Below are 55,873 nucleotides of genomic sequence, written 5' to 3'. Positions count from 1 at the left end.
AAAGAGCAAGCGCGGCTTGCTCCACAGCGCAAAACAGATCGTCCGACCTCGCGTGCGCACCCGCACGCGGCCCGCTTTTCTCACTCCTCACTCCTCTCAACTATTTACTCCCCCATGCGCCTAGTTTTCGCCGGTACCCCCGACTTCGCCGTTCCCGCCCTGCGCGCCGCCACGCTCAAGGGCGAGGTGGTCGCCGCCTACACCCAGCCCGACCGTCCGGCCGGGCGCGGGCGCGAGATGTCGATCTCGCCGGTCAAGCGCGAGGCGCTGCTGCGCGGCATCCCGGTGCTGCAGCCGGAGAACTTCAAGGCCGCGGTCTCGCGCGAAGCGCTGCGCGCGCTGCAGCCGGACTTGCTGATCGTGGTCGCCTACGGCCTGATCCTGCCGCAGTCGGTGCTGGATATTCCGACCTACGGCTGCTGGAACCTGCACGCCTCGCTGCTGCCGCGCTGGCGCGGCGCCGCGCCGATCCAGCGCGCGATCGAAGCCGGCGATCGCGAAACCGGCGTGTGCCTGATGCAGATGGAGAAAGGCCTGGACACCGGCCCGGTGCTGCTGGCCCACACCACCGAAATCGGCGAGAACGAAACCGGCGGCCAGTTGCACGACCGCCTGGCCGAGATCGGCGCGCAGGTGCTCAGCGACGGCCTGGGCCTGCTGCGCGCGGACCTGCGTTTGAACCCGTGGATCCAGCCCGAGGAAGGCGTGACCTACGCGCACAAGCTCGACAAGGCCGAGGCGCGGCTGGACTGGAATCAGCCCGCGACCGCCTTGGCCAACAAGGTGCGCGCATTCAACCCCTGGCCGATGGCCGATGCGCTGATCGCCGGCGAACGCGTGCGCGTGCACGGCGCCATCGCCTTGCCGCTGGAGCACGGCGCCGAACCGGGCACGGTGCTGCAGGCCGGCCGCGAAGGCATCGACATCGCCTGCGGCCGCGGCGCGCTGCGCATCCGCGTGCTGCAGCGCGAAGGCGGCAAGGCGATCACCGCCGCCGATTACTTGAACGGCCGCCGCGATCTCGCGGCGGCGCGCTGACATGAGCGCCGGACGGCAACCGCCGAAAGGTCCGCCGCGCGACGGCGAGGCGCGGCCCGTGCGCGGCCGCGTGCGCGATCCGGGTTCGCTGGATGCGCCGCGTCCGGCCGCGGCGAAAGCCTCCGGCGAGCGCGCGGCGAAAACGACCGGACCGGAGCGGCGCGCCGCGCAGCGACCGGCTGCTGCGCGATCCGAATCCGCGCGTAGCGATTCCAGCAAGCCGACCGAGGCCAAGCGCCGGGTGCCCGGCCAGCGCGGTTCGGCGCGCGGCGCATCCGACGGCGCCGATCGCGGTAAGCGTTCGACTGGCGCCAAGCCCGCGTCGGCAAGACTGGCCTTCGCCAAACTCGACTTCGAAAAGCGCCGCGCCGACCGCCGCGCCGCGCAGAAACGCGGCGCTGGCGAAACGGCCGAAGCGGGCAGCGGCGAAAGCGACGTCTCTACCGAGCATTCCTCTCAACCGCAGAGTGCAAGCCCGCGCTCGGCGCCGCGATCCCGCCCTGCATCTTCCGCCGCCGGCGCTCGCGATCCCTACGCGCGCAGCCGCGGCGCCGCGACGCGCCCGCCGCCGCTGTCCGACAGCGCCCAGCCCGGCGCGCAGTCGCGCGCCATCGCCGCGCGCGTGCTCAACGCGGTGCTGCATCGCGGGCGTTCGCTCAAGGCCGAGCTCGCCGTCGCCCTGCCGGCGCTGGCCGATCCGCGCGACCGCGCCCTGGTCGAGGCGATCTGCTTCGCCGTGCTGCGCCAGCCGCTGCGCTACGAGGCCGCGCTGACGGCGTGGATGCCGCGGCCGCTGAGTTCGCGCGACGGAGAACTGCGCGCGCTGCTCTACACCGGGCTGGCCCAGCTCGATCCGCTGCAACTGGCCGCGCACGCCGCGCTGGATGCGACGGTCGAGGCCGCGCGCCTGCTCGGCCATCCGCATCAGGCCGCCCTGGTCAACGCGCTGCTGCGCCGCGCCCAGCGCGAGGGCCTGCCGGTCACCGACCCGCGCCATTCGCATTGGCCCAGTTGGCTGCGCGGCATGCTGCGCAAGGACTGGCCGGAACACTACGACGCGATCCTCGCCAACAGCGGCACGCCGCCGCCGATGTGGCTGCGGGTCAACCGCGCGCGCGTCGCCCGCGAGGACTATCTGGCCGGCTTGACCCTGGCGGGGATCGAAGCCAGCGCGCCCGCCGCTCCGGCCGACGCGCTGCGCCTGGACGCGCCGTTGCCGGTGGCGGCCCTGCCGGGTTTCGCCGACGGCGAGGTGTCGGTGCAGGACGTATCCGCGCAGCGGGTCGCCGACGCGCTGGCGCCCGCGCCGGGCGCGCGCGTGCTCGACGCCTGCGCCGCGCCCGGCGGCAAGAGCGCGCACCTGCTCGAACGCGACCCCGGTCTGCGCCTGACTGCGCTGGACATCGACGTCGCCCGCCTGCACAAGGTGCGCGCGACCTTGCAACGCGCCGGCTTCGACGCCGCCGCCGGCGAGCGCATCGAACTGCGCGCCGCCGACGCCGCCGACCTGGGCGCCTGGTGGGACGGCACGCCGTTCGACGCGGTGTTGCTCGACGCGCCATGCTCGGCCACCGGCATCGTGCGCCGGCAGCCGGACGTGGTGTTGCACCGACGCGAGTCCGACATCGCCGCCCTTAGCCTGCTGCAGGCGCGGCTGCTGGATGCGCTGTGGCGCACCGTCGCGCCCGGCGGCGTGCTGCTGTACGCGACGTGTTCGATCCTGCGTCAGGAAAACGACGCCCAGGTGCGCGCCTTCGTGCAACGCACCGCCGATGCGCGGGTGGAGCCGCTGGACGCGAGCTACGGCCACGACTGCGAAGTCGGCCGCCAGCGCCTGCCCGGCGAGGACGGCGGCGACGGTTTCTTCTACGCGCGCCTGCGCCGGACCGGTTAGCTCGCGCCGCTGCGCGTTCGCCCGGCGGGGTTTCGCCGGTGTTTTCCTCGTGCCGGCGGGCCTGCAGTGGCGGCCGGCATTAGATGAGCCAAAGGTGAGCGGGCGCCCAGATGCCGGCTTTCCCCTCTCCACCCGGCCCAGGCCGCTGCGTATTATTTCGCGCATGTTCAAGAACGCCCTATCCCGCCACGCATGGCTGTTTTGGATCGTTGCCTGGCTGGTCCTCGGGGCCGGCCTGGGGCTGCGCGATCCGTGGCCGGCCGATGAGCCGCGTTTCGCCCTGGTCGCCAAGCAGATGGTCGAGACCGGGCAATGGCTGTTCCCGCACCGCGGGGTCGAGCTGTACTCGGACAAGCCGCCGTTGTTCATGTGGACCGAGGCGGTGGCGTATCTGTTCACCCGCAACTGGCGCGTGGCCTTCCTGCTGCCGTCGCTGTTCGCCGCGCTGGGCACGCTGTGGTGCGTGGTCGATCTGGGCCGGCGCCTGTGGACGCCGCGGGTCGGCTACTACGCCGGCTGGGCGCTGCTGCTGACCCTGCACTTCGCCTATCAGTCGAAGAAGGCGCAGATCGATCCGTCGGTGGTGTTCTGGATCACCTTCGCCAATTACGGGCTGCTGCGGCATCTGCTGACCGGGCCGGCGTGGCGCTGGTGGGCGCTGGGCTGGTTCGCCGCCGGCATCGGCGTGATCACCAAGGGCGTGGGCGCGATCGCGCTGCTGATGCTGGTGCCGGTGGCGCTGGCGGCGCTGCTGCGGCCGCTGCAGGCGCGCATGGCCGCCGACGGCCTGGGGGCGCGCGCGCTGGCCTGGGTGCGCATGCCGGTGCGCGCCGGGATCGGCAATCCGCGTTTCTGGCTGGGGCCGGTGGCGTTCCTGGTGGCGATTTCGCTGTGGCTGGCGCCGATGGTGCTGGTGGCCACGCACAGCGCCGACCCGAGCTATCAGGCGTATCTCAACGACATCCTGTTCCGCCAGACCGCCGGGCGCTACGCCAAATCCTGGGATCATCCGCAGCCGGTCTGGTACCACATCGGGGTGATGTTCTCGATGTGGCTGCCGCTGATGCTGGCGTTGCCGTGGGCGCTGTGCGCCTGGGGCCGGCGCCTGGGCCGGCTGGACGCGCGCTACCTGCTGCCGCTGAGCTGGTGGGTGCTGGTGATCGTGTTCTTCTCGATCCCGCACGGTAAGCGCGACGTCTACATCCTGCCGGCGCTGCCGATGGCCTGCCTGATGTTCGCGCCGCTGTTGCCGGGCATCCTGCGCCGGGCCTGGCCGCGCCGCATCGCGCTGGGCTTCGCGCTGATGCTGACGGTGGTCATGCTCGGCGCCGGCCTGTCGATGTGGTTTGGCGATCCCAAGTTCGAAGGCCGCCTGCTCGATGGGCGCGGCTTCACCGATGGCGGCCGCGCGCTGGAAGCGGCGCTGATCGCGATCGGCGCCTGGGGCGCGGCCAGCCTGCTGTGGTTCGGCCGCCGCCGGCCGATCCACGTGCTGGCTTCCACGCTGTGCGGGGTGTGGGTGTTGTACGGCCTGCTGATCACGCCGGTGCTCAACGATTCCTCGTCCGCGCGCGGAGTGATGACGCTGACCGCGCAGCGCATCGGGCCCGACGCCGAGCTCGGCCTGGTCGCCTGGAAAGAGCAGAACCTGCTCATGAGCCAGTCCAAGACCACCAACTTCGGTTTCCGCATGGGTTGGGCCAGGCAGCTCGAACTCGGCCTGGCCTGGCAGAAGCAGGCGCCGCAGCGGCGCTGGCTGTTCGTGCAGGAGCCGGCTCTGCCGGCGTGCGTGGACCGCCTGCGCGCGGAGATGATCGGCGTGTCCAATCGCCGGATCTGGTGGCTGGTGCCGTACGAAGCACGACAGACCTGTCCGGCCGCGCCGGCGCTCGTGCCGAACGACGATGATCATCAGTACGATGACGCGGACTGATCGGTGACCGAATCCCAAGCAGCGATGTCCGCGTCCGGCCGCGCCCAGGGCGCCGCGGTCGCGTTCGGCGAACCCTCGCGGCGCCAGCGCTGGTCGCGGCGCACGCTGGAGATCGGCCTGTTCTGCCTGCCGGCGCTGCTGATCTCCACGCCGTGGGGGCTGGGGCCGTTCGCGGCCCTGGCGATCGTGGCGTTCGCGCTGTCGCCGGGGTTGATCGTGCAGGGCTGGCGCGAAGTCGGGCGCGAGTTGCGCTGGCTGATCGCGATGGCCGCGGTCGCCGCGGCGGTGGTGCTGTATTCGAAACTGCATTTCGACGTGCGCTGGCGCGAGGCCGACAACCGTTTGCGCCTGCTCACGCTGCCGTTCTTCGCGCTGATGATCTATGCCTACCGGCCCTCGCGGCGCTGGCTATGGGCCGGCGCGCTGGTCGGACTGGCCGGCGCGTTCGGTGTGGCCCTGTTCCAGGTCGGCACGGGTCTGGATCGCGCGCTGGGCTGGACCGCCAATGCGATCGTGTTCGCCGATGCCTTGATCGCGTTGATCGTGGTGGCGGTGTTCACCCGTCCGTCCGGCGAGCTGCTGTGGACCACGCTGGCCTGCGCGCTCGGCGTCGCCGCGGTGGCGCTCAGCGGCAGCCGCGGGGTGTGGCCGGGGCTGGCGATCGTATTGGTGGTGGGCCTGATCGTCAGCGGCGGGCGCGCGCGCAAGCTGTCGTGGACGGTGCTGGCGGTGCTGGCGCTGGGACTGACGATCAGCTGGTGGGTCGGCGGGCCGGTGGCGCAGCAGATGCGCATGCAGGAACTGGTTTCCGACGTGGACCGGGTCAAGCGCGGCAACGACCACGAATCCTCGCTCGGCGCGCGCATGACCTTGCTGGAACTGGCGCGCGATACCTTCGTCGAGCATCCGCTGACCGGCGTGGGCATCGGCAGTTTCGAGAAAGTGGTGCTGGCCACGCCGCAATGCGCGCCGCCGGCGCCGCGGATCGGTTTCTGCAAACTCGGCCACGCCCACAGCGACGCCTTCGAATGGGCCGCGACCATGGGCCTGCCGGGCTTGATCGCGATCTTCGGCATCTATCTGATCCCGCTGTCGCTGTTCGTCCGGCGCCTGCGCGCGCAGGCGGTCGGGCGTTCGCGCAGCACCGCGCTGGCGGGGTTGGTGCTGGTGCTGGTCTACATCGCCTGCGGCCTGACCCAGTCGATGTTCGCCCATCAACTGATCGCATCGTTCTACGCGGTGATGGTGGGCGTGATGTACGGATTCGCCTTGCGCGAATCGCGCGAGAACGCGGCCTGGCGAACCTGAGCGCCGCGTTTATTCCGGCGTCGTATCGTTCTCGCGCCTGGGCGTGGTCACCGGCTGCCCGTGCTGCAGCATCCACAGCATGATGGTCTTCTGCCGCACGTAGTTGGCGCGCACATAGGCATAGATCAGGCCGTGCCAGCCGTCGAGAAAGCCGCCGCGCAGCACGTAGCCGCGCCAGAACCGCCACGCCGGCGCCAGCACCAGTTTCGCCAGCGTGGCGCGCTTGCCGCGCGCGTGATCGTGCTCGGCCATCATCCGCGCGTAGCGCTCGGTCTTGGCCAGTTGTTGTTCAAGGGAGCGATACGGGTAGTGGATCAGATCGCCGCCCAGGGTGACGACCGCGCCGTCGACGCTGGCGGCCTCGTGCACTTCGCGCTTGCCGCGCCAGCCGCCGTGGCGGCGGTCGAACAGGCGCAGCACCCGGTCGGGATAGGCGTTGCCGTGGCGCAGAAAGCGGCCGAAGTAATCCGACAATCGCGCGAAACGGTAGCCGGCCGCATCGGCGAAGCCGCGATCGCGCGCGGCCAGGATCGACGCGCGCAGCGCATCGCTGACGCGTTCGTCGGCGTCCAGGCACAGCACCCAGTCGTGCGCGGCCTGTTCGATCGCGTACTGCTTCTGGCTGCGAAAGCCGTCGAAGCGCCGCTGCAGCACGTGCGCGCCGGCGGCATGGGCGATGGCGACGGTGGCGTCGGAGGAATTGGAATCCACCACCACGATCTCGTCGCAGAACGCCAGCGAACTCAGGCAGTCGCCGATCCGGTCGGCCTCGTTGAAGGCGATGATGCAGGCCGACACGCGCATGCGCGCGGGCTCGTTGGCGTCCATGGCGGGGCGGGGCGTGTCGATGGCGGCGATCCGGCGGGGCGGGGGCAGTGCCTGGCAAGAATAGCGCCCGGCTTGGGGGAGGGGGAGTGAGAGGAGTGAGTGGAGAGGAGTGAGGAGTGAGTAAAAGCAAAGCTCGGCGCCCCGGCCTTTACTCACTCCTCACTCCTCTCCACTCATTCCTACGCCCTTCTACCCGATAATCCCCGCGCTTCCCCAACCCGGCCCGCCCATGTCCGACTACCTGCTTTTCGCGACCGAACGCTACGCGCTGCCGATCCTGCAGCCGCTGGCGCAGGCGCTGCACGCGGCCGGACACGTCGCTCACGCCTGGTTCGCCGATGGCGCCGCGGCCTCGCAGCTGGCCGCGCCGGTGCGCATGCTCGAACCGGGCCAGGCCGGCCTGCGCGCCGCGGTGGCGCTGAAGCCGCGCGCGGTGTTCAGCGCCGCCAACTGGGTGCCGCCGTTCGTGGCCGGGGCCAAGGTGCAGTTGTTCCATGGCTTCAACGTCGAAAAACGCGAGGACGCGCGCGGCCACTTCCGCGTGCGCGGCCTGTTCGATCTGTACTGCACGCAAGGCCCGGCCACCACCGCGCCGTTCCGCGCCCTGGCCGCGCAGGCCGGGCACTTCGCCGTGGTCGAAACCGGTTGGCCCAAGCTCGATCCCCTGTTCCGCGACGACGACGGCGGCTCGGCGCGCTGGCGCCGGCTGGCCGGGCGCCGGCCGGTGGTGCTGTTCGCTTCGACCTTCACCGAGCGGCTGAGCGCGGCGCCGCATCTGTTCGAGGCGATCCAGGCCCAGGTCGCCGAAGGCGAGCGCTACTGGCTGCTGACCCTGCATCCCAAGTGCGCGCCGGAGTTGTTCGATCGTTATCGTTCATTGGCCGGGCCGAACGCGACCTTCGTGGAAACCGAAGACCTGATCGCGGCGCAGCGCGCGGCCGATGTGCTGGTGGCCGACACCACCTCGGTGGTGTCCGAGTTCGTGGTCCAGCGCAAACCGGTGGTGACCTTCCGCAATCGCGCGCCCAAGCCGCACATGCTCGATTTCGACGATCCGGCCCGGCTCGGCGAACAGCTCGAACACGCCTTCATGCCGAGCCCGGAACTGCAGGCGGCGATCGATGCCTACGCCGACGCCATCCATCCGTATCGCGACGGGCGCTCATCGGAGCGGGTGATCGCGGCGACCGAGGACTTGCTTGCCGGCAAGCTCGGCGCCTTGCGCGCCAAGCCGTTGTCGTCGTGGCTGCGCGCGCTGCAGATCCGGCGCGAGCTGGGCTATTGGGGACGCGGCGGCTGAGCGCGGCGCGGCGCCGCCGTCACCAGCGCAGCGGCCGCTTCGCCAGCGACGCCGACAATCGTTCGTAGATCCGCCGCGCTTCGTGTTCCGGCAGGAAACGGATGCGCAACGCCGGGCCCATCGCGGTGGCGCCGGCGGTGTCCAGCCACAAGGTCGCGGTGCCGCAGCGCAGGTCGATCGGCGAACGGGTGATCTGCAAGGCCTGCAGCTTGTCGAGTTCGGCGAAGCGCCAGTAGCGATGCCACCAGCCTTCGCGCACCGCGATCAGTTCACCGTTGAGCGCGTAGCCGATCCGGCGCGCGCGCCGCTGCGCCTTGAACGCCGCCCACGGCAGCCACAGCAAGGCGAGCAGGCACCAGCCGCCGACCTGCCAGTACAGCGCGAAGGTCGCCAGCAAGGTCCACGGCACGTCGGGCAGGAACATCCGCCACCACACCGCTTTCGGCAGCGGCTGCCAATGCAGCGCGTCCCAGCCCGCGCGCGGCAGCAGGTGGTCGACCAGCGCGGTGCAGGCGGCGGGCGTGGCGATCGGCGCCAGCTCCTTGAGCGCGCGGCCTTCCTCATGCCCGTCCGCGCCGACCGTGTCCACCGCCAGCCGGCGGCGTTTGACCAGCCGGTGCAGCAGGCCTTCCTCCAGCATCCAGGCCTGGATGCGCCGGCGCGGCACGGTGGTGCGCCAGCGTCCGAGCAGGCCGCGCTCGGCGGTGAGCTGGCGGCCTTGTTCGCTGAGTTCGAAACCGTAGTAACGCAGCAGCGCCAGGGTCACCGACAGCAGCTTCAGCGCGGCGGCGACGAAGGCGATCGCGCCCGCGGCCAGCAGCACGTAGCCGAGCGCGTCGAGTTGATAACCGCCAAGCTGGCCGAGCAGCCAGTTGGCGCCGCGGCGCAGCGCGCGTTCGGGAATGCGGCCGTTGACGTCGGGCAGCATCTGCATCGCCGCGGCCAGGCCGGCGCCGGCCAGCACCAGACCGCCGTTGGAGACCAGTCCCAGCCGCAGCACTTCCAGCGGCGACAGCCGCAGCAGGGTGTCCACGCGTTCTTCCGCCGCTTCGGCCGGGCTGTCGCCGCGCCGGCGCACCAGCGTTTCCAGCGCCATCGCGTCGGCCAGTTTTAGCACGCGCATCTGCGCTTCGTGTTCCTTGCTGCCAGCCGATTCCAATCGCACTTCGGCCACGCCGAACAACCGGTGCAGCACGGTCTGGTGCACGGCGACGTTCTGGATGCGCACGAACGGAATCACCCGCAGGTTGCGGGTGAACAAACCGCTGCGCACCACCAGCCCGCTGGCGCCGACGCCGTAGCGATAAGTCGCATACCGCCACAGCGCGGCCAGCACCAGCAGCGCCACGCCGACCAGCGACCACAGCTCGTTGCGGTCGCCGCGGCCGACGAACACCAGCACCAGCAAGGGCACGATGTATTGCTTGAGGTGCTGGATCAGCACGAACAACCACGACATCGGATGCAGGCGGCGGTCGGCGACCGGTTCGGCCCCGGGCCGGTTCGCGTGCGTGCCCGCGGCGGCGGCCGGCGGGCGATGCGGATCGGCGGACGGGCGATCGAACTCGGACGCGCTCATCAGGCCTCGTCGTCCTCGTGATCGAGCTGGCGGCCCAGGCGTTCGCGCAGGCGCTGGGCATCGTCGGCGTCGAGATGATCGATCGCCACCGCGCTGTGGCGGGTGCCGGCGGTGTGCACCACCAGCGTCGCCAGCCCGCGCATGCGTTGCAGCGGGCCGTGCTTGAGGTCCAGATGCTGCACGCGCGCCAGCGGCACCAGCGTTTCGCGCCGCCAGGCCACGCCGCGGCGCACCGCGAAGCCGTGTTCGTCCAGGCGCCACAAGGTGTTGCGATAGCGGCGGAAGCCGATCCACATGCCGACGCCGGCGCCGAACAACGCGCCGGTGAGGCCGCTGGCCAGGGCGACGAACTTGCCGATCACCAGCACGCCCAACACGGTGCCGGCGATGCCGGCTACCAGCGCCAGCGCCAGGCTGATGTCGATCGTGCACAGCGGGATCGCGCGCGCGGGCAGGCGTTGCCAGTCGCTGTTGGGTGTCGCCGCGGCGGCCGGTGCGGCATCGCGCGGTTCGCGCTCAGGTGCGTCCTGATCGCGCGACGGCTGCGTGTGCGGCCCGGCGCTGTCCGCGGTTTCGTCGGCATCGTCGCGAGGCGATGCGGTGGCGTCCGCCGTGGCCGGCGCGGGTGCTGCGTGGGTGTCGTCGCGTTGCGGCGGAACAGGTGTCATCGCTCGACCGTGAAAGAGGTTTCCTGCTCAGTGTAGTCGCGTCTTTGCTGATAAAGGCTCAGGCGTTCGTGGATGCGTTCGCGATCGCGCGCGTCGATGTCCGGCTCCAGCCGCTTGATCGCAAGCTGCTGGAAACGCACGGCCTGGGCGAAGTTTCCGTTGGCGGCGTAGACGGCGGCGACCGTGTCCAGGTTGCCGCTGCTGAGCTTGGCGCGCTGCTTGATCATCGGCTGGGCCAGCGCCAGGGCTTGCTTGGGATCGCGCTGACTCGGCTCGGCGCAGGTCGCCAGCACCCAGACCCGGTCGTTGCGGGCGAACTCCAGCCCGGCCTCTTCGGCCTTGCGCCGCCAGTCGGCGGATTCGGTGCAGTTGCGCGCCAGTCCGGCCGCGCCGTCCTGCAGCAACTGCGCATAGATCGTCATGGACCACACGTCGCCGGCGTCGGCGCCGCTGCGGATGTACGGCAGCGCGCGCCGCAGCGTCGTCGCCGGCACGCTCGAAAACGATTGCTCCGGACCGGTGTCGAGCATGGTCTGGGCCAGGACCACCGAGGCATCGACATGGCCGGCATCGCTGGCGCGCTGCATCATCGCCAGGCCGCGTTCCTTGTCCGGCGCGATCTTGCGCTCGGTATCACCGGAGTACAGCGCATGGCCGTAGATGAACTGCGCCAGCGGCTCGCCGTCCTCGGCCTTGCGCGCGAGCGCGGCCAGCACCGTCTCGCGGATAGCGGCGTAGTCGGGCCACTGGCCGTCCAGGCGGCCGCGCGCGGCGGCATCGTCGCGCAAGGGCTGTTTCAGCGTGTCCAGCGGCGCAGCGGTGTACTGCGCGCCGAACGAGGTGCCGAGCAGGAACTGCATCATCCCGGTCTCGCCGCCGGCCTGTTCGGACAGCACGTTCATCAGCTCGGACAACTGCTCGGCGTTGCGTTCCGGGCGGACTTTCCAGCGCCCGTCCTCGCGCACGAACTCCGGGCCGAAGGCGTAGCGCTTGTTGGTCTGCGGCTTGATTTCGCCGAGCGCGCGGTCGGCGCCGATGATCGCCACGTGGCTCAGCATCGGATAGGTGCCGCCGCTGGGCGACAGCGCCATCGGTGCATCGCACAGGCTCAGGCCGACGCATTCGCGGTAGGTGCGGCGGCCGTCCCAGGCCGCCAGCGCGTCGGCGCCGTGGCGCGCGCGCAGGCCGTAAACGGTGAGGCGGTCGGCGGCGGGCAGGCGCTGCAATTGTTCGGGCGAGGCGTACAGCGCGGCATCGCGCAGGAAGGCGTAGTGGCGCACGGTCGATTCGGCGATCGCGTCGGCGGCGGCCGGGTCATGGCGCTCCATCTGGCCGGTGTAGCGGGTCCAGGTTCCGGCGACCGCGTTGACCGCGGCCTGTTCCTCGGCCGAGGCGGTGGCGCCGACCGATTCGGCGGCCGCGGCGGGCGGCGAGGGCAGGCCCAGCAGGGCCGCGGACAGGCCGGCGGCGAGCAGAAAGGGACGGATCAGTCGTGCGGAAGTGGGCCGGTGCGATCGCATGTGCATCCTTGTCGAAGCCGGCGGGCGCCCTATCCGCTCCGATAAGGATTGTCTTCGCCGTTGCCGGAAGGACGCAGCGTATAGCGTTTGTAGGTCCACTGGTATTGCGCCGGATCACGCCGCGCGATGCGCTCGACCGTGGCGTTGAGCACGTCGCAGGCGCGCTGCGGATCGGCATCGGCGATGCCCGCGGGCGCGGCCTCGATGCGCAGCGCGAAGCCGGGATTGTCCGTGTGGGTGTCGATGCGTTCGCAGTAGGCGAACAGCACTGTCGCGCCGGTGCGTTCGGCGAGGCGGCCGAGCAGGGTCATGGTCAGCGCCGGTACGCCGAAGAACGGCGCGAACTCGCCGTCGCCGGCCTTGGGCTGCTGGTCGGGGAGGATGCCGACCACGCCGCCGGCGCTCAGCCGCTTCCACAACTGGCGCACTGCGGCACCTTCGGCGCGTACCTGGGTCACGCGTTGTGCGTCGGTATCGGCGCGGACCAGATTCAGGAAGGCCTCGCCGACCGCCGACTCCGGCGGCCGGTACAGGATCGCCAGCGGCGTGCGCCAGGCCAGCCACTGATTCAGCAGTTCCCAGTTGCCGTAGTGCGGCGCGGCCACGATCAGGCCCTTGCCCGAGGACAGGGCCGCGTCGAACAGCTCGGTCCCGTGTTGCTCGCGCAGCAGGCGCAGATTTTCCGCATGCGGCCGGGTCCACAGGCGCAGGGTTTCCACCGCCTGCCGGGCAGTGGTGCGCATGATCGCGCGCTGCCACTGCTCGCGTTCGGCCGCCAGCAGCTCGGGATAGGCCAGCGCCAGATTGACCCGGACCACCCGGCTTTCGCGCGCGTCGCGGCGCTGCCACAGGGCGGCGATGGCATCCCCCAGCCGCATCTGCCAGGACCAGGGCAGGCGGCCGATCAGTCCGGCGAAAAAGTACAGCAGGCGGGCGGCGAATCGGGTCATGCCGCGAGTGTAGCCGCTGCGGTTTGCGCGCCCGCGCCGCCGCTTGAACCGGTTCGCTGACGGTAGAGCGCAGAAGCCGGCGCGATGCAGGCTTTACAATGATGTTCCCAGACACATCGCGATCGCCGCCGCATGCTCAGCCTCATCCAGCGCGTGACCCAGGCCCGCGTGGTGGTCGAGGGCGAAACCGTCGGCGCGATCGGCCCGGGCCTGCTGGCCCTGGTCGGGGTTGAACCGGGCGACGGCGAGCCCCAGATCACGCGCATGGCCGAACGGCTGCTCGGATACCGTGTATTTGCCGATGAGGCCGGACGCATGAACTGGGCCCTGGCCGATACCGGCGGGGGGCTGTTGCTGGTCAGCCAGTTCACCCTGGCCGCCGACACCAGCAGCGGGATGCGTCCGGGCTTCAGCACGGCCGCCGCCCCGGGGCTGGCTGAACCGATATTCAACCGTTTAGTCGAAACCTGCCGGCAACGTCACCCCGCGGGGGTGGAAACCGGCCGGTTCGGCGCCCATATGGTCGTCAGCCTGGTCAACGACGGCCCGGTCACCTTTCTCCTCCGGTCCTGATCCGACCGCTGCCCCGCCGCGTAGTCCCGGCCGGGCCGCCCGGACCTGATATACTGGAGCGTTCCCTACCCTCAATAGCGCGGTGGCGCAGCCCATGGCCAACGAACGTCAGCCCCCTCCGTCCGATATCAAGCTCCTGATCAGCAAGGGCCTGGAGCAGGGCTATTTGACCTATGCCGAGGTCAACGATCACCTGCCCGACGATCTCGTCGATGCGGAGCAGATCGAAGACATCATCGGCATGATCAACGGCATGGGCATCGAGGTGCACGAAGTTGCCCCCGATGCCGAAACGCTGCTGCTCGCCGACGGCAATACCGGTAACCGCGAAGTCGATGACACCGCCGCTGAAGAAGCGGCGGCGGCATTGACCGCACTCGACGGCGAAGGCGGCCGAACCACCGACCCGGTGCGCATGTACATGCGCGAAATGGGCACGGTGGAGCTGCTGACCCGCGAAGGCGAAATCGCCATCGCCAAGCGCATCGAAGAAGGCCTCAACCAGGTCCAGGCTTCGCTCGCGCTGTTCCCGTCCACCATCCAGCTGATCCTGGAAGACTACGAAACCCACAAGGCCGGCAAGAAGCGCCTGGCCGAGATCGTGGTCGGCTTCAACGATCACCTCGATGAAGAACCCGAACCGCCGGCGCCGCCGGTGGTGGTGGCCGACGTCGATGCCGACGCGGACGACGACGAAGAAGTCGAAGCCGCCGGCGACGACGCCGATGCGGAAGAAACCACCTCGGGCCCGGACCCGGTCGAAGTGGCTTCGCGCATGGAAACCATCGCCGACCTGCACGGCAAGTTCCTCAAGGCCGGCGCCAAGAACGGTGCCGGGCACAAGACCGTCACCAAGCTGCGCGAAGACATCGCCGCGGTGTTCGTCACCCTGAAGCTGCCGCTCGCCCTGACCGACAGCCTGGTGCGCAACCTGCGCGAAGTGGTCGGCTCGATCAAGGACCACGAGCGCAAGATCCTGGATCTGGCGACCCGCGTCGCCAAGATGCCGCGCAAGGACTTCATCCGCGCCTGGGAAGGCAACCAGACCAATCTGGAATGGGTGGACGAGCTGCTCAAGCGCAAGCAGAAGTGGTCCTCGGGCCTGCGCGACGTCAAGGATCAGATCATCGCCGAACAGCAGGCGACGATCGAAATCGAACAAGCCTCGCTGCTGACCTTGAACGATATCAAGGAAATCAGCCGCGCGATGGCCTACGGCGAAGCCAAGGCGCGCAAGGCCAAGAAGGAAATGGTCGAGGCCAACCTGCGCCTGGTGATCTCGATCGCGAAGAAGTACACCAACCGCGGCCTGCAGTTCCTCGACCTCATCCAGGAAGGCAACATCGGCCTGATGAAGGCGGTGGACAAGTTCGAATTCCGTCGCGGCTTCAAGTTCTCCACCTACGCCACCTGGTGGATCCGTCAGGCCATCACCCGTTCGATCGCCGATCAGGCCCGCACCATCCGTATCCCGGTGCACATGATCGAGACGATCAACAAGCTCAACCGCATCTCGCGCCAGATGCTCCAGCAGTACGGCCGCGAGGCCACGCCGGAAGAGCTTGCGAAAGAAATGGACATGCCCGAGGACAAGATCCGCAAGGTCATGAAGATCGCCAAGGAGCCCATCTCGATGGAAACTCCGATCGGCGACGACGAAGACTCGCACCTGGGCGACTTCATCGAGGACACCAACGTGGAGTCCCCGGTCGAAGCCACCACCAACATCAACCTCTCCGAGACGGTCCGCGACGTGCTCGCCGGCCTGACCCCGCGCGAGGCCAAGGTGTTGCGCATGCGTTTCGGCATCGACATGAATACCGACCACACCCTTGAGGAAGTCGGCAAGCAGTTCGACGTGACCCGCGAGCGTATCCGCCAGATCGAAGCCAAGGCGCTGCGCAAGCTGCGTCATCCGAGCCGCTCGGAACAACTGCGCAGCTTCCTCGATATCGATTGATCTCGACGACTGCGTGAGTAGCAAGCAACAGGCCCCGTTCGCGGGGCCTGTTGCGTTTTGGGGCGCGCATTCAAAGCCGTGGCTGGCGGTGGTATCGTCCGGTCGCGGCCGCGTCGCCGCCAGACGGACACGGCGTCATGGACGAAGGTATCTATACCCGCGCGGTGGCTCCCACCGCCAGCTTCCGCGATCCGGCGCTCGATCCGCAGCGGCCGTGGTTCAACCTCGGAACGATCATCGTCGCCACGGTGCTTGCGACCTCGGTCGCCGGTTTGCTCATGATCGCGCTGAACTACGCGGCTCATGGCAGAAAACGGCTGTCTTGGGTGTTACGGATTGCAGTGTTCGCGCTGGTCGCGCCAGCCGTCGTTGTGCTCAGTTATGCGCTGCTGCTGTTGAGCTACAACCACGACAGCAGGTTCGCATGGATGGACATGACGATATCGACGCTGATCCAGGCGATGGTCGTCGGCGCCCTGGCTTATTGTTTGCAGGGCAAGGAATTGAATGCCCGTTATCGCGCCAAGTTGCCGATGCGTTCGTGGTTAGTAAGCGCGGGCTTGATCGCTGGAGTTTGGGTAACGCTGGTGTTGTGGCTGGTGCTGTTTGCCCTTGGTTCGCATGTCATTACAGGTAGGTGAAGTGACGGTGCGTCGGTGTGGCATTGCTGAAGGTTTTGGCACGCACAATCGGGACGATCTGTCACGCACGAAGGCAACGTCCGGCCGCCGGGCGGTTAGTCGGGATACCAATATCTATCTCGCGTAATCACGCGAGGACTATCAGGAGAGCAAGGAATGGACTCAAACAACCCCTACGAAGCCCCCGCCGCCGCCGTGGTGGACGCGGTCGCCGATACCGGCCGCCCCTTGTTCCGTACCAGCGGAATCTACGTCGCGACCTTCCTGGGGTCGGCGCTCGCCGGCGGCTGGGTGCTGGCGATGAATCACGCCGCGCTGGGCCAGTTCGATCTGGCGCGCAAGGTGCGCTGGGCTGGGCTGGCGGGCATGGTCGTGGTGGTGGCGCTGTCGATGCTGCTGCCCGAGCAGGTGCCCGGCATCGTCTATCTGATCCCGCAGATGCTCGCGGTCGGTTACTGGATGAAGCACACCCAGGGCGACACGATCGCCGCGCGGGTCTCGGCTGGATTGCCGATGCGTTCCAACTGGGTCGCCGCCGGTGTCGGCGTGCTGGTCGCGCTGGTGCTGTTGGCGGCGCTGCTGGGCTTGGTCGCCATCGCCATCTACGGATTCGGTTTCGAAATGAGCTGAGCCGGGTCGCTCGCGGGCTGCGCGAGCGATCTGCTGTGTCGAGTCGTACCGCTGCGTCGAAGGTGTTGCGTCGAAGGCGTCCAGTCGGAGCAGGTGCTGCATCGGCCGGTTTCGTTCTGCCGGGACGGGTATGCTCGGTGAAGGCAAGCGGCGGCGTGCTTCCCGCGCGCCAATCGCGCTGTGGCCACGCGCATACGCGACCCTCGCGCTCGATAGATGACGGAGATGGCGAATGGATGGACCCAGTCCCTATCGGGCGCCGGACGGCAAAGACGGCGCGACCGCGCACAACCGGCCCTTGTTCGGCCTGATCGCCATCGCCGTGGCCAGCGTGATCGGCAGCGTATTGGCCGGCGTCTGGCTGATGTCGATGAACTACGTTGCGCTGGGCCGGCGCGGCACGGCCTGGGTGCTGCGGCTGGTGATCGTGCCGGTGCTGGCGTTCGCCGCCATCAGCGCGCTCGGCTACGTGTTCAACGCGCAGGGCGCGCAGCGCATCACCGTGGTGTTGAGCTATCTGGTGCTGCTGCCGGCGGCGGCCTGCCTGTTCGCCGATTGGGCGCAAGGCGGCGCGATCCGCGCGCAGGCGGCCGCGGGCGTGCCGGCGCGGTCGCTGTGGCACGCGGTGCTGGTCGCGTTGGCGTTCGTGCTGTTCGCGGTCATGTTTCCGTTGATCCTGATGTTGACGTTCACCGTGATCGGCTTGGTCGAATCTTCGGCGTGAGCCGGTCGCTTTTCATGCATCCGCCGGTCGAAGCGAATGGCTGCGCCGATCGCGTCGTCGGATAATGTCGCGTCCGTATCGGGAGACGATGCAGTGAGCGACATCGATCCGTATCGCCCGCCCGCCGCGAATATCCAGCGGCCAGATGCCGCCGACGAAGAGCGCGGCATGTTCGGCCTGCCCGCGATCGCTCTGGCCAGCGTCGTGGGCAGCGTCTTCGCCGGCACCGTCGTGATCGCCTTGAACTACGCCGCGCAGAAGCAGCGCGGCACCGCGTGGGCGGTGGCCTTGTTGATCGGTCCCGTGTTGACGACAGCGATGCTGACCGCGTTGTTGATCGGCTCGCGCATCCTGCATATCGCGCCGGTGCCGTTATGGCTGGGTGCGTGGCTGGCGCAACCGCTGCTGATGACGGCGCTGGCGGCGTTGCTGCAAGGCAAAGCGATCCAACAACGCATGCGCGCCGGCCGGCCGATGGCCTCGAACGTACTCGCCCTGGTCATCGCCGTGGCGCTGTTGCCGGTGCTCGCGCTATTGGTCGCGCCGGTCAGCGCGCTGTTGATGGGCGCGATCTGGGCCGGCGTGACCTCGATGCGCTGATCGATGCGGGCCGCGAGACCGCCGCAGCGATCCCGCAGTCCGGCTCCGCGCCGAACGACTCAGCCGTAGAAGAACTGCTCGTGCACGATCTTGCCGCCTCGCACCTGATACACCGCGACTTCGGCCATGGGCATGCGGCCCATGCTCTTGTAGGTCGCATCGATGCTCATCGCGAGGCTGAACCAGTTGCCGCCGACGACCGGATCGCTGCACCAGCTGCCGTGCACTTCGATCACGTCGTCCTGGAACGCGCGGCCTTTGGCCAGGATCGCCTCGCGCCCTTTGACATTGCCCAGGGGGCCGTCTTCGTGACCGGGTGCCTCGACGCTGGAGGCGTCTTCCGCGTAAAGCTCGCGGGTGATCTGTTCGTGCTTGCCTTCGCGACACAAGGCGACGTAACGATCGGCGATCTGTTGAATGTCCATGCCCACCCTCCGGTGAAAGGAGCCGGCAGAATAGGCCTGGGTACGTTAGCGCGCCGCGTACGCGCGTCAGCGTCGCGGCATGACGGGCGTCATGCCGCGCCGGCGGCGAATGAATGCGGCGTTGCGCCGCCGGCCGGGAGGACCGGCAACGGCAACGCGGGCGAATCAGCCCGCCCGCAACAGGCGCATCACCTCAAAGCACGCGCCCATGGTGTGGTAATCGGTCTTGCCGGCCGGACTCTTTTCGTCGTCGTACTTGCGGTTGTGGCGATCGAGGATGCGATACCACGCGCCGTAGCGATGATCGACCATGTGCTGCCACGCATATGCCCACAGCTTGTCGTACCACTGCCAGTACAGGTTGTCGCCAGTGCGCGCGCCCAGCAGCGCGGCGGTCGCCAGCGATTCGGCCTGGACCCAGAAGTATTTGTCGTCGTCGCAGACCGAGCCGTCCGGCGCGAAGCCGTAGACCAGCCCGCCGAATTCGTCGTCCCACGAACGCGCGATGGCGACGTCGAACAAATGCCGCGCCGTCGGCACCAGCCAGTCCGGCGCGTCGCCGCGCGCGCTCAGGTGGCGATCGAGGATCAACAGCAGCTTCGCCCATTCGGTCTGATGGCCGGGCTGGAAACCCCAGGGGCGGAACAAGTGCTTGGGATCGTCGCGGTGATAATCCCAGTCGATGTTCCAGTCGCGATCGTAGTGTTCCCACACCAGGCCGTCGGCCTTCGCCGCCTGACGCTGGGTCATGTTCTGCGCCAGGGTCAGCGCGCGGTCGAGATAGCGCGCCTGACCGGAGGCCTCGAACGCCGCCAGCATCGCCTCGCACATGTGCATGTTGGCGTTCTGGCCGCGGTAATCGCTGAAGTTCCAGTCGGCGTCGGCTTCGTCGCGGTACAGGCCGTGCTGCGGCTCCCAGAAGCGCGTTTCCAGCAGCTCCCAGGTTTCGTCCATCCACGCGGCGGCTTCGGCGATGTCGGCCTTGAGCGCGGTTGAATAGGCCAGCAGCACGAACGCGCCGCCGTAGCAGTGGTTCATGCGGTCTTCGGGCGCGCCGTCGCGGATCGTCCAGGCGTAACCGCCGGTCTGCGCGTTGCGGTGTTTCTCGCGCAGATAACGCAGGCCGTGGCGGGCGCGTTCGCGGTAATCGTCGCGGCCGAACTCGATCGCCGCCATCGCGTAGTTGAAGACGAAACGCGTGCTGCTGACGAGGTGACGGTGCGAGGCCTCGTACACCGTGCCGTCGTCGCGGAAGTAATGGAAGAAGCCGCCGTCCGGGTCGAGCGCGACCGGGTCGTAGAACGCCATCGTGTCCTGGACGTGCGCGCGCAACACTTCGGCATCGCGGAAATCGGGCAGCGGGTGCAACGGAAGATTCATGATTGTTCCTGCATCAGTCGTTCGACATCGGCCGCGCTGGGCATCGCCGCGAACGCGCCGTGGCGGGTCGTGGCGAGCGCGCCGGCCGCGGCGGCATAGCGCAGCGCACCGACGAAGTCGTCTTCGCGCTGCAGGAAATCGGCGAAATTGGCCGCGCTCACGCCCAGACTGGCCAGGCGCTGCAACAGGCCGCCGACGAACGCATCGCCGGCGCCGGTGGTGTCGCTGGGCGCGACCCGGAAGGTCGCCGCTTCGCCGCGGCGGGTGCGGGTGAACCAGCGGATCGGGGTGGCGCCGTCGGTGATCAGCACGCAGGTCGCGTATCCGTGCCACAGCCGCTGCAAGGCGGCTTCTTCGCCGCCCAGGTGGCGGGCGAGGAATTCGAACTCGCTGCCGCACAGCTTGATCAGGTCGGCTTCCAGCAATGCCGCCAGCAATCGCGGCGCGGGGTCGACGTCGGCCGGCCACAGCGACGGCCGCAGATTCATGTCCATGCTCACCAGCGCGCCGGCCATGCGCGCGCGGCGCATGCCCGCCAGCGTGGTCGCGGCGATCGCTTCTTCGGTCAGGCTGTTGGAGCACACGTGGAACACGCCGGCGCCGTTGAAACTGTCGGCGCGGAAGTCCGAATCGCGGAACAGCAGGTCGGCGGCGGGCGGGCGGTAGAAACTGAAGCTGCGCTCGCCGTCGCCGTCGAGCGAAACGAAGGCCAGCGCGGTCTTGGCTTCATCCGTACGCAGGATGTGGCGCGTGTCCACGCCATAGTGGTCGAACTGCTCGGCGAGGAAATCGCCGAACATGTCCTGGCCCAGCATGCCCAGGAAGCGTGCGTTGCCGCCCAGGCGCGCGGCGGCGACGGCGACATTGGCCGGCGCGCCGCCGGCGTATTCGACGAAATGGCGCGGCTCGCCCGCGGCGGTGGCCGGACGTGCGAGAAAATCGATCAACGCCTCGCCGAAGCAGACGATGGCGGCGTGGGCGGCGGCGGCGGCGGCCGGCGGTGCAGCGGACATCAATGCATCACTCCTGAAGCTTGCGTGCTGGTGTGCTGGCCTTGTCCTGCGCGGATGCGCGAACCGCTCAGGCCGTACCAGACGATGAAGACGTAACACACCAGCGGAATCACGAACGAGTGCTGCACGCCGATGACGTCCGACAGCGCGCCCTGCGCCAGCGGAATCACCGCGCCGCCGACGATGCCCATGATCAGCAGGCTGGAGGCCTTGCTGGTCATCGGGCCGAGGCGCTCGATGGCGATGGTGAAGATGGTCGGGAACATGATCGAGTTGAACAGGCCGATCGACAGCACCGCGTACATCGCGATCGAACCCTTGGTGGACATCGTCACCGCCAGCAGCGCGATCACCGCGACGGCGAACAGGGCCAGCAGCTTGCGCGCATCGGCCACGCGCAACAGCGCCGCGCCGATGAAGCGGCCGACCATCGCGCCGCCCCAGTAATACGCCAGGTACTTGCTGGCGATGGCGTGATCGAGGTTGCCGATCTCGGGCGCGGAGATGTAGTTGATCAGGAAGCTGCCGATCGAAACCTCGGCGCCGACATAGACGAAGATCGCGATCACGCCGAAGAACAGATGCTTCTGGCTCAGCACCTCGGTAAAGCTGTGATGCACCGGATCGGCGCTCTCGGTGGCCTCGACCAGCGACGGGATGCGCATGGTGTAGACGAACACCGCGAGCAGCAGCAGGCAGCCGGCGATGATCATGTACGGCATCTGCACCGACGCGGCTTCGTGCGCGCGGTAGGCGATCTGCTCGGCGACCGGCTTGGCCGCCAGTTCGTCCAGCGTGAGCACGGTGCCGGACAGGATCAGCGGGCCGATCACGTACGGAAACACCGTGGTACCCAGCGAATTGAGCGCCTGCGCCAGGTTCAGGCGGCTGGGTGCGCCGGCCGGATCGCCGAGGAGGCTGATGTAGGGGTTGGCCGAGACCTGCAGCAGGGTGATGCCGCTGGCGAGCACGAACAGCGCGCCCAGGAACAGCGGATACGAGGGAATGCGCGCGGCCGGAAAGAACATCGCCGCGCCGATGGCGGCGACGATCAGGCCGATCACGATGCTGTTCTTGTAGCCGAACTTCGCCACCACCTTGCTGGCCGGCAGCGACATCAGGAAGTAGGCGCCGAAGAAGGTCGACTGGATCAGCATCGACTGCGCGTAGTTCATCTGGAACACGGCTTTGAGATGCGGGATCAGCACGTCGTTGAGGCTGGTCAGTCCGCCCCAGGTGAAGAAGATGATGGTCACCACCGCGAGCGCGGCGGTGTAGGACATGTCGCGACGACTCATGCGGACTCTCCGGGCGGCGGAACAAGCACCTCGCTGCTGCTGCGTGCCTGCAGCCGGACGGGGGCAACGGTGTGGGCGTGCGGCAGCTCGGGTTCGCGCAGACGCTTGAGGATCAATTCGGCGGCCTGGCGGCCGCGCGCGCGCGGATCGACCGCGATCGTGGTGAGCGTGGGCGAGGCGACAGAGGCTTCGGGAATGTCGTCGAATCCGACCACGGCGAAGTCGCCGCCGGCGCGGCGTCCGCGCGCCACCAGTCCGGCCATCAGCCCGAGCGCGACCGCGTCGTTGTAGCAAACCGCCGCGGTCGGCGCCGGATCGCGCACGAACAGCGCGCCGGTCTGCTGCGCGGCTTCAAGGCGAGTGGGGGCGCATTCGACCAGCCACTGCGGCTCGGGCTCCACCCCGGCTTCGGCCAGCGCCTCGCGATAGCCCTGGCGGCGTTGCCGGCACGAGGACGAATCGCGATGGCCGCCGAAGAAGGCGATGCGGCGATGGCCGCGATCGAGCAGATGCCGCGTCGCCAGACGCGCGCCGTGGGTGTTGTCCAGGGCGAGGAAGTCCCACGCGGTGCCGTCGAGCTCGCGGTTGAACACCAGCACCGGCGTGCGTTCGCCGATCTGCTGGCGCACCCGCGCCCCGTCGCTGCCTTCGGCGGGCGACAGGATGATGCCCGCCGGATCGTGCTCCATCAGCGAGGTCAGCACCGCCTGTTGGCGTTCGACCGACTCGTTGGTGCTGCCCAGCAAGGTGACGAAGCCGGCCGTGGCCAGCCATTCGTCCACGCCGGCGGCGAATTCGGCGAAGAACGGGTTGGACAGGTCGTTGATCACCAGGGCCACGCCGGTGGACACCTTGCGGCGCAGATTGGCGGCGCCTCGGTGATAGACGTAGCCTTGGCGCTTGAGCTCGGCTTCGACCCGGGCGCGGGTGTCGGAATGGACCAGCGGGCTGCCGCGCAGGACCAGCGAAACCGTCGCGCGCGACAGGCCGCAGGCCCGGGCGATATCGGCCAGGGTGACCCGGCCTCGGGGGGCGGGCGCGTCGTTCATCAATGACACCTCGCAAACAATGGACGGTCGGGACGCATGGCAGGGCGTGGTCGCGTGCTTTTGGATCGTTCTAAATGCCGTCATCCTGCGGCTTAGGCCCCGTCCCTGCATTCTGCAATGCAGCATGAACGCGGCCGGGGCCCGTGTTAGCTTGCCCTGATTTAGAACGATCTAAAAGTGTCGGCCCGCGCAAAACCCAGCGACGGCCGGCCGCTTCCCCTGTTCCCAGCCTTCCCCCGCTTTGTATCAGACGGAGTGCCCTGGATGACCCGGCCGACCCAGCCTTCTATCGCCCCCGGCGCCCCGCGCGCGACCTACGCCCGACCCTGGTTGCGCCGGATCGGTGCCCTGGCGCTCGGCCTCTGCGCCTGGAGCGCCGTCGCCGCCCCCGCGGGCGAGGCTGGCCGGCGCGCCTTCGAGGCGGTCGATCCCTTCATCGGCACCGGCGGCGAAGGTCACACCTTCCCCGGCGCGACCGTGCCCTTCGGCATGATCCAGCTCAGCCCCGACACCGAGATCAAGCCGCGCAAGGAGGCCTACGGCTGGGCCGCGGGCTATCGCTACAGCGACAGCAGCATCGTCGGCTTCTCGCACACGCACTTCTCCGGCACCGGCCATTCCGACCTGGGCGACGTGCTGCTGATGCCGATCGCCGGCGAGGTCAAGCTCGAACGCGGCGACTCCAAGATCGCGCGCAGCGGCTATCGCTCCAGCTTCCGCCACGACAACGAAGTGGCGCAGCCCGGCTATTACGCGGTCACCCTCGACGACTACAAGATCCGCGCCGAACTCACTGCCAGCGAGCGCGTCGGCGTGCATCGCTATCGCTACCCGAAAGGGCAGGCCGCGCACGTGCTGATCGACCTGCGCACGAGCATGTACGACTACCCCGGCAAGGTGCTGTGGTCGCGCCTGCGCCTGCGCGCCGACGGCACCGTCACCGGCTTGCGCGAAACCCGCGGCTGGGCGCCGGGCCGACAACTGTATTTCGCGATGCGCTTTTCGCGTCCGCTCAGCGGCCACAGCTTCAACGACACCGAGGCCGATGTCGTCTACAAAGGCTTCCCGCCGCCGGGCGAAAAAGATCCGAGCAAGCGCGCGCAGATCGAAGGCCGGCAGATCGTCGGCAGCTTCGATTTCAAGCAGGCCGAGGGCAAGGACCTGATCGTCAAGGTCGCCATCTCGCCGGTCAGCGAAGACAGCGCCATCGCCAATCTGGACGCGGAAGTACCCGGCTTCGATTTCGACGGCGTGCGCGCGAAGGCGCGCGAGAGCTGGTCGCAGGCCTTGTCCGCGATCGACGCCGACGCGCCCGAACCGATGCGCAAGAGCTTCTACACTGCGCTGTATCACACGCTGATGGGCCCGAGCCTGTTCATGGACAGCGACGGCCGTTACCGCGGCCCGGACAATGCCGTGCACGAAGCGAAGGGCTTTCGCTATCACTCCACGTTCTCGCTGTGGGACACCTATCGCGCGCTGCATCCGCTGCTGACCCTGGTGCAGCCCGAGCAACGCAACAACGACTTCGTCAATTCGCTGCTGGCTTCGCGTCGCGACAGCCCCTACGGCATCCTGCCGGTGTGGGCCTTCCACGGGCAGGAAACCTGGTGCATGGTCGGCTACCACGCCGTGCCGGTGATCGCCGACGCCTACATGAAAGGCATCCGCGGTTACGACACGAAGGAAGCGCTGGACGCCATGGTCGCCAGCGCCAGCTACGGCCCGTACGACGGCATCGCCCAGTACATGGAGCTGGGCTACGTGCCGATCGACGAAGAAGGCGAGGCGGCGTCGAAGACGCTCGAATACGCGTTCGACGACTGGACGATCTCGCGGGTGGCCGCCGATATGGGCCGCAGGGACATCGCCGCGACGTTCGAAAAACGCGCCGGCAACTGGAAACACGCCTTCGACGCGAAGACCGGATTCATGCGCGCGCGCAAGCGCGACGGCAGCTTCCGCGAGCCCTTCGACCCCACCGTCAGCGGCTACGGCAGCGACTACACCGAAGGCAACGCCTGGCAATACTCATGGTACGTGCCGCAGGACGTCGCCGGCCTGAGCCGCTCGCTCGGCGGCGACGCCAAGCTGGTGGACAAGCTCGACCAAGTCTTCGACGCCAAGGTCGATCCGAAAATCTTCGAGCACATGGAAGACATCACCGGCCTGATCGGCTGGTACGCCCACGGCAACGAACCCAGCCACCACGTCGCCTATCTGTACGGCTACGCCGGCCAGCCCTGGCGCACCCAGGAGCGGCTGAAGCAGATCATGGCGACCCAATACGCCCCACGCCCCGACGGCCTGGCCGGCAACGACGACCTCGGCCAGATGTCGGCCTGGTACGTCTTCACCGCCCTGGGCTTCTACCCGGTGGCTCCGGCCAGCAACGAATACGCCATCGGCCGGCCGTTCCTGCCGCGCGCCACCCTCAACCTGCCTAACGGCAAGCGCTTCAGCGTGATCGCCGAGGGCCTGGACGAAGGGCACACTTATATCGGGTCGGCGACGCTCAATGGGCAGCCGTTGAATCGCAGCTTCCTGCGCCACGAAGAGATCGTCGCCGGTGGAGAGCTGCGTTTCACCATGCAGGCGCAGCCGAACAAGCAATGGGCCAGTGATCCTAAGTTGCGGCCGTATTCGATGAGTGCAGGGCGGTGAGGGTGGAGCGATAAAGGAATCGATGCGAGTCGATCGCTGAGTCGATCCACGCAGAGCCGGCCGGTCGCGGTCTTGCCCGGCCGGCCTCTCATGTTGCACGGGCTCGCAAGTGCACAGATCCGCCACAGAAACGGCCGGGAAATTCGTCCCGGCCCTTGCGTCCGCGCCGCCCGCGGCTTACGCCCGCCCCTCGCAACCATTAGAATCTGCGCTCGCGCGGGCCTATAGCTCAACGGTTAGAGCAGAGGACTCATAATCCTTTGGTTCCAGGTTCGAATCCTGGTGGGCCCACCACTGTGCCGCGTCGAACCGTTTTTTGACCCCGTGCAGTGATACGAAAAAACGCCTTATTTCCGGCTATTTCTGCAATAGCCTGTGGTTTCGGAGAGTCGGCGCAAGGCCGGTTTCGACCCGGAAATAGCCCGATATTTCCTCTCCTTCTCCCTTCCTGTGGTCTCGGAACCAAAGGCCTGTTTTTTTGGGTCTTGTAAATCAATGGGTTAGCCGTGGACTTTTTTGCGAGTTTTTCGGCGATCAACAGGTCAACCAGAACGCCACGCCCACTCTCCGAAACCACAGGCGCGGAGATGGAGAGTCGTCTACCGGGTCGCCCACCCGCGCCATCCACCGAACCGCCTCGGACTGGCTGCGCATGTTGACGCAGCGGCCGATGCCGAAATGGCGCAGGTACAGTCCGGTGCAGGCTCCCCAGCCGTCGGCCTACTTGCGCGGCAGCCGCCACCGCGGCCCAGGCCTACCGCTCCAGCACGATGATGTGCGCGATCCTTGAAGTCGTTTTGGGCCGAGTTGGCCCAAGCGTAAGCGGCGTATGCATTGCGGTGGCCATGCACGGCATGGCAGGTCCAGCGATCTCACGGGCTGCGACCGGCCGTCGCGGGCGGTGAGAGTCTCAATCCTCATTGTGTCTGCCGCGCGGCATCCGATTAACATAGATTTCGCCAAGGAGGCATGGTGGATGGGATCAACCTTAAGCCAGCGTGGCCGTTGCGAAGGCTAATTTACGTCTTCCTACATGGCATCTGTACAATGCGAGGGAGCGCGAACAAATGCAGGCTCAGCATATGGGCAAGATAAATCCCGCAATTTTGAGGTGGGCCAGAGAATCTTCCGGCCTCTCGGTAGAACGTGCCGCCAAGAAAATAGGCCTTGGCGCAACAAAGAAATCCGCTAGCGCAGACCGTCTTAAACGGCTCGAGGAAGGAGAGGATGATCCCACACGCCCACTCCTCGTGCGGATGGCAAAAGTCTACCACCGGCCACTCATTTCTTTTTATTTACGCTCTCCCCCTGTACAAGAGGACCGGGGTGCGGATTTTCGAACGACCCCAGAGAAGTCCACGGACGAAGAGCCGCAAATCGATGCACTTATTCGCGACGTTAAAGCTCGTCAATCCCTATTGCGCGACCTCTTAGAGCGTGAAGACCACGAGAGCAACGTTGTCACCGGAGCGCTATCCAATAAAGATGGCTTGATTGGAACAATATCTAAGCTATCCAAGCTGATCGGCTTTGATCTGGGGTTATTCCGCGCCAAGCCTGATGTCGATTCCGCGTTTCAGTACGTTCGCGACTTGGTGGAGCGCAGCGGCGTGTTTGTTCTTCTGATAGGCGACTTGGGCCACCACACTTCTACAATAAGCCCGAATGCGTTTAGGGGGTATGCACTTTCTGATCCGATCGCACCTTTTATAGTTATCAACGATAAAGATGCCCATTCTGCATGGGTCTTCACATTGTTGCATGAGCTTTGCCATATAGGCCTTGGCGAGACTGGGGTAAGTGGAGGCATGCTAGAGGGCGCGATCGAGAAATTCTGCAACGATGTCGCAAGCGGAATGTTACTTCCACCAGACGATTTGGCTACATTGGTGCTGCCTGGAAATTCCAGCATCGACGATGCGGCAAGAGTCATTACGGAGTTTGCACTCGCGCGAAACCTCAGTCGCGCGCTGGTTACCTACCGCCTCTTTCGCGCGAAAATTCTTACAGAAAACGATTGGACCACTTTAGCTGATCGCTTCAAGCGGGAATGGCTAGTAGCCAGGGAAGAAAAGAAAGCGCGCGCCAAGGCTAAAAAATCCGGCCCAAGCTACTACGTCGTCAAACGGCATAGGGTGGGGCAAGGCTTGATGCGGGCGATTAATCGCGGACTACTAGAGGGCAATATTACCCCTACTAAGGCCGGCCGCGTGCTGGGGGTGGCCCCACGGAATGTCGCCACCTTACTGAGTACAATAGGTCGCGCGGCATGATCTATCTTGTTGATGCCAACGTTTTGATAAGCGCCGCCAGAACCTATTATAGATTTGAGTGGGTTCCAGAATTCTGGGCGTGGTTAGCGCACCACTGCGCATCTGGGGCCGTGAAGATGCCGATTGAGATATTTGAAGAGCTCAAGGCCGGCACCAATGATGGTGAAAATGATGCCCTGTATGATTGGGTAAACACACCAGAAAATAAGAAGAACATTCTCCTGCCTAGCGCGGTCGACATTGACCTAGTCCAGCACGTTCTCGATGTGGGATACGGCCCTAATTTGACAGATGTTGACACGCAAAAGATTGCACGCGACCCGTTTCTAATCGCTCACGCGTTGAGTGCGGCCGATCTGCGACGCGTTGTGACACTTGAAGGTAAGGCGGGCAGTGAGAGCGCTCCCCACAAACGCACTATCCCGGATGCCTGCGACCGAGTTGGCGCGATTAGCTGCACCCCTTTTGACATGCTGGTTGCACTGAACTTCTCGACAAACTGGAAGAAGAAGTTTTAGCTGAGCAATTCCGGAACCCCGCGCCGGCCGATTCTTTTGCTGTGGAACGGTCGTGCATGACTTGAGTTGCAGCTAGCCAATCCTAACGGCGCCGACGGCGGTCGCCCCAGTCACCAAATGAGCGGCAACAGCAGCAAAGTGCATGTCGCCGCCGGGCCGACCTCTGCGGGATCCGCGCCGACCCACAGCAGATGCTGCACTTGAAGTCCTCGACGACAGCCACGCTTAGGCACCGCACTGCTACTAGGTGTGGTTCCGATGCTCTTTGGCCGCAGCAGCCAGAAAGTTGCAGGCTTCCCCCATGATCGCGCACTGTGGGCGTCGGCCGTCTGAGAGCGGCGATAGCCGAGGTAACTGCCCTTCTGAGTACCAGCAGCGCCGTCGTTTGGGCTGGTGCGCATGCCACTAGGCCGCGGTCCCGAAACCTGGCCCCAATGGCGGTGAGGCCGTCCGCGAGCTGAATCGCCCGGGTTTCATAGACGCTCTATCTGTTCCTGCTGACTCAAGCCGAAGCCGCTCGCGGATCGGCCCAATTTAGGCGGCTGACCTCGCATGAACACTTTCGCAATCGTTCCAAAGTACACAGTCGCGCTGGAGCTTCTGGAGCGAGCAATCGAGCTCTATATGCGTGGCGACTCGTATTACGCGGCTCTGCACCTTGGAGGTGCTGCGGAGGAAGTGCTCGCTGTCTACGTTCGAGCGATGCCACCTTCGGCGTCCAACGGTCAAAGGGCTGCAGCCGACCAATTTAAGGATGCCTTTCTTACCTTTTCCTCGCCGGCCTCGCCCGAAGAACGAGCCGGAGCGGAAAGGTGGATTCATAACCGCATGTTCGATGCCAAAAACTCGGTCAAGCATAAGCGAGGCAGGAAAGACGAAGCCGTAGACTTTGACGCCGAGCAAGAGGCCCATGATGCTATCGATCTAGCAATATCAACCTACTTCCAGCTCTTCTCATACTTGAATCTTCCGTGCTTGGCATGCATCAAAAACTTTGATGCCAAAGGCCGCAATAAGCAGGGTACGGGTGAGGCCTAACAATTCATTCAAGCCGAAGCCGCTTCGCGGCTCGGCACAACTTAGACATCGGACCTCTGCAGATCATGTCGATTTCTGTAAAGACGCAAAAGATGCTGTGGGGACGGGCCGCGAACAGGTGCGCAATCTGTCGCAATGAGCTGGTTATGGACGCAAGTGAGACGGACGATGAATCAGTTGTTGGAGAGGCATGTCACATTGTTGCTTCCAGCCAGGATGGCCCTCGTGGCGATTCCCCGCTAACGCAGGAGCAGCGTGACAAGTACGCAAACTTGATCCTCTTATGCAACATACATCACAAGCAGATCGACGATCAGTACCTTGCCTTCTCGGTTGAGAGACTCGTCACCCTCAGAAGAACTCATGAAGACTGGGTAAGAAGCCAGCTAGGATTCGACACTGCGAAACAGCGCGATGACGAATTCTATGCAGGGATCACCGATGACTGGGCGTTGCGCATTGATCTTGACAATTGGCTTAACCGTGCCTCTCCAATTCTGTGTAACGGCCAGCCGTCGATCGATAAGGAACTCCTCCAAGCGCTTGAAGATATAAGAGCCTGGCTTCTCTCAAGGCACTGGCCAGGACGATATCCTGCTATTGAGTCCGCCTTTGTCAATTTCCGGCTTGTCGCTCAGGACTTCTGCATGACTTTCAAAGAGCATGCCGCGCCCAGGTGGGAAACGTCGTTTCAGACGGAGAAGTTCTACAAGATTCCGCAATGGGACCCAGTCCTCTATCGGAAACTTGGCGATAGCTTTGACTACCACGTCGCGCTCGTGTGCGACCTGATGCTGGAGCTGACGCGATCCATCAACTATGTATTCTCATCAGTTCGCGATGGCCTGATGCCGAGCTATCGATCTCAGGAGGGGGTTGTACTAGTTCAAAGCGGCCCACTCATGGACCTTTCCTACACGACATACCGGGTTGAGTATCACGACGCAGAACGTACTGCGCGCCCCTACCCAGGATTAGCCCAGTTTAAGATTGATCGTGGGAGCAGAGATGTTCATTTTGGCGAGGAGCGGGTGGAGGTCTAATAACTTATTCAGGCCGAAGCCGCTTCGCGGCTCGGCTCTATTCGGGCGTTAACGTTGAATGGACAGTTCGATATGACTGAAAAACGGGAAAGGTGGCGGAGCAACGCGCCGAGATGGCTTTCCGTATTAGAAAGGGATTTGAATGAGTGCGGAGGGAACGACCTCGTTGTGCCTTATGCACAAGTCGCTTTAGCATTCCCTTCGGTTGAGCCAAACCCACAATCGTTTGACAGCCCACTGATCGAGCACAATCAGCTCAAGCAGTGGGCATCGGAACAAGGCTGGCAGATTCGCCCTGCGCCTGAAATGGCTCCAGAAGGGAGCGACTCCAGTCGTCCGCCTGTTCGCTTCACCAAGCGGGGCTGACAATTCATCCAAGCCGAAGCCGCTTCGCGGCTCGCCTCGATTCAGGCATTAGGTGCATGTATGGGCATAGATGTCTTTTGGAAAGATGAACAAGGGAAAGTTCTCGGGGTCGTCGAAGATAACGGCGCGCTCAGCAAGCTCAGTAGAGTTTTCTACCGCCAATCCAGCAGTGTCTGTCTACGGTATATTGATCCAGCGGGGGATGCCTGCTTCAATCAGCAACAGCTTTCCGTACTACTAATGGAGCTGCGTCTATTGTTACCTGAGATTACTGACGCAAGACCACGTGAGCATCTACAGGCCATCATGCGGCTGTTGGAAGGAGCTGAGATGGTGCATACCTATATTTGGTTCATCGGTGACTAAGCGCGCACTTGGCAATTCATTCAAGCCGAAGCCGCTTCGCGGCTCGGCTTAATTCAAGGATGAGACCCCACATGCTCAAGAAGTTCAAATTCCCTTTGATCTACATCCTGGAATTGGCGCTGTGGTTCCCGCTGTTCGCAGGCTTCGTTACGGTCGTCGCTTTTATTGCGGCCGAGCCAATCGCAAGCCTTGATCTCGATGGCAAGTCGCTGCCGCCGACGTGGGAGGCTGCAGTCGCGAACCACGGCAAATATCTTGAGGGGTATCTCATCGCCAACCACCCGGTGGCGTTTACTCTTGGTGTGTTACTCCTGGTCGGCTCGGCCGCTGCGCTCTATCAGGTACACAAGGCAATGCTGTTCCAGCGCCAATCGGACGGCGCATCTCGCGCAATGGCCCACAACATCGCGCATGTCTGTGTAGGAGCTGCTGTGCTCGCCTTTGGTTACATTGCAGCCATGAATCTTTTTGTGGGAGTTTCACCGGTCTGAGCCCGTTTGAGCCGAAGCCGTCTCGCGGCTCACAAATGAGCCCCAGCAATAGCCTTGTGGCGATTACCACCCCAGCCACGAGCTCGGATGCTAGCTCCTGTCCACTAAATCCTGGTAGCTCCAAATGCAAAACGTTCTGCAGCGATTTGAAGAAGCTTTCACCGCCATGCCTGACATCCAGACTGCACTCATAGTTCTATTCTTCGCTTTCTCCGTAGTTGCGGGCAATGCTGTCTTCGCTCTGCACTACCGTCGGGTTGGCAAGCCGGTCTTACGCTCTCTTTTTAATCCCACCAGCTTCCCATTGCTAAACTTCAACACCCGTGAGTGGCTGCTGCTCCTCAGCGTGGCTGCCGTATCCATTGGCATTATTGTGCTGGCCGCGCTTTCCGGGTAGTGCGCTCGGATTTGGCGTCTTTCTCCGACTGAAGGCGCTTCACGGCTCGGCTTAACTCAGGCGTTAAGCGCTAAATAGAGGGTCATCGCACGTGAAACTCGCTACTAAGATGATCGCCCTGGTTCTAGGAGTTGCGGCTACTGGATACATAAGCTGGTGGTGGCATCACGTAGCTCATTACTCAGAATGGGTTTCACGCATTTCAATCGGCGAAACGGAGGACAAGGTTCTGGCAGTTGTTGGTCGGCCCGTCATGATCAACTCTCCTCCATATCCCATGTGGTGCAGCGGATCTGACCTCTCGCATGAGTACATGTATGGCACCGCTGTTTTCGCAAGTTGGGAAGTTGTCGGTTCAACAAACACGGAAAGGTTGTGTGTAAGAAGGAGGTCATTATTGGAACAGCTTCGATTGGAGCACGTTTGGTCACGAGGTGGGACATGATTTGTTAGGGCACCCTGACAATTTGGCCCCCCGGAAAGAGAGGCCAACAGTAATGGGAACTGATTACAGCACGGTGCCTGCGTTCAGCGTTTCGGCGTGGGATATAGCGAGACTGCTTGAAAGGTGGAACGTCGAGGAATGCGAATGCAATTGATCCAGTACATCGTGATAGGTGCCGTGTTGCTCCTGTCTGGTTGCACCAAGCCTAACTCTGATAATCAGGAGGTTAAGGGTGAGCGGTCAGCGAGCACCCGCCTGACAAGCAGGGAGTTGCTTTCGACGAGCCTATATCCGGTGAGCACGTACTATGGAGTTTGCCTAAAGGACGCGGGCATCATTCGCGGCGCGCTTCGTAATGGTATGCGCGGTTATCCCACGGTTGGCGAATTGTTGGCTTACGGCGCGGAGTTGAAAATTGCTGTTGGCAAATTCGGCACTGAGCCGAACTCAACCTCAGAAAGGATTGCCTCCTCCCCAGGGCGGGCGGTGCATGTGATTCAAACAGAAGGGAGGCGCAGTCTTTTGGTATCCGATTTCGATGACTCTGGCAACATGGTCAGTGTTGAGTTCGAAAGCGCTGATCCCAAGGGGTATGGTGCCGCATTAAGCCTAGCCAATAGTGTAGTTGCATGTAGTCTGGTACCTGCTTCCATTGAGGCAGGACTTCAGTAAGTTTAACCCGTGTAAGGCGGAATGAATTCCGCCCTATAGCAACGTAAATACCGTCTTATCCAACTGCGCGTCGAACGGCCTGCCTGACTTGAACCCGCGTAAGGCGGGTCTCGACTCGCCGCATTGAAGTGTTGAAGCCCCGCCAAGTGCGGGGCTTCTTGTTTTAGCCGCCTGAGGCGCCGTATTGCTCAGCGAGTTGCCGTGTGCTCGGCGACTTCAGAGTACGCGTGGTTGGCCGGCATCTTTGAGACGGAAGCCGGCTGATCATATAGTTGAAGATTTGGGGTCGCATCAGATCAAACTAAAAGGGCTGAGCTCCGCGACGTACGGAGCCCAGCCCTCAACGCCTTAGTTGTCCGTCCAACTCTCAGCCCCAAGGGGCAGTTAATTGCTGGAGTCTGATGGATGTGCCACCACATTTTTAGGGCGCGATTTGCTTATTCAGATCGGCATCATCGACCGACTCACACGATCGTGGTAACCGCTTAGTCGCCGGTTCAGTTCTCGGCTCCGTCGTCACCGCGAAGTCAGGTTCGACGTTTTGGCGATGCCGCAACGATGGAAGTATGGTAGCGGCGCCAAAAGCTCACTGCTCTAACTCCTTTAAAAAATCAGCGGCATCTTCAACTCCTCCTTCGGCGGCCTCTCTGATCAGGCTTTTTGCCTTATCCCGACTATTTTCCCGCTGGTCGTCAAGAAGAATCAATCCATATCTAAATTTCGATCGCATATGTCCTTGGGCGGCGGCCGAGCTGAAGAGTATTTCAGCCCGATTCATATCACGGTCTATTACATCACCGCTTTCATAGTGCGTGCCAAGAGCATACATGGCGGGGGCATAGCCAAGCATCGCAGCGTCGTTCAGCAGAGAGACGCTGCGCATTTCAAAGTCGGCATCCGATTCCGAGTCGGCGACACTAAATGTCGAATAAAGATAAATCGCCTCCGGCACTAGTAGCCTTATGAGAGGCTCAAGAATACCCTTTGCAACGGAGCAGCTTCCGGAATTTATTTCCTCAATTGCGGAGTCGAGTTGCTGCCTTAAGTAGTAGTTGGTCATGCAATTGAGCTCAGTTTGAGTGTGGAATTATGCGGTCGCCCTTAGGAGAGGTGCACCTGCATTGAACGTGATGCACAGACTTGGCTCCTAGCGCGTCTTTAGCGCTTTTTTCGGCTGCTCTCTTAGCTGTCTGAACATCAGGGCCCTCACCATAACCGAATGCAAAATCTTGGTCATCAATTGAGCAATTATCTGCGCTTCTGCCATTTCTGTCCGCTCGACAGATACATGTATATTTTCCACGCATCCGTTCAGGATAAGGTACCACCCTCGATTGCTTTGTGGGTGTGTCACTCGGAATCGAAAGAGCCATAAGAACCGGGCTCGCAAATCGCGAACCAGCCAATAGCCATCGAAGATCTGGGAGAACTGGGCTAACGGGAGCCACTACTGCCGCCAAGCCACTAGGGTCCGAATAACGTATTGGGTTCCCGGCAACATAAGCATATGTGTTCATGCCTCCATTCAAACCAATAGGATCACTCTGGATGTAGCGTCCTATGGTCGGATCGTAGTCGCGGAAGTAGTTGTAGATGAGTCCACTGCCGGGGTCGAATCGTTGTCCCGGGAACCGCATGTTGAACACGAACGCGGCGCCGTCCAGATCCGGATCTTGATTCGGAGGACTGTTGCCGAAGACTTCGTTCTTCGCATCCCAGGTCCAGATCGCAACATTCCGGGTGGGGTCGATGACCGCGCGTGGCGTTCCTAGATGATCGGTCTCAACATACCTGATCGACTGCGTTGAGCCGCTACCGAACAGTAGGCCCGCCGGCACGCCGTCGAACCAAATCGCCTGCTGCTTGGCTACGCCATCGACGTCGTAGTCGCCGATCCAGTTACCGCTCTCGTCGTATAACGTGTAGGTATCAATGGTGCTGGTGGCGCCGTTCGTTACTGCGACACGCTCTCCGAGCGCGTTGTAGCGATAGTTCGCTTTAACCACGCTAGCTTGCTTGACTTGGGTCAGACGGTCATTGGCGTTGTACGCGTATTCCTTGGCCGTACCGCCGATGGCGATGGTATTTCCGACAGCGTTGTAGCTGCGGCTGGTGGTGCCGCCGCCCACTATGTTGATGCTGCCCAAGCGGTGATTGGTGGTTGGATAGACGTAATCTTCCTGGGCTGTGCCACGAATCAATTTCTTCCGATTGCCCGTCAGATCGTACTCGTAGGTCTCGATCGCGGTACTCGTCGGGCCGTCGCGGGTCGCCGTCAGTCGGCTCAGCGCATCGTAGTCGTACTTCGCCAAGCTGGTGCTCAGCAGGCCGTCCTTCAGCTCCTTAATCTCGCCGACCTGGTTGTAGACGTAGCCGAGGGACAAACCACCGCTGGCCGGGTCGCGGATTGACTTGGTGCGATAGTCCAGATCCGAGTCGATCATCACGTAGCGGCCGTTGCCATAGGTCCAACCCAGCGACGGTCCAAAGGGCTGATAAATGGTGCCATCGAGCAACTTGGTCCGGACACCGCCGGCCGGCGTGACATGAATATCCAGGATGCGGCCAAGGTTGTCGCGCCAATAGTCGGCCACGGCACCATCAGGATATGTAATTGCTTGAAGCAGGCCTGCCTTGTTGTAGGCATAGCGCAGGGTGAAGCTCTTGCCGGCGACCGTCTGCACCTTGCGGACGACTTGCCCGAAACGGTCATAGCAATACTGTAGTTCCGTACCTTCGGCGCGCATGGCGGTAACGCGACCCAGGGCAAAAGCTTCATCGGTGGTGCAGACCGCGTTGACGGTGTCGTAGTCATACTCGACATCGGCCGGACCGACGGTGGTGTAGAAGATCGCCGTCGGTCGATTCAACGCGTCGTAGGTGTATCGATGCGCGACGGAATCGTTGGCGTCCTTCTTGGTCGTGGGCAGACCTGCCGCGTTATAGGTGTAGTCGGTGACGCCGGTGTCCGGGCTAGTGAGCTTGGTTTGATCGCCGAAGCCGTTATAGGCATAAACAGTATTCAGCCCCTTCGGATCCGTGACCTTGGTGACCTGATCGAGCGCGTTGTACTCCATGACGGTCTTCACCGCCAATCCACCAACATCTTGCAACGTCGCAGACAGTCGATTGAGCGGATCGTAAGACTGGCTTGCCTTGCGGCCCAAAGCATCTGTGATCAAATCGGCGTTGCCATTGGCGTCATAAGTGAAGCCGGTCGGGTTCTGCGATGCGTCCTTGGTCGTGATCAGCTGTCCCAGTGCGTCGTAGACCCGGGACAGGGTATGGGTCAGTTGGCCGCTGCCGCTGCGGTTCTCCTGTTTCTTGATGTTGCCGGCGTTGTCGAGCGTGTAGTCGATTATCTCGCCTGAGCTGTTGCTAATGGAATTTAAGCGGCGTGCGTTGTCGTAGTCGAAGTTGACTGGCGATTGTCCCGGCAAGGTGACAGTTTGTACCGGGCCATCCAGGTAATAGGCGACCTCGGTAATGCGGTCGTCTTGCTGGGAGTTGTCGTCCGGTCCACGCACCTTAGTCGCGGTGAGCCAACCACGCGGGTTGTAGGTGAAGTCGGTGACGAGGCCATTGGTGTCCACCACTGACAGCGGGCGGCCGTCAGGGTCGTAGCCCACGATTTCCGTCGCCCGGCCCAGCGCGTCGATGGTTTTGCGCAGATCACCCTTGCGATACGTGCAAAGCTCCGGGGTCGCCGTGCAGACCGAGTCGTCGCTGCCGTAGTACTCGAAGCGGGTGACGTCGTTAACGTCGGTCCGAGGACCGTCCACCGACTTCAATAGGCCAAGCACAGGACACGGGCTGTTGCTGGCTGCGACGTCAGCGGCCTCGCAGTACGCGTAGGTCGTGGTGCGAACTTCGTTACTGACCGTGTCGCGCACGCTTACGCTGGCCGGCTGCAGGCGGGCGTTGCGCACGATGCGGGTTTCTTGGTTGCCGACCTTCGCCAAGATCGGGCGATTGCTGGCCACATCGGTTACGGCAACGCTGATCCGCTGCTGGGGTGTTCCCTTGGCCTCGGTGACCGTATGGGTCCGTGCCGGCGCCCCGGTGACCAGATCGTTGGCTTCGGTGTAGGCATGCTCGGTCACAATGCCTTTGCGGTCGGTGGTGGTAGCTACGCGACGACGGAAGTCCGTCTCTTCGTCGTAGTACGTGGTTCCGGCCGTACCACGGCTATCGGTCAGGTCGCTGATCTTGCGCGGCGCCTCGCTTGGGGGAGCGCTAGCTAGTCCCAATGTGGTCTGTTGCCCCAGTGCATTGGTGATGATGGAGCCCCCTTCTTCGGGATAGCTCAACGTCACGCCGTCGGCACCGCCATCGTGCTGACTGGAGATCACCCGGCCCTTGGCGTCATAAACGAACGTGCTGAAGCGCCTGTCGCCCTCGATGGTTACGCCGGTCAGATAGCGCGGAAAGCGCGTGTCCTCGTAGTGGTAGCGTCGATTCGTGGAGTTCGCATAGGTCGCCGTTTCGATCTGGCCGCCCGCCGTATAGGCATAGGTAGCCAGCGCCCGCCCGGACGAGCGGATCGCCGCGATGGGGGCGTCGCCGTTCGAGGCGGCATAGTCGAACGCCAAACTGCGGCCGCTGCTATGGGTGATGGTGCTGAGCCGACGCGCCGCGTCGTAGGCATAGGTCAACGACGTCCCGCTTTCGAAGCGCTGTTCCAGCAGTCGGCCATCGGCGTCGAAACGCAGCACTCGGTCGCTGCGATAGACCCACCATTGATCGCCATCTTTGACGGCTCGATCGCCGCGGCCGTCATCGCTCTCATAGATATCGCCCACCGGAGTGAATGAAATCTGGGAACCATCGGCTTCGACCAGGCCGACGTGCACGGTGTCGTCCCAACTGGTCGGGTCCTTGCCCGCGGTCAGGCGCAGGTTGTGCGAATGCGTCCAGCCGTCACCGAACCCGCCCATCGGCGTCGAAGTGAGTGAGTGGAAGTACCGGGTGAAGCTGATCCAGCCCAGATCGAAATCGGTCTCCGGCTGCATCTTGTCGCCGGTTGACGGGTCGCAGGGATTACCAACTTTGCACTGTCCCCGCGCAAGCACCGGGGCCGAGTAAATGGCCGAGTCGCCACTGGCGAACAGGTCTCCGCCAGAACAGGCCTGCTTCTGAGGATCCCATTGCAGGAAACTGGGGCAGCCGACACTGCGACCGGCGCCGATGCCATAGCTGTCGCCAGTGAAGGTAATGGGTGTACAGGTACCGGACAACCCGCTTTGGTAGACCACGGTGACGGGGAAGAATTCCTGCCGCAGAGTCACGCCGTCGTCCCAAAAGGTCCTTTGGCTGCTCGGATGCACGAGCACCGTCGTATTGGGCGCGCACCCTGTGGCGACACTCTCCTTGTCGTAGTACGCCTTCGTTTGCGCGACGGCACTGTCCATGGAAGGTGCGTTGAACACGCGGGGCATTACGAATGAGTAGTCCCATTCCCCGACCTTTGGCGGCATGGGCGTTATGCCGTACCAGTAGAGGGTCCGATCCTTCAGGATCAAACTGTCCTCACTCCGGAACTTGAGCATGGGGCCATCGGGCACGTTGTCCACAACGTCCCTTTTGATGGCCTCCTGGGTTTCGTACTCGCTTATGAAGGGGCTGCCGACCGCGTCGGAGGTACTCCAGACCTTCTCGGTTTCCTGCGCCACGGCCCCACTGGAAGTGAGCGCGACGAGCAGGGCCACTGCGGCCATCCACAGGTGCCGCAGCGTCCGCCCTGGCGGGCTTTGATGGGGCGACGGTCTTTGCGCGATAACGCACTTGGATCTTGCATTCACGAGACAACTCCTTTTGGCACGGTGCAACAGCACAGGCAGGGGCCTGTGCCTAGGGAGGCGGTATGAACAGACGCAAACAGCCGTTCCCGAATGGGCGGCTTTTCAAAAGCAGCAGATCGAGGCGCACCATAGGACATTTCCATGTCAGCGCGAGATAGGGCCACGGGATCCGTGTGGCGGTGACGGACATCATTCTCCAACCCAGTGTCCATGGCAAGCGTCTCGGGGCGTGAGAACCTGGGGCGGCAAGCGAACGGTGCTTCGATATGCTCAGTCAGGGCGTCATCGTGCTGGCTGTAACAAACCGTGCATTTGAGCTGACCGTCGGGGTCGATCACCCGAACCTGCGTCGGCAGGCCCTGATATGGAACTGCCGGGCTTGAGTCGTTTGGTGGAAGTGGCGTGCCCTATCCTCGATTCCTCCGCAGTGAGAAGTGGCAGAGGCATGTATCAAAAGGATTTGGGGCGCAGGTTCTCCAGTCCATGCTTGAAGCAGTTCGTGCCCGCATGAGCTATAAATTGCCCAGGGCTCCGTAGGCACCTGATATTCAACGCGGCAGCCGAAGCCGCTTCGCGGCTCGGCTTACTTCAGGCGTTAGCTATGAGAGTCCGACTACAGCCGCCCAACGCTCAGGACGCCTTCTACCTAATAAAGGCAGACGAGTTCATGCGCGTTGTTGATCAGCCTGATCTTGCACAACGCAACTCTATAAAAATCGAGAATGCGTACCATCAGCATTGGCTGTCGGAGTGCCGGGACGGCAGCTACCTCTTTCAAGCCGCACAATTCTATCTTACTCAGGGTGCTGCAAAGTTCATTAATGGCAGGCACCGGACACTACTACCCTGCCAGCATTTGACCGAGATCCCAATGGCGCTAACTAACATGGACGGACATCCCATTTGGTCCGCTCGTCCGCATCAGGCTAGCCTAGATAGTCTTAGCCAGATGTCCGTTCGCAAGTTGACTGGGCAAGTTGACTGGGCAAGAGATGTTTGACTTTCCTGATCTGCCAATGAAGTACCTTGGTTATGATCACAACATAAGCAAATAGGTCAGCACTTCGGCCTCTCGCAGCTTGTGGATGATCTCTTCGGAACTAAAGCGCTTCTTGGGCATGGTCCAAATCTCCTTGGTCATAGTTTATGAACAATCGATCTAGATCAGTTTTTTCAGGTCAGGTCAAAGCCAACTTGGAGTTACCAGAATTTCGTGGACACCTATCCGGCCGGCTAAATTCGTCGTTTCGAACTCATTCGCACTGGCATCGCCGAGGCAGACCTTCCTTAGCTCGGACCGGCGTCGAACGGGAAATCGCACGCGATGGTTCACGTGAGCAATGCTCAGGGTTCCAAGCGTCAATTGGACGTCACGCCAACCTGATGCGCACCAACCCGCTTGCAGGCTGACCTAGCTTGGCCTTGCGCCTCGTGCACAGACGCGGGAACCACTTCAGATATCAGTGCGGATGCCAGCGGGTGTCCACGAAATCCTGGTAACTCCAACTGCCCGACCGGAACAAAGCCAATTGATAAGGTTGGCCTAAGCAAGGATGATCTTCACAGCGTTAAAGATGGAATAGACGCGGGCCCCAGGACTGGGTTGGCATTAGTCCGGATGTGCATGTTTGGATAAACGAAGACGGAGAAGCCAGTGATCAAGGTCCTTACGAAAGTTACATTCCATGATCAACTCTGAGCGATACAGGATGTCACTTCGAATTACACACCCGAGCATTGTCAGTGAACATGTAAGTAAGGAACTCGGGCTCGTTCCAAAATTTTCTTACACGTCTGGCGATCAGAAACTGACACCAAAAGGCGGAGAATTACCCGGCATAAGGAAAGACTCGTTCTGGACCTACGAACTTGCAGCAACGGATGAACCATTCGAGCACGCGGTGGAAAAGTTCACTTCGGCACTGAAGGAGAAAAAGTCATTCTTGGAGAAAATCACCGAAACAGGGGGGCGTGTAGAGTACTTTGTTGGTTGGTTTACGACAGGAAATTCTGGGTTTTCATTGGAGCCTCATCTGCTAAGTCAGCTCGCAGCCATAGGAGTCAACTTGACGATCAATGTCTACGTTGAAGATACTTAGCAAAAGCCGGTAGCAATCGAGCTGTATCTCTATTTACGTATCGGAAGGCCCCGGCAACGGGGCCTTTCTTTTTCGTCTCGGTCATTCAAGCCAGCACGTGATCTTCTTCTCTGCAAGTTGTTGACCGAGGGCGCAGACTCTAGGATCAACGAGCAACTGCGCGACGTCCTAGGGCCTGCAATTTGCAGAAGAAGATCACGCGCCGGCTTGAATGGCCGAGTCACGATCGCTGCAAAAAAAGAAAGGCCCCGTTGCCGCGGCCCCACTGATGCTTCAGCCTGGACTTGACTGGACTTGATACGCTAAATGCTGCTGCATAGCGTTAGCAAAACACCGGTGTGCCGAACAGCATTCCCGCTGTTGATCCGACGATGTTTGTCCAAGCAAAAAAGCGAGGCTGCCACCTTATGAGCACTTAGAATATTTGTTCGCTAGCGAAGTTTAGTGAGAGGCTGGCCACTGACGAAAATGTCGCATACCCGAAGCAAGACGCTAGTCATATCGCCTAAGGATTGAAGGGTGGCCTGGATGTCTTGCCATTCAAGATCGCCGAGACCGGCGCCGATCCGTGGCAACACGATCTCACGTACCTTGCGATCCTCGGCTAAACGTACCATTTCGGATAATGATTTTTTGACGGCCCAATATTCCGCCTTAGTCCTCCAGCTTTGTTGTGTCCCCAAATTGAATATCGAGATGTTTTCTTGCTCCCAGAGAAAAACATCGCCCAGTTTAAATTCTCCGACGGCACATCTGCGGCGATATTCCTGATACATGGCCGGCCAGTGTCTTCGAAAGGAAACGGCTATTCCTTTTCCCATGGCGCCCGCACAGTTGCAGCCATGTGCAAAAGCAATAACGTCCGGTGTTGAAAATATATCGCCGATCTCGAGGCTTAATGGCATTAGAGGTTGATTCCGGTTGTGGCCTTGCGCCACACCTCAGCAAATTCGCTCGGCTCTATTTCATGTTCGGGACCAAGATCAAGAGACGATACAGGTTGATCCGCAATCACAAACCGGTCGTCACTCTGGCCGACGCGATCACTCCAGACAATAGTAGGGCCATATATCTCGACTTGCCTTACTACCAAGTCATCTGCTACCTCCATATAAGCCGTGCCCTCGCCCAGGTCAGAATCGGCCCAATGCTTATAATATTTAATGTTCATGGTGAAAGTGTAGTACCTGATCTAACTATGCGGCCTGGAATATTCAGTGGCGCGGTACCAATCCCCACGTCTACCTGGATACGATGGTCTTGCTCGGAAGCATTTCGACGCGCTATCCCGATAACCTGAGATGGGTATTCGCGTTTGGCGCATGTGTGGCAAGCATCTCTTGGTTCATGACGCTCGGTTTCGGCGCCAGACTGCTACAGCCGGTCTTCCGCAACCCGAAAGCTTGGCGCGTTCTTGATGGGCTAATCGCAGTCTTCATGTGGGCGCTGTGCGTCATTCTTCTGATCCGGCCGCTCCATTTAGCGGCTAGCTGAGCAATCAGTGCCTCCGAGATACGCCTGGCCGCATCGCGCTAATCTGACGCCCGAACAGATCATGCCCCTGACTTCGGAATCCGCTCATGCAAGCTCTCTTGAGAACATGCTGATAGAAGCAACAACACTAGTAGCTGCTGAGAATGCGCTCCCTGGCGAGCCGCTGCGTCAGTCACTTCCGGCCTACGCTAGCCCCAGAAGCAACAATAGGGGTCCCGCCAGACCTCCTCCACCAGTTCCGGCAAGTCCTCGGCTTCCAATAGAGGGCCGTAGCCCTGCCACTTGCCGCTGGCCCGAAGCCAGAACAGCAGCCAGACTCGACGCGTCCGAACGTACCGGAACTTGGCGATCGGGATCTCGATGATCTCGTCGGGATCGTCATAAGCCGGTCTCGCGGAATAAACCTCGATGGCTTGGTCCACCACGCGGTAAAGGACATCCCCGCCCGATTTCACGTGAGGGCTGTGGCGAGGCTTTAGAAGCCTCGCGATGACGTTCTCAGCACGTTTGCGTTCAATGTCGTTGAGCATGGGGCTAGTTTAGCGGCGCCACCCCGGTAGCGGTGGCGCTCAGGCCTTACTGACCAGCCAGCTCAGCGGCGATCAGGCGCCCCTGGCGGTCGAGCCATCGTGCGACCCAGCCCGATGCGGCGGCCGCGGTGCGAAACGGCCGGTCGATGTGCGCCGCGCGCGCTTGGTGCCGGCGAATGGTGGCGAGGCAGCCATTGTCCTGGTCGCCAATCGTGGCGAGCCAAACGTCGGGGTTGATATCGGGGACGACGACCAGGTGCCGCGCGGTGGCGGGTCCTTGTGCTTCCCAGTGAAAGCCGCGCGGCAGCGGCTGTAGCGTGCTCTGCGTGTCCATGTGGCGAGCTTGCGCTACGCTGGTCGCGTCAGCCGAGACTCGATCAGACCATGCCGAATAACCGCTCCTGGCGCATCACCGCAATCGACAACCTGGGCGTGCCAAGACGCATCTGGTGCAAGGCGATCGAAGTCGCTGGGGTTGAGGTAGTGACCCTGTATACGCAGGACGGTCGGGCTCTGGAGCGCATCGATCGCGGCCATTATCGTAGCGACGACGATATCGAGTACTTGTCGCGCGACGAGGATGCGCCATAGCGAAAGGTCGAGGCATCGCTTGCCCAACAAAAAAAGCGCCGACTGCAGCAAAGTCGCCCTGGGGCTGGGGATGAAAGCGGCTTGAGGGCTGGAGTTACCAGGATTTCGTGGACACCCGCAATCGGCGAGGTGTGTCCTGTGTTCGGCAGCCGTCGAGGCCAGCGTGCTCGTGGTCTGGCGCGTGTGCCGTCAGGTCGCGGTGGCGGCGCCCGGGGGCCCGTAGCAGGGTAACTCGGCGCACACCCCGCTACCTTGGCTGGTGAGCCTGCGCGCCACCCAGACTTGTGCGGCAGCCTCGGTGCGGAAGGGGGCTGAGGTGATCTTTGAGCCCAAGATGGCGGCGCATAGTGGCGGCCGTGACGGTTTCTCCGCGTGCGATGGCGACCGTCGCCAACCACGCGTCCGATTCGTCGTGCGGCACGACGACAAGATGGGATGGAAAGATCGAACCTTAAAAGGGGCCTCCCAATGAAAACTGGGAGGCAGATCTTGTAAGGGCCGATAAGTGTCCATGACCGGACACTAGTCAGGTGCCGTCTCCCTAGTCGAGACGGCAGAGCGGGTGGTAACGCTAAGCGGTCGCAGCTGCATCCGAAGACTTACCGGACATGGCCTTCTTTTTTGCTGGCTTGCCCGTCTTCTTCGGCGGCTTCTGGCCGTTCTTCGTAGGCGTACGCTTGGTGCTCTTGGTCGGCGGCGAGCTATGCTGATCGAGTACAGCAAGCACCTGTCGTTTGGACATGCCACGCAAGATGGCGATCTTCTCGATTATCTCCGGACGAGGACGGGTGCCTTGCTGCTCCCAGTTATAAACAGTCTGCGCACTTGCTCCGAGCAACGGGGCGAAGGCCTCCCGGGAGAGGCCGAACTTTTCGCGTAGCTTGCGCAAGCCGCCGGCCGAGAAGCGCTTACGAGTGGTGGGGGTGGTGGGGGCACTCTCCACCTGCCCACTCTTGCGCGTGCCCTTGGCCAGCGCCTTGATACCGCGCTGCAACTTGTCGATATCGGATTTGAGCGATGTGATGGTCTTGCGCTGTACAAGCAGTTGCTTGCGAAGGGGCTCCATCTGTTGGCGGAACTCCTTTCTCGTCAAGCGAATGATCTCATCTCTTAATACAGAAGCTATGTTCGGCATGGAGCGTCCTCTATCTCTCGAATTGGATGAAACGGTTATTCTGCGTCAGAACTAAAGGTCAATGAGGTTGCATCCCAAGATGCTGGAGTTGATCCTGCCAAAACAGCGGTGGGCTCACCGCCAGTCGAGTGAGCCGGATATCGGGGATCGTATCGTCAAGGATTGCTTCTATGATCTGTGGAGCGAGCAAGGTCATGTTAATCATGCGGGCGACATAGCTGTGGTCGGTCTTCTCTCTGGCCGCGATCTCCTTCATGGAGGCCACCTCGCCAGTGTCGAGCATGTCACGCCAACGAAAACCGCGTGCCAAAGCCTTCTGCATGGCGGTCAGGTCGGGGGTGACGCCGGGAGGTCCAACGCTCCTTGGCCGTATCATCCTGCGTCCGGACCGCCGCCGCAGGCGAATCGGAAGTGTCACGGTGGCCGCGCCATCGCTGGTGTAGAAAATGCTGGCCTCACCGTTGGGATGGATGACGTCGCAGGTCATGCGGCGTTCCTTTGTAGGTCATCCGCCAATAGCCGGATGCCCAGCGGATGGAATCGTATTTCCAGGCGCTCGGGCGCGACGATGATCTTCTCGATCAGTTGACGGGCGATGAGTTGCTGTTCGGCCGGGAACAGCGAGTCCCAGATCCGGTCCACCTCCCGCATCGCCACAGTGATCTGTGCCTCGTCTAAAGCAGTATCGTGGAAGCGTGCCACAGACAGGGTAGCCTGGATCATCTCGGGTGATTGAATCACCCGCCGGAACTGCGTCACCACGATGGATTCCAGTTCATCGGCAGGCAGGCGTGGCAAGGGCGACTTCGCGTGCTTGCCACGGTCCAGTAGCTCCTTACTGAGGTAATAGCGATAGAGGTGCCCATTGCGTTTGGTCGTATGCCATGGAGTCAACGCGGCTCCTTCCGGATCGAACAGCAAGCCCTTCAACAAAAAGGCCACGTTGGCGCGCGAGTGATTGGTACGCGCATGGGCGTTGACTCCGAGAATCTCACGTGTCTTCTCCCATAGCGCCGGTTCGATGATGGGCGGGTGGGTGTTCTCGAACTCGGTCTCCTTGTGCTTCAAGTGACCGAGATAAGTTCGATTGTGGAGGATCTTGTGGATGGCGCCTTTGTCCAGCACCTTGCCCGGCGTGTGCCGGCCGGCGACGCTGGTCCACGCTTTGTTGCGGTACTCGGCGGATCGCGCCAACTCGGCGACCTTCTGGATCGATCGATCCTCTGCAAATCGCAGGAATACCCATCGAACCACGGCGGCTTCCGGACCATTGATCGCGAGTCGCCGATCCTTGACGTCGTACCCGAGCGGCGGGACGCCGTGCATCCACAGTCCCTTGCGCTTGCTGGCAAGGAACTTGTCGCGGATGCGCTCGGAGGTGAGTTCCCGCTCGAACTGCGCGAACGTCAGCATGATGTTAAGCACCATGCGGCCCATGGCATCGGTGGTATTGAAGTGCTGGGTGACCGCGACAAACGTCACGTTGTGTTCTTCGAGGATCTTGAACAGCTCGGCGAAATCGAACAGCGACCGGGTCAGGCGGTCAATCTTGTAGGTGACGACGATGTCGATCTTGCCGGCGCGAATATCGTCCAGCAGGCGCTTGAGGGCCGGGCGCTCCAGATTGCCGCCGGAGTATCCGCCGTCGTCGTAGGTGTCGCCGACTGGAACCCAGCCCTCGGACCGCCGGCTGGCGATGTAGGCCTCGCCGGAGTCGCGCTGGGCGTCGATGGAGGTATAGGCTTGCCCGAGCCCTTCCTCTGTCGACACTCGGGTGTATACGGCGCACCGTAGCCGCTTGAGCGGGGCGGTGTTCATGCCGCGAGCAGCGCCAACCGTGCCGGCGCGGCTTGGCATTCGACCACCAAAGTGTCGTGCCGATAGAAATACCGAAGCAACTGCTTCATATCGGCTTCCGTGGTGGCCAATCGCCCCCAGTCGCATACGGCGATCACGTCTATTCTTCGCGCGGCCACGTCAATCAGCAGGCGTTGGAAATCCGGCCGGACTTGCGTGCCCGCGCAGTACCCATTGTCGATGTAGGTGCTGAGCAAGGGCGGCACGTCCGCGCAGCGCCGGAGCGTTTCGGTGATGACCGTCTTCTGGAAGCCGATGAAATCGATGTCGGCCCACAGCGTCTGGCAGTACATGGCAACGCGCAGCGGCTCACGCGGATCGGTTGGCGGGATGATGAACGGGTCCATTAAGAGTTCTCCTTGATTGAGGGGTTGCGAAGCCCGAAGAAGGCCGGGCCGGACCAGCGGGTGCCGGTGATCTCGCGTGCGATGACCGACAGGCTGCGGTACTGCCTTCCGCAGTACTCGAAGCAGTGTCCGTCCAGCACGCGGACGGAGTGCAATGCGCCGTGGTAGTTCCGTGTGAGCACGGCGCCCACGCGCAGCGTTCCCTGCTTCTTGGGTTGGATGGCGCCGGTTTCGAGTAGATGCCGAATCCGGCGTTCATTGGATCGAAGCAGGTCGGCGTGGCGCTCGCGAGCGGCCATCTCTTGCAGCCGATGGGTGAGGCGGCGTTCGACGTACTTGCGATTGTTGATGCCGGGCTCACGCCCGAACAGTTCTTTCCACATGGCCTTAAGCTCGTTCCATTCCATGCTCTGCAGCGCAGCGATTCTCGGGCTCATCTTTTCGGGTGGAGCGGTGGATCGTTTCACGTCTCTCTCCGGTGCGGTTTGAAGGTGCGGTCATACACCCTCGGATCGCAGGTGTTTGCAAGTCCACGGGTTCCTTGTCCGGATGCATCGTCACGGGAACGCATACGAACCACGGCGAGCGCCATCAAATTCGCTACCGCATCCAGTCGAGCGCGGGCTGCGGCCTGCTTTTGGTCTTCATTCATGAGGTGGGGGATTGGATGTGCTCGGCGGACCCGCGCGCGAGGGCGGCAAGGCTTCCTTCCTGATCCAGGCCTCGCCCTTCGCCGTGTCGATGAAGCGTCGCAGATCAGGGGACAGGGCCTGCCACAGCGCCGTGTAGTGGGCGTCGTAGCGTGCTTGGCGTAGGAGTGGTTTCCATCTGACAGATCGATGCCCCGCCTCGTGCGCTGCCGCGAGCAGACCGACGAACTCCTTCTGATTGCGTCGGAGCACAATGACTTCATCGCCAATCGCCAGCCGGCCACTCGCGGGATCCAGGTCGAACCAGACCGGGTAGGACGCGGTGATGGCGTCGCCCAGGCGCCGGAAATCCAGCCAGAGTCCTTCGGTTTCCATGCGCGCGATTTCGTCGAGAGCCAGGATCGTGCGGTGGACATCCGCGAGCTGGGAGTTGATCAGTGGCGACGAGGACAGCACGATCTGCCGGCCGTCCAATTCGAGCTGCAGGAGCGAGAGGATCGGTGCGAGGTCTACGTACCAACCGGCGCGCAGAAGATAGATAGGGACACCACCCGCAGCGGTCTCGGGGCTGGCCAAGCGCCACAGTCTGTTTTCGATCAGCATGTCCGGTTCGGCATTCGGTCCCGCCAACCGGCGCGCCAGCAATGCAGGCAGCCAATCGAGTTGGACCTGCGTTGACATGTACTCCGATGTCATCTCAACGTCACCCATACACACCACGCATTTCACGTCGCGCTCTTGGTACGAATGCAACTGGAGGGCAAACTGATGGCCGCATCGAGTGCAATGGATTCGCCGGGTGCGTCGGATTTTCGCCAGCGCGCCCAGCGTGACGAAATCGCTCATGGCATCGCCGTCATAAGGCAATAGGGCGCCCGCCGGTTCGGATTCGAACCAGTTCAAGTATCGGTACAGCACATTGGGTCCTTCGAAAACGTGGGCAAAAGCTGCCCGTCAGGCCGAAGCGGCCTGGATATAGGTGCAGCGATGAGGCGCCTCAGCGGCTCAGCGAATCGTTAGATTCGGTAGCGATCGTGGTATCTGAGCATTGCCATGGCGATGGCAGCGGTCAGCAAGGTCGATGTTGCTCCGTACGAGCGGAGCGTGGGGGCGGCAAGAGCGCTGAGTCGAGTCAATCGAAGACGTCGCCGTCGAGGCGCGTTGGAACAATCCGTTGTGCATAACTGTGGGCCTTTGGGGGAGCCACTTCCGGTTGATTATGTGTTGCTGAATAGAGCCTAGCCTTTCGCCGAAGCCGTGCGCAACCGCACTTGCGCTTCGGTTGACACGTGATTCGTGTTCCAGTCGATTGTGTTCATGCTTCGTTTGGATTGAGGGCGGTTCCGAGCGAATTTAGTGAGCAATCGGCATCGATTCCTCACTCGAATGCGCGAGTCTCGGTTCGAACGTTGGTGAGAATTTCGCCAGTGAGGAATCGGCGCTCGATTCCTCATGCATTCCTCACTGATTGCTCACTGATTCCCCCCTTTCATTCCTCACTTCGCTTGACCGACGCTTCTTACACGGCCGAACACGCCGCAAACAAGGAGCAGAACATGAGCAGTGGTTTCTTTTCGCCCGAGGAACTGTCGGCGCATTGGCGCGTGCCGGCGAAGACCTTGGAGCGCTGGCGCACCGAAGGCATCGGTCCGCGCTTTTGCAAGATCGCCGGCCACGTGCGTTACCGGCGCGACGACGTCGAGCAGTTCGAAACCGCCTCGATGCGGTCGTCCACGACGACTCCGGCGCAGGTGACGGCATGACATTGCTGGAACGTTTCATCGGGCGGCCCGCGTCGGAGCTGGCCGACTTCGCGCCCGAGCTGCTGCTCGACCTGAAGCAGCAGGCCGTCGATGCGCTGGCGACCGCGAAGGCGAATGCCGACTGGATCGATCGTGCGCTTGACTTGCGCTACAGCCGCACCGCGGTGCAGGCGCGTCTGGCCGCCGGCAAGGACAGCGGCACGGTGAGCTTCGCCGATGGCGACATCCGTGTCAGTGTCGAGTTGCCGAAGAAGATCGACTGGGACCAAGCGCAGCTCGCACGCATTGTCGAGCGTATCCGCGCGGCCGGCGAAGATCCCGCTGAGTTCGTGGAGGTCACCTACCGGATCAGCGAAACCCAATACAACGCGTGGCCCGCCTCGTTGCGGAGTTCCTTCGATGCCGCGCGGACGCTCAAGACCGGCAAGCCCACGTTCCGCCTCTCCATGACGGAGGATGAACCGTGATCGATTTCGCGATTTTGAGTGGGGGGTGCCGCTGATGGCCCTGCCTATTGTGACCGCCGACCAGCGCTTGGCCGAAGTTCGCGGCGTCAAAGGCGTGCTGATCGGGCGCTGGGGTCTGGGTAAGACCTTCCAGTTGTGGACCCTCGATCCGGCGACGACGTTGTTCGTGGACATCGAAGCCGGCGACCTGGCCGTCAAGGACTGGTCGGGCGACAGCCTGCGCCCACGAACCTGGGAAGACTGCCGGGACTTGGCGGTGTTTCTGGGCGGCCCGAACCCGGCCCTGCGCGATGGTCAGCCGTTCAGCCCATGGCACTACGAGCAGGTGTGTGCGCGCTACGGCGATCCCGCCGTGCTTGATCGGTACCGCACGCTCTTCATCGATTCGATCACCGTCGCCGGCCGTCTGTGCCTGCAGTGGTGCAAGGGCCAGCCGCAGGCGTTCTCGGAAAAGACCGGCAAGCCGGACACGCGCGGCGCCTACGGACTGATGGGCCAGGAGATGGTGGGCTGGCTGACCCACATCCAGCACACCCGCGGCAAGCACATCTGGTTCGTCGGCATCCTCGATGAGCGCACCGACGACTTCAACAAGAAGGTCTACGAGCTGCAGATCGATGGCTCCAAGACCGGACTGGAACTGCCCGGCATCGTGGACGAGGTGATCACGCTCGCGCAGATCGCCTCCGGCGACGGCCCGCCGTACCGCGCGTTCGTCTGCCACACCGCCAATCCGTGGGGATTCCCAGCCAAAGATCGATCCGGCCGACTCGATCAGATCGAGCCGCCGAACCTGGGTCAGCTCATGCGCAAGCTCGGTGCCCCCGAAGCGGCCGCGCCCAACGACATTCCCCTTCACTGATTCGCAGGAACCCCATGACTGCCTGGAACAACTTCAACGACGCGGAAAGCCCGTCGTTCGCGCTCATCCCCAAGGGCACGCTGGTCAAGGTCCGCATGACCATCAAGCCCGGCGGCTACAACGATGCTAATCAAGGCTGGCTGCATGGCTGGGCCACGCGCGGCGACAGCGGCGCGGTCTACCTCAACGGCGAGTTCGTCGTGCTCGAAGGCAAGTACGCGCGCCGCAAGCTGTGGTCGCTGATCGGCCTGCACAGCGACAAGGGGCCGACCTGGGGCCAGATGGGCCGCAGCTTCATAAAGGGCGCGCTGAACTCGGCGTTCGGCCTGCATCCCAACGACGTGAGCGCCGCCGCGCAAGCCGGTCGCTGCATCGAGAGTTTCGCCGATCTGGATGGCCTGGTCTTCGCCGGCAAGGTCGATTGGGAAAAGGACGGCTACGGCGAGGACAAGGCGGTGATCAAGATTCCGATCATGCCCGACCACCCCGGCTACAAGGAGGTCATGGGGTCGGCGGTCGGGTCGGTCGGCGGTCATGCCGCGTCGTCGGCGCACATGCCGGCGCATGTCGGGCATGCGGCCCAAGCCGCGGCCATCGCCAGTCCCGTCGCCGGTCGCCCGGCGTGGGCGCAGTGATCCGCACTACACCCAATGACCCCTTGCTGGGCGTGCGGCCGGACCGCGCGCGGGTTCGGCTATTTGGACCTGCGCCGCCGGATCGGTGATCCACGGCGCGCGCCGTATCGATGGGCGTTCTGCTCGACCGTTTGCCAGAACGCCTTCCACCAACTCTACGACACCCGACGCCGGAGCGATCCGGCGTCGATAGAGGAGCTATTGCCTGTGACCCACCCACTGACCCATGACGCACAGCGTTCGTGCCTGCGAGCGCTGGCGTCTGTCGCCGATCGCATCGGTTTCGACACTCCACTCGGTCATTACAACCAAGCGCAAGCAACCGAAGTCATTGAGGCCATCACGCAAGCCTACGAAGCGTCGGTCCGAGCGCAATCGAACCAGGCCGCCTACAAGGTCAAGCCGCCGCTCGACGGATTCGAGAACGACACGATCCCGTTTTGATATCTGCATTTCAAGAATCTTTTCCGCAATGCATTTCATCCAGCAGGCGAAACATGCTTGATTTCAACACGCATGATCTGTCCGAACATGTCGGAATACTGATCGACACGGCGATGGAGCGCGAGGCGGCTCTGCTGCCGCCGCGCGCGTATCTGGGCGCGTCCAGCCTGGGCGAAGACTGCGCGCGCCGACTCCAGTTCCAGTTTTTTGATGCGCCCAAGGACGTCGGCCGCCATTTCGCCGGCCGGACGCTGCGTGTATTCGCACGCGGCCATCGCATCGAGGACTGGATGGCTGACTGGCTGCGCCAGGCCGGCTTCGACCTGCGCACCCGCGACGATCGAGGCGAGCAGTTCGGCTTTGCCACTGCGAATGGTCGTGTTCGTGGCCACGCCGATGGCGTGATCGTCGCCGGCCCGGACACCTTCCGCTATCCGATGCTCTGGGAAACAAAGGCCGTTGGCGCGAAGACGTTTCGTGAATTGCAGAAGAAGCAACTCGCCGCCAGCCGCCCCGTCTACGCCACGCAGGTCGCGCTGTACCAAGCCTACCTCGGACTGCACGAACACCCTGCGTTGTTCACCGCGATCTGCGCCGACGACATGGACATATACGCCGAGCGCGTGAAGTTCGACCCCGGCTTGGCGCAGCGCGCGTCGGATCGCGCCGTCGAAATCCTGCGCGCATGCGATGCCGCCGATCTGCTGCCTCGGATCTCCACCACACCGACTCATCAAACCTGTCGCCAATGCCCCTGGCAGGACCGCTGTTGGTCCCTGTCTTCCCCCACCACGCTTAACTGAAATAGAGAACCCGTATGAGCACTCTCGCTGAACTATTTGGACTTGATTCAAACGCGAGCACTGATGACCTGCAACAGGCCGCCGTGATGCTGCCGGACATCCGGGACTACCACGCCGTGCCGGTGTCGGTGACCCCCGAGATTGCCGGGCACTGGCTGCGGCGAAATGACAGCAACCGCCCGATTCGCAAAAAAGCCATCGCGCAATACGTCAACGACCTGAAGAGCGGAAACTGGCAACAGAACGGAGAGACCGTCAAGTTCGGTCGCACCGGGCGCCTGCTCGACGGGCAGCACCGGATTGCAGCCATCGCAGCTTCCGGGATCGCGCAGTCGATGCTGGTCGTCACCGGCGTTGCCGATGAGGCATTCGATACGATCGATACCGGTCGTCGCCGCACCAGCGCGGATGTTCTCATCATCGAAGGCACGGGTACGTTCGAAGCCCGCATCGCTGCGGCGGCGCTGCCGATGATCATGAACTATCGGTGCGGCCTGCTGCCCCACAGCTCGACCCGCTACCCCAACCATGAACTCTTGAGTTGCTGGATGGGCGATGCTCAGGTCCGGACCAGCAGCCAGTTCGTCGCCAAACTGCCGCACCGGATGGTGCCGATCAGCCGTGCCAAAGCGCTGTTCCTGCATTGGGCTTTCTCCTGGAGATCGCCGTCGGCGGCGGACTCCTTTATGGACGGATTGTTTGGTGGGGATCGGCTTGAAAAAACCGACTCCATCTATCACCTGCGCGAGCGGCTGTTGCTTGATCGATTGGATCGAAGGGCGTCGCACGACGGTGCGCAGTTGCATGCCTGCATCAAGGCGTGGAATGCGGCGCGCGCGGGGAAGAAGATCAGCAGTTGGCGACCGTTGTTTCCGGCATCGAATGAAAGCTTCCCGGAGATCTCGCCGTGAACCACGAACTGCACGAGCTTTGTAAAGCATTGCCTGATATGTGGGACGATCAGTTCCGGCAGTTGGTCGAGGACATCCGTGCGAACGGGCTGCTTCACCCCGTACTCCTATTGGACGACAAGGTGCTCGACGGCCGCCATCGCTATCGGGCCTGTCTGGAGTGTGGAGTGGAGGTGCGCTTTTCCCCATTCGAAGGCACCGACCCGGCGGCATTCGTTATCAGCGAGAACCTCGCGCGCCGGCATCTCAACGACTCTCAACGTGCTCTGGTGGCATCGAAGCTTACGGGGCTAGGCCGGGGACGGCCCAAAAAATGTCCGGATTCGGACAATAAACCGATCCTGCAGTCTGAAGCCGCCAAGATGGTCTCCGTCGCGCGCACCTCTGTGGTTCTCGCGACCCGCCTGCGAAAGGAAGCGACTCCGGCGCTGCTTGCAAAGGTGGAGTCGGGAGATATCGCGGTCCACGAAGCGCTCAAGATTGCCCAACTCGGTGCTCCGGCGCAGGACCGTGTGGCGCAAATCCAGGACAGAAAACAGCGCCGGCTAGCCATGGCGGAAGCGCATCATCGCAGCGCAGGGCGAGCCACGGCGCCACGCAAGCAGTTCATGACTGTGGTTCCACCTGGAACCGAGTTCGTTCGCGACGTGCTGACACGCCTCGAATTGTTCACCAATCATGTGCTGGGGGCCGATGGTGAAGTCGACGCCTTCGTCGACCGCTTTTGGGCCGAGTTTGACTGGCAGGAGCCGCTTCTTTTGAAGCGGTTGGAGCACGCGGGCCGCGGCATTAAGGCAGTTGCCAGACTCCAACAGCACCTGGAGCGGAGGGCCGAGGCGGCATGATGGATTTCAACGATACCGAACGATCACAAGAGATCAGACGACCTGATCGTTCCGACCGCGACCAAGTCCGCGCGCTGCTAATGCAGCGCCTGGATGGCGTACTGAAATCGATGTACCCCGAAGGCCGCTCGCGCCGCGGAAAGTTCAACATCGGCGATGTCAACGGCACCGCGGGCGACAGCCTGGAAATCGCGCTGAGCGGTGACAAGGCTGGGCTGTGGAATGACCATGCCACCGGCGAGGGCGGCGACATCTTCGATCTGATCGCGGCTCAGGCGGGGCTGGATGCCCGCCACAACTTCGCCGCAGTGCTCGAACGTGCTTCCGAATTGGCGGGCCACGTGCCGACGCCCATCGCAGCATCGGCGTCCGAGCGACGTCGGTCGGAGCCGGCAGTGGACGATCTCGGCCCGCACACCGCGCGCTGGGATTACCTCAGCGCGGACGGCGAGTTGATCGCGTGTGTCTACCGCTACGATCCGCCCGAGGGTAAGCAGTACCGCCCCTGGGACGCGAAGCGGCGCAAGCACCAAGCGCCGACGCCGCGCCCGCTTTACAATCAGCCGGGCATGGCGGCATCGAGCGAGGTTGTTCTGGTCGAGGGCGAGAAATCCGCCGACGCGCTGATCGAGCGCGGTACCTGCGCCACCACGTCCATGAACGGCGCGAACGCTCCCATCGACAAGACCGACTGGTCGCCGCTGTGCGGCAAGCATGTGCTGATCTGGCCGGACAAGGATAAGCCTGGTTGGGAGTACGCGATGCAGGCGGCGCAGGCGGCGTTCCAGGCCGGGGCCGATTCGTGCGCAGTGCTGCACTTGCCCGAAGAGAAGCCACTGGGTTGGGATGCGGCCGACGCCGCCGAGGACGGCTTCGATATCGAAGGCTTCTTGCGTGCGGGCGAGCGTACCTTCCTGTCTCCCGGCAACGACGCGGCGCCGCCGTCCATCAACTTTGACGGCTTGGACTGGAGCAGCGACGACGGCCTCGGCTTGGCCTTCACGCGGCACTACGCCGGCGATTGGCGCTATTGCGCAGCCTGGGGCCAGTGGTTG

At 63.2% G+C, this 55,873-nt stretch carries 53 protein-coding genes, 1 tRNA gene and 1 pseudogene (1 of these 55 only partly in view); 33 read left to right on the top strand and 22 right to left on the bottom strand.

Going from position 1 to position 55,873, the window contains the following annotated elements:
- The first annotated feature begins 114 nt into the window (after positions 1–114).
- The 4 genes from fmt to LG3211_RS22550 all read left to right on the top strand — a co-directional run bounded on the left by fmt (position 115) and on the right by LG3211_RS22550 (position 6,173).
- The gene (gene fmt, locus LG3211_RS22565) at positions 115–1,038 is read left to right on the top strand and encodes a methionyl-tRNA formyltransferase (RefSeq protein WP_057944801.1); all 924 of its coding nucleotides are present in this window, start codon (positions 115–117) and stop codon (positions 1,036–1,038) included.
- A 571-nt stretch (positions 1,039–1,609) separates the two neighbouring features.
- Complete coding sequence (rsmB, locus tag LG3211_RS22560) at positions 1,610–2,932, top strand: 16S rRNA (cytosine(967)-C(5))-methyltransferase RsmB (RefSeq protein WP_057945683.1); 1,323 nt, start codon at positions 1,610–1,612, stop codon at positions 2,930–2,932.
- Positions 2,933–3,095: 163 nt separating this feature from the next.
- Positions 3,096–4,865 carry an ArnT family glycosyltransferase gene (locus tag LG3211_RS22555; protein WP_057944800.1) on the top strand — a complete coding sequence of 590 codons (1,770 nt, stop codon included), beginning with the start codon at positions 3,096–3,098 and terminating at the stop codon, positions 4,863–4,865.
- 3 nt (positions 4,866–4,868) lie between these two features.
- Positions 4,869–6,173 (top strand): O-antigen ligase family protein, encoded by a 1,305-nt coding sequence (locus tag LG3211_RS22550; RefSeq protein WP_148649105.1) that lies wholly within the window; start codon positions 4,869–4,871, stop codon positions 6,171–6,173.
- A gap of 9 nt (positions 6,174–6,182) precedes the next feature.
- Here LG3211_RS22550 and LG3211_RS22545 read toward each other — a convergent pair whose 3' ends face one another.
- Positions 6,183–7,001, bottom strand: a complete 819-nt coding sequence (locus LG3211_RS22545; protein ID WP_057944798.1) for a glycosyltransferase family 2 protein — start codon at positions 6,999–7,001, stop codon at positions 6,183–6,185.
- A gap of 229 nt (positions 7,002–7,230) precedes the next feature.
- Between LG3211_RS22545 and LG3211_RS22540 the strand changes: the two genes are divergently transcribed.
- Complete coding sequence (locus tag LG3211_RS22540) at positions 7,231–8,301, top strand: CDP-glycerol glycerophosphotransferase family protein (RefSeq protein ID WP_057944797.1); 1,071 nt, start codon at positions 7,231–7,233, stop codon at positions 8,299–8,301.
- Between the two features lie 19 nt (positions 8,302–8,320).
- Here LG3211_RS22540 and LG3211_RS22535 read toward each other — a convergent pair whose 3' ends face one another.
- The 4 genes from LG3211_RS22535 to LG3211_RS22520 all read right to left on the bottom strand — a co-directional run bounded on the left by LG3211_RS22535 (position 8,321) and on the right by LG3211_RS22520 (position 13,018).
- Positions 8,321–9,760 carry a PH domain-containing protein gene (locus tag LG3211_RS22535; RefSeq protein ID WP_057945682.1) on the bottom strand — a complete coding sequence of 480 codons (1,440 nt, stop codon included), beginning with the start codon at positions 9,758–9,760 and terminating at the stop codon, positions 8,321–8,323.
- Positions 9,761–9,879: 119 nt separating this feature from the next.
- The gene (locus tag LG3211_RS22530) at positions 9,880–10,548 is read right to left on the bottom strand and encodes a PH domain-containing protein (protein WP_083512771.1); all 669 of its coding nucleotides are present in this window, start codon (positions 10,546–10,548) and stop codon (positions 9,880–9,882) included.
- A complete protein-coding gene (locus tag LG3211_RS22525) occupies positions 10,545–12,068 on the bottom strand; it encodes a tetratricopeptide repeat protein (protein WP_057944796.1) in 1,524 nt (507 codons plus the stop codon). The genes LG3211_RS22530 and LG3211_RS22525 overlap by 4 nt, the downstream gene beginning before the upstream one ends.
- Positions 12,069–12,097: 29 nt before the next feature.
- A complete protein-coding gene (locus LG3211_RS22520; RefSeq protein WP_057944795.1) occupies positions 12,098–13,018 on the bottom strand; it encodes a lauroyl acyltransferase in 921 nt (306 codons plus the stop codon).
- Between the two features lie 132 nt (positions 13,019–13,150).
- Here LG3211_RS22520 and dtd point away from each other — a divergent pair, with 132 nt between their 5' ends.
- The 6 genes from dtd to LG3211_RS22490 all read left to right on the top strand — a co-directional run bounded on the left by dtd (position 13,151) and on the right by LG3211_RS22490 (position 18,146).
- Positions 13,151–13,591 carry a D-aminoacyl-tRNA deacylase gene (gene dtd, locus LG3211_RS22515; RefSeq protein ID WP_057944794.1) on the top strand — a complete coding sequence of 147 codons (441 nt, stop codon included), beginning with the start codon at positions 13,151–13,153 and terminating at the stop codon, positions 13,589–13,591.
- Positions 13,592–13,685: 94 nt separating this feature from the next.
- Positions 13,686–15,551 carry an RNA polymerase sigma factor RpoD gene (gene rpoD / locus LG3211_RS22510; protein WP_057944793.1) on the top strand — a complete coding sequence of 622 codons (1,866 nt, stop codon included), beginning with the start codon at positions 13,686–13,688 and terminating at the stop codon, positions 15,549–15,551.
- A 137-nt stretch (positions 15,552–15,688) separates the two neighbouring features.
- On the top strand, positions 15,689–16,192 hold the full coding sequence (locus tag LG3211_RS22505) for a hypothetical protein (RefSeq protein ID WP_057944792.1): 504 nt from the start codon (positions 15,689–15,691) through the stop codon (positions 16,190–16,192).
- Positions 16,193–16,348: 156 nt separating this feature from the next.
- A complete protein-coding gene (locus tag LG3211_RS22500; RefSeq protein WP_057944791.1) occupies positions 16,349–16,822 on the top strand; it encodes a hypothetical protein in 474 nt (157 codons plus the stop codon).
- 232 nt (positions 16,823–17,054) lie between these two features.
- The gene (locus tag LG3211_RS22495) at positions 17,055–17,546 is read left to right on the top strand and encodes a hypothetical protein (RefSeq protein ID WP_057944790.1); all 492 of its coding nucleotides are present in this window, start codon (positions 17,055–17,057) and stop codon (positions 17,544–17,546) included.
- A 93-nt stretch (positions 17,547–17,639) separates the two neighbouring features.
- Positions 17,640–18,146, top strand: a complete 507-nt coding sequence (locus LG3211_RS22490; protein ID WP_148649104.1) for a hypothetical protein — start codon at positions 17,640–17,642, stop codon at positions 18,144–18,146.
- Positions 18,147–18,205: 59 nt separating this feature from the next.
- Here LG3211_RS22490 and LG3211_RS22485 read toward each other — a convergent pair whose 3' ends face one another.
- From LG3211_RS22485 to LG3211_RS22465, 5 genes are all read right to left on the bottom strand, one after another.
- Positions 18,206–18,571, bottom strand: coding sequence for a nuclear transport factor 2 family protein (locus tag LG3211_RS22485; RefSeq protein WP_057944788.1), 366 nt, complete (start codon positions 18,569–18,571; stop codon positions 18,206–18,208).
- 165 nt (positions 18,572–18,736) lie between these two features.
- Positions 18,737–19,951 carry an AGE family epimerase/isomerase gene (locus tag LG3211_RS22480; protein ID WP_057944787.1) on the bottom strand — a complete coding sequence of 405 codons (1,215 nt, stop codon included), beginning with the start codon at positions 19,949–19,951 and terminating at the stop codon, positions 18,737–18,739.
- The gene (locus LG3211_RS22475) at positions 19,948–20,964 is read right to left on the bottom strand and encodes a carbohydrate kinase family protein (protein WP_057944786.1); all 1,017 of its coding nucleotides are present in this window, start codon (positions 20,962–20,964) and stop codon (positions 19,948–19,950) included. The genes LG3211_RS22480 and LG3211_RS22475 overlap by 4 nt, the downstream gene beginning before the upstream one ends.
- Entirely contained in the window at positions 20,964–22,262 is a 1,299-nt protein-coding gene (locus LG3211_RS22470; RefSeq protein ID WP_057944785.1) for a sugar MFS transporter, read from the bottom strand. The genes LG3211_RS22475 and LG3211_RS22470 overlap by 1 nt, the downstream gene beginning before the upstream one ends.
- On the bottom strand, positions 22,259–23,311 hold the full coding sequence (locus tag LG3211_RS22465; RefSeq protein ID WP_057944784.1) for a LacI family DNA-binding transcriptional regulator: 1,053 nt from the start codon (positions 23,309–23,311) through the stop codon (positions 22,259–22,261). Before LG3211_RS22465 ends, LG3211_RS22470 begins: the two co-directional genes overlap by 4 nt.
- A gap of 264 nt (positions 23,312–23,575) precedes the next feature.
- On the opposite strand from LG3211_RS22465, the gene LG3211_RS22460 reads away from it, so the two are divergent.
- The 10 genes from LG3211_RS22460 to LG3211_RS26100 all read left to right on the top strand — a co-directional run bounded on the left by LG3211_RS22460 (position 23,576) and on the right by LG3211_RS26100 (position 33,584).
- The gene (locus tag LG3211_RS22460) at positions 23,576–25,975 is read left to right on the top strand and encodes a GH92 family glycosyl hydrolase (protein ID WP_083512770.1); all 2,400 of its coding nucleotides are present in this window, start codon (positions 23,576–23,578) and stop codon (positions 25,973–25,975) included.
- Positions 25,976–26,193: 218 nt separating this feature from the next.
- Positions 26,194–26,269 (top strand) — tRNA-Ile (locus LG3211_RS22455).
- Between the two features lie 773 nt (positions 26,270–27,042).
- Positions 27,043–28,248 (top strand): ImmA/IrrE family metallo-endopeptidase, encoded by a 1,206-nt coding sequence (locus tag LG3211_RS25210; protein ID WP_083512769.1) that lies wholly within the window; start codon positions 27,043–27,045, stop codon positions 28,246–28,248.
- Complete coding sequence (locus tag LG3211_RS25205; protein WP_083512768.1) at positions 28,245–28,766, top strand: DUF4411 family protein; 522 nt, start codon at positions 28,245–28,247, stop codon at positions 28,764–28,766. Before LG3211_RS25210 ends, LG3211_RS25205 begins: the two co-directional genes overlap by 4 nt.
- Before the next feature lie 552 nt (positions 28,767–29,318).
- On the top strand, positions 29,319–29,804 hold the full coding sequence (locus tag LG3211_RS22450; protein ID WP_057944783.1) for a hypothetical protein: 486 nt from the start codon (positions 29,319–29,321) through the stop codon (positions 29,802–29,804).
- Between the two features lie 146 nt (positions 29,805–29,950).
- The gene (locus LG3211_RS22445) at positions 29,951–30,847 is read left to right on the top strand and encodes an HNH endonuclease (RefSeq protein WP_187313083.1); all 897 of its coding nucleotides are present in this window, start codon (positions 29,951–29,953) and stop codon (positions 30,845–30,847) included.
- 426 nt (positions 30,848–31,273) lie between these two features.
- Entirely contained in the window at positions 31,274–31,579 is a 306-nt protein-coding gene (locus LG3211_RS22440) for a hypothetical protein (protein ID WP_057944781.1), read from the top strand.
- 71 nt (positions 31,580–31,650) lie between these two features.
- Positions 31,651–32,070, top strand: coding sequence for a hypothetical protein (locus LG3211_RS22435; protein WP_057944780.1), 420 nt, complete (start codon positions 31,651–31,653; stop codon positions 32,068–32,070).
- Between the two features lie 124 nt (positions 32,071–32,194).
- The gene (locus tag LG3211_RS22430; protein ID WP_057944779.1) at positions 32,195–32,467 is read left to right on the top strand and encodes a hypothetical protein; all 273 of its coding nucleotides are present in this window, start codon (positions 32,195–32,197) and stop codon (positions 32,465–32,467) included.
- A 589-nt stretch (positions 32,468–33,056) separates the two neighbouring features.
- The gene (locus LG3211_RS26100; protein WP_148649103.1) at positions 33,057–33,584 is read left to right on the top strand and encodes a hypothetical protein; all 528 of its coding nucleotides are present in this window, start codon (positions 33,057–33,059) and stop codon (positions 33,582–33,584) included.
- Positions 33,585–34,170: 586 nt separating this feature from the next.
- On the opposite strand, the gene LG3211_RS22425 is transcribed toward LG3211_RS26100, so the two are convergent.
- Entirely contained in the window at positions 34,171–34,644 is a 474-nt protein-coding gene (locus tag LG3211_RS22425) for a tetratricopeptide repeat protein (protein WP_057944778.1), read from the bottom strand.
- A 10-nt stretch (positions 34,645–34,654) separates the two neighbouring features.
- Positions 34,655–39,292, bottom strand: coding sequence for an RHS repeat-associated core domain-containing protein (locus LG3211_RS22420; RefSeq protein WP_187313082.1), 4,638 nt, complete (start codon positions 39,290–39,292; stop codon positions 34,655–34,657).
- A 1,778-nt stretch (positions 39,293–41,070) separates the two neighbouring features.
- Here LG3211_RS22420 and LG3211_RS25200 point away from each other — a divergent pair.
- Positions 41,071–41,484, top strand: coding sequence for a DUF4279 domain-containing protein (locus tag LG3211_RS25200; protein WP_083512767.1), 414 nt, complete (start codon positions 41,071–41,073; stop codon positions 41,482–41,484).
- Positions 41,485–41,915: 431 nt separating this feature from the next.
- Here the strand turns inward: LG3211_RS25200 and LG3211_RS25195 are convergent, their stop codons facing one another.
- Together LG3211_RS25195 and LG3211_RS25190 are read right to left on the bottom strand one after the other, a co-directional pair.
- Entirely contained in the window at positions 41,916–42,389 is a 474-nt protein-coding gene (locus LG3211_RS25195; protein WP_083512766.1) for a macro domain-containing protein, read from the bottom strand.
- Entirely contained in the window at positions 42,389–42,655 is a 267-nt protein-coding gene (locus LG3211_RS25190; RefSeq protein WP_083512765.1) for a hypothetical protein, read from the bottom strand. Before LG3211_RS25190 ends, LG3211_RS25195 begins: the two co-directional genes overlap by 1 nt.
- Positions 42,656–42,714: 59 nt before the next feature.
- On the opposite strand from LG3211_RS25190, the pseudogene LG3211_RS22415 reads away from it, so the two are divergent.
- A pseudogene (locus LG3211_RS22415) lies at positions 42,715–42,978 on the top strand (LysE/ArgO family amino acid transporter); the annotation flags it as partial.
- Positions 42,979–43,166: 188 nt separating this feature from the next.
- Here the strand turns inward: LG3211_RS22415 and LG3211_RS22410 are convergent.
- A complete protein-coding gene (locus LG3211_RS22410; RefSeq protein WP_083512763.1) occupies positions 43,167–43,508 on the bottom strand; it encodes a DUF3024 domain-containing protein in 342 nt (113 codons plus the stop codon).
- A 46-nt stretch (positions 43,509–43,554) separates the two neighbouring features.
- Complete coding sequence (locus LG3211_RS22405) at positions 43,555–43,842, bottom strand: hypothetical protein (protein WP_057944775.1); 288 nt, start codon at positions 43,840–43,842, stop codon at positions 43,555–43,557.
- 50 nt (positions 43,843–43,892) lie between these two features.
- Between LG3211_RS22405 and LG3211_RS22400 the strand changes: the two genes are divergently transcribed.
- A complete protein-coding gene (locus LG3211_RS22400) occupies positions 43,893–44,099 on the top strand; it encodes a hypothetical protein (protein ID WP_057944774.1) in 207 nt (68 codons plus the stop codon).
- Positions 44,100–44,670: 571 nt separating this feature from the next.
- On the opposite strand, the gene LG3211_RS22395 is transcribed toward LG3211_RS22400, so the two are convergent.
- From LG3211_RS22395 to LG3211_RS22370, 6 genes are all read right to left on the bottom strand, one after another.
- Positions 44,671–45,234: a helix-turn-helix domain-containing protein gene (locus tag LG3211_RS22395; RefSeq protein ID WP_057944773.1), complete on the bottom strand. Its 564-nt coding sequence runs from the start codon at positions 45,232–45,234 to the stop codon at positions 44,671–44,673.
- Positions 45,235–45,292: 58 nt separating this feature from the next.
- Positions 45,293–45,721, bottom strand: a complete 429-nt coding sequence (locus LG3211_RS22390; protein ID WP_057944772.1) for a hypothetical protein — start codon at positions 45,719–45,721, stop codon at positions 45,293–45,295.
- Positions 45,718–47,052 (bottom strand): recombinase family protein, encoded by a 1,335-nt coding sequence (locus LG3211_RS22385; protein ID WP_057944771.1) that lies wholly within the window; start codon positions 47,050–47,052, stop codon positions 45,718–45,720. Before LG3211_RS22385 ends, LG3211_RS22390 begins: the two co-directional genes overlap by 4 nt.
- A complete protein-coding gene (locus LG3211_RS22380; protein ID WP_057944770.1) occupies positions 47,049–47,438 on the bottom strand; it encodes a recombinase family protein in 390 nt (129 codons plus the stop codon). The genes LG3211_RS22385 and LG3211_RS22380 overlap by 4 nt, the downstream gene beginning before the upstream one ends.
- Complete coding sequence (locus tag LG3211_RS22375) at positions 47,438–47,905, bottom strand: DUF2924 domain-containing protein (protein ID WP_148649102.1); 468 nt, start codon at positions 47,903–47,905, stop codon at positions 47,438–47,440. Before LG3211_RS22375 ends, LG3211_RS22380 begins: the two co-directional genes overlap by 1 nt.
- A gap of 177 nt (positions 47,906–48,082) precedes the next feature.
- Positions 48,083–48,991 carry a hypothetical protein gene (locus LG3211_RS22370; RefSeq protein ID WP_148649101.1) on the bottom strand — a complete coding sequence of 303 codons (909 nt, stop codon included), beginning with the start codon at positions 48,989–48,991 and terminating at the stop codon, positions 48,083–48,085.
- Between the two features lie 653 nt (positions 48,992–49,644).
- On the opposite strand from LG3211_RS22370, the gene LG3211_RS22365 reads away from it, so the two are divergent.
- The 9 genes from LG3211_RS22365 to LG3211_RS22325 all read left to right on the top strand — a co-directional run.
- On the top strand, positions 49,645–49,851 hold the full coding sequence (locus LG3211_RS22365; protein ID WP_057945680.1) for a helix-turn-helix domain-containing protein: 207 nt from the start codon (positions 49,645–49,647) through the stop codon (positions 49,849–49,851).
- The gene (locus tag LG3211_RS22360) at positions 49,848–50,318 is read left to right on the top strand and encodes a hypothetical protein (protein ID WP_057944767.1); all 471 of its coding nucleotides are present in this window, start codon (positions 49,848–49,850) and stop codon (positions 50,316–50,318) included. The genes LG3211_RS22365 and LG3211_RS22360 overlap by 4 nt, the downstream gene beginning before the upstream one ends.
- A gap of 34 nt (positions 50,319–50,352) precedes the next feature.
- Positions 50,353–51,180, top strand: coding sequence for an ATP-binding protein (locus LG3211_RS22355; RefSeq protein WP_057944766.1), 828 nt, complete (start codon positions 50,353–50,355; stop codon positions 51,178–51,180).
- A 14-nt stretch (positions 51,181–51,194) separates the two neighbouring features.
- Entirely contained in the window at positions 51,195–51,815 is a 621-nt protein-coding gene (locus tag LG3211_RS22350) for a hypothetical protein (RefSeq protein ID WP_057944765.1), read from the top strand.
- 63 nt (positions 51,816–51,878) lie between these two features.
- A complete protein-coding gene (locus LG3211_RS26095; RefSeq protein ID WP_148649100.1) occupies positions 51,879–52,259 on the top strand; it encodes a DUF6511 domain-containing protein in 381 nt (126 codons plus the stop codon).
- A 53-nt stretch (positions 52,260–52,312) separates the two neighbouring features.
- Entirely contained in the window at positions 52,313–53,062 is a 750-nt protein-coding gene (locus LG3211_RS22340; protein ID WP_057944763.1) for a PD-(D/E)XK nuclease family protein, read from the top strand.
- Positions 53,063–53,076: 14 nt separating this feature from the next.
- Entirely contained in the window at positions 53,077–53,973 is an 897-nt protein-coding gene (locus tag LG3211_RS22335) for a hypothetical protein (RefSeq protein ID WP_148649099.1), read from the top strand.
- Positions 53,970–54,818, top strand: coding sequence for a ParB/RepB/Spo0J family partition protein (locus tag LG3211_RS22330; protein WP_148649098.1), 849 nt, complete (start codon positions 53,970–53,972; stop codon positions 54,816–54,818). Before LG3211_RS22335 ends, LG3211_RS22330 begins: the two co-directional genes overlap by 4 nt.
- A protein-coding gene (locus LG3211_RS22325) for a phage/plasmid primase, P4 family (RefSeq protein WP_057944760.1) crosses the window boundary here: on the top strand, positions 54,815–55,873 show its start. It continues 1,236 nt past the right edge of the window; the window shows 1,059 of its 2,295 coding nt (coding positions 1–1,059); it begins with the start codon at positions 54,815–54,817; its stop codon lies off the right edge, out of view. Before LG3211_RS22330 ends, LG3211_RS22325 begins: the two co-directional genes overlap by 4 nt.

The sequence above is a fragment of the Lysobacter gummosus genome, assembly GCF_001442805.1.
GTDB lineage: Bacteria > Pseudomonadota > Gammaproteobacteria > Xanthomonadales > Xanthomonadaceae > Lysobacter > Lysobacter gummosus.
This window is presented reverse-complemented; position numbering and strand designations above follow the sequence as displayed.

Excerpts from the sequence above, each read along its gene's own strand:
- fmt (WP_057944801.1), top strand. The coding sequence starts at position 115 with ATGCGCCTAGTTTTCGCCGGTACCCCCGACTTCGCCGTTCCCGCCCTG.
- LG3211_RS22555 (WP_057944800.1), top strand. The coding sequence starts at position 3,096 with ATGTTCAAGAACGCCCTATCCCGCCACGCATGGCTGTTTTGGATCGTT.
- LG3211_RS22545 (WP_057944798.1), bottom strand. The coding sequence starts at position 7,001 with ATGGACGCCAACGAGCCCGCGCGCATGCGCGTGTCGGCCTGCATCATC.
- LG3211_RS22540 (WP_057944797.1), top strand. The coding sequence starts at position 7,231 with ATGTCCGACTACCTGCTTTTCGCGACCGAACGCTACGCGCTGCCGATC.
- LG3211_RS22535 (WP_057945682.1), bottom strand. The coding sequence starts at position 9,760 with ATGTCGTGGTTGTTCGTGCTGATCCAGCACCTCAAGCAATACATCGTG.
- LG3211_RS22530 (WP_083512771.1), bottom strand. The coding sequence starts at position 10,548 with ATGACACCTGTTCCGCCGCAACGCGACGACACCCACGCAGCACCCGCG.
- LG3211_RS22525 (WP_057944796.1), bottom strand. The coding sequence starts at position 12,068 with ATGCGATCGCACCGGCCCACTTCCGCACGACTGATCCGTCCCTTTCTG.
- LG3211_RS22520 (WP_057944795.1), bottom strand. The coding sequence starts at position 13,018 with ATGACCCGATTCGCCGCCCGCCTGCTGTACTTTTTCGCCGGACTGATC.
- dtd (WP_057944794.1), top strand. The coding sequence starts at position 13,151 with ATGCTCAGCCTCATCCAGCGCGTGACCCAGGCCCGCGTGGTGGTCGAG.
- rpoD (WP_057944793.1), top strand. The coding sequence starts at position 13,686 with ATGGCCAACGAACGTCAGCCCCCTCCGTCCGATATCAAGCTCCTGATC.
- LG3211_RS22505 (WP_057944792.1), top strand. The coding sequence starts at position 15,689 with ATGGACGAAGGTATCTATACCCGCGCGGTGGCTCCCACCGCCAGCTTC.
- LG3211_RS22500 (WP_057944791.1), top strand. The coding sequence starts at position 16,349 with ATGGACTCAAACAACCCCTACGAAGCCCCCGCCGCCGCCGTGGTGGAC.
- LG3211_RS22495 (WP_057944790.1), top strand. The coding sequence starts at position 17,055 with ATGGATGGACCCAGTCCCTATCGGGCGCCGGACGGCAAAGACGGCGCG.
- LG3211_RS22485 (WP_057944788.1), bottom strand. The coding sequence starts at position 18,571 with ATGGACATTCAACAGATCGCCGATCGTTACGTCGCCTTGTGTCGCGAA.
- LG3211_RS22480 (WP_057944787.1), bottom strand. The coding sequence starts at position 19,951 with ATGAATCTTCCGTTGCACCCGCTGCCCGATTTCCGCGATGCCGAAGTG.
- LG3211_RS22475 (WP_057944786.1), bottom strand. The coding sequence starts at position 20,964 with ATGTCCGCTGCACCGCCGGCCGCCGCCGCCGCCGCCCACGCCGCCATC.
- LG3211_RS22470 (WP_057944785.1), bottom strand. The coding sequence starts at position 22,262 with ATGAGTCGTCGCGACATGTCCTACACCGCCGCGCTCGCGGTGGTGACC.
- LG3211_RS22465 (WP_057944784.1), bottom strand. The coding sequence starts at position 23,311 with ATGAACGACGCGCCCGCCCCCCGAGGCCGGGTCACCCTGGCCGATATC.
- LG3211_RS22460 (WP_083512770.1), top strand. The coding sequence starts at position 23,576 with ATGACCCGGCCGACCCAGCCTTCTATCGCCCCCGGCGCCCCGCGCGCG.
- LG3211_RS25210 (WP_083512769.1), top strand. The coding sequence starts at position 27,043 with ATGCAGGCTCAGCATATGGGCAAGATAAATCCCGCAATTTTGAGGTGG.
- LG3211_RS25205 (WP_083512768.1), top strand. The coding sequence starts at position 28,245 with ATGATCTATCTTGTTGATGCCAACGTTTTGATAAGCGCCGCCAGAACC.
- LG3211_RS22450 (WP_057944783.1), top strand. The coding sequence starts at position 29,319 with ATGAACACTTTCGCAATCGTTCCAAAGTACACAGTCGCGCTGGAGCTT.
- LG3211_RS22445 (WP_187313083.1), top strand. The coding sequence starts at position 29,951 with ATGGACGCAAGTGAGACGGACGATGAATCAGTTGTTGGAGAGGCATGT.
- LG3211_RS22440 (WP_057944781.1), top strand. The coding sequence starts at position 31,274 with ATGGGCATAGATGTCTTTTGGAAAGATGAACAAGGGAAAGTTCTCGGG.
- LG3211_RS22435 (WP_057944780.1), top strand. The coding sequence starts at position 31,651 with ATGCTCAAGAAGTTCAAATTCCCTTTGATCTACATCCTGGAATTGGCG.
- LG3211_RS22430 (WP_057944779.1), top strand. The coding sequence starts at position 32,195 with ATGCAAAACGTTCTGCAGCGATTTGAAGAAGCTTTCACCGCCATGCCT.
- LG3211_RS26100 (WP_148649103.1), top strand. The coding sequence starts at position 33,057 with ATGCAATTGATCCAGTACATCGTGATAGGTGCCGTGTTGCTCCTGTCT.
- LG3211_RS22425 (WP_057944778.1), bottom strand. The coding sequence starts at position 34,644 with ATGACCAACTACTACTTAAGGCAGCAACTCGACTCCGCAATTGAGGAA.
- LG3211_RS25200 (WP_083512767.1), top strand. The coding sequence starts at position 41,071 with ATGATCAACTCTGAGCGATACAGGATGTCACTTCGAATTACACACCCG.
- LG3211_RS25195 (WP_083512766.1), bottom strand. The coding sequence starts at position 42,389 with ATGCCATTAAGCCTCGAGATCGGCGATATATTTTCAACACCGGACGTT.
- LG3211_RS25190 (WP_083512765.1), bottom strand. The coding sequence starts at position 42,655 with ATGAACATTAAATATTATAAGCATTGGGCCGATTCTGACCTGGGCGAG.
- LG3211_RS22410 (WP_083512763.1), bottom strand. The coding sequence starts at position 43,508 with ATGCTCAACGACATTGAACGCAAACGTGCTGAGAACGTCATCGCGAGG.
- LG3211_RS22405 (WP_057944775.1), bottom strand. The coding sequence starts at position 43,842 with ATGGACACGCAGAGCACGCTACAGCCGCTGCCGCGCGGCTTTCACTGG.
- LG3211_RS22400 (WP_057944774.1), top strand. The coding sequence starts at position 43,893 with ATGCCGAATAACCGCTCCTGGCGCATCACCGCAATCGACAACCTGGGC.
- LG3211_RS22395 (WP_057944773.1), bottom strand. The coding sequence starts at position 45,234 with ATGCCGAACATAGCTTCTGTATTAAGAGATGAGATCATTCGCTTGACG.
- LG3211_RS22390 (WP_057944772.1), bottom strand. The coding sequence starts at position 45,721 with ATGACCTGCGACGTCATCCATCCCAACGGTGAGGCCAGCATTTTCTAC.
- LG3211_RS22385 (WP_057944771.1), bottom strand. The coding sequence starts at position 47,052 with ATGAACACCGCCCCGCTCAAGCGGCTACGGTGCGCCGTATACACCCGA.
- LG3211_RS22380 (WP_057944770.1), bottom strand. The coding sequence starts at position 47,438 with ATGGACCCGTTCATCATCCCGCCAACCGATCCGCGTGAGCCGCTGCGC.
- LG3211_RS22365 (WP_057945680.1), top strand. The coding sequence starts at position 49,645 with ATGAGCAGTGGTTTCTTTTCGCCCGAGGAACTGTCGGCGCATTGGCGC.
- LG3211_RS22360 (WP_057944767.1), top strand. The coding sequence starts at position 49,848 with ATGACATTGCTGGAACGTTTCATCGGGCGGCCCGCGTCGGAGCTGGCC.
- LG3211_RS22355 (WP_057944766.1), top strand. The coding sequence starts at position 50,353 with ATGGCCCTGCCTATTGTGACCGCCGACCAGCGCTTGGCCGAAGTTCGC.
- LG3211_RS22350 (WP_057944765.1), top strand. The coding sequence starts at position 51,195 with ATGACTGCCTGGAACAACTTCAACGACGCGGAAAGCCCGTCGTTCGCG.
- LG3211_RS22340 (WP_057944763.1), top strand. The coding sequence starts at position 52,313 with ATGCTTGATTTCAACACGCATGATCTGTCCGAACATGTCGGAATACTG.
- LG3211_RS22335 (WP_148649099.1), top strand. The coding sequence starts at position 53,077 with ATGAGCACTCTCGCTGAACTATTTGGACTTGATTCAAACGCGAGCACT.